53 protein-coding genes, 6 tRNA genes and 2 riboswitches (2 of these 61 running past the window's edge) are annotated in these 57671 nt (G+C 37.8%); of the genes, 33 read left to right on the top strand and 26 right to left on the bottom strand.

From position 1 onward, the window contains the following. From KQ486_RS01505 to guaA (KQ486_RS01495), 3 genes are all read left to right on the top strand, one after another. Positions 1–499, top strand: partial view of a Nif3-like dinuclear metal center hexameric protein gene (locus tag KQ486_RS01505; RefSeq protein WP_144160238.1) — the end only. It extends 611 nt beyond the left edge of the window; 499 of the gene's 1110 nt are visible here — the last part of the coding sequence; its start codon lies beyond the left edge, outside the window; the stop codon is at positions 497–499. A 102-nt stretch (positions 500–601) separates the two neighbouring features. Then, entirely contained in the window at positions 602–2065 is a 1464-nt protein-coding gene (gene guaB, locus KQ486_RS01500; protein WP_216686570.1) for an IMP dehydrogenase, read from the top strand. 26 nt (positions 2066–2091) lie between these two features. Further along, entirely contained in the window at positions 2092–3630 is a 1539-nt protein-coding gene (gene guaA, locus KQ486_RS01495; protein WP_216686569.1) for a glutamine-hydrolyzing GMP synthase, read from the top strand. 260 nt (positions 3631–3890) lie between these two features. Here guaA (KQ486_RS01495) and KQ486_RS01490 read toward each other — a convergent pair whose 3' ends face one another. After that, on the bottom strand, positions 3891–4874 hold the full coding sequence (locus KQ486_RS01490; RefSeq protein ID WP_216686568.1) for a toll/interleukin-1 receptor domain-containing protein: 984 nt from the start codon (positions 4872–4874) through the stop codon (positions 3891–3893). 372 nt (positions 4875–5246) lie between these two features. Continuing rightward, positions 5247–5939: an SDR family oxidoreductase gene (locus KQ486_RS01485; protein WP_216686567.1), complete on the bottom strand. Its 693-nt coding sequence runs from the start codon at positions 5937–5939 to the stop codon at positions 5247–5249. Between the two features lie 301 nt (positions 5940–6240). Here KQ486_RS01485 and guaA (KQ486_RS01480) point away from each other — a divergent pair, with 301 nt between their 5' ends. Next, positions 6241–7758, top strand: coding sequence for a glutamine-hydrolyzing GMP synthase (guaA, locus tag KQ486_RS01480; RefSeq protein WP_216686566.1), 1518 nt, complete (start codon positions 6241–6243; stop codon positions 7756–7758). Between the two features lie 173 nt (positions 7759–7931). On the opposite strand, the gene KQ486_RS01475 is transcribed toward guaA (KQ486_RS01480), so the two are convergent. From KQ486_RS01475 to KQ486_RS01455, 5 genes are all read right to left on the bottom strand, one after another. Then, positions 7932–8666 (bottom strand): ABC transporter permease, encoded by a 735-nt coding sequence (locus KQ486_RS01475; RefSeq protein ID WP_186278475.1) that lies wholly within the window; start codon positions 8664–8666, stop codon positions 7932–7934. Continuing rightward, complete coding sequence (locus tag KQ486_RS01470) at positions 8653–9582, bottom strand: ABC transporter ATP-binding protein (protein WP_144158344.1); 930 nt, start codon at positions 9580–9582, stop codon at positions 8653–8655. The genes KQ486_RS01475 and KQ486_RS01470 overlap by 14 nt, the downstream gene beginning before the upstream one ends. Beyond that, positions 9575–10726 carry an ABC transporter permease gene (locus KQ486_RS01465; RefSeq protein WP_144158348.1) on the bottom strand — a complete coding sequence of 384 codons (1152 nt, stop codon included), beginning with the start codon at positions 10724–10726 and terminating at the stop codon, positions 9575–9577. The genes KQ486_RS01470 and KQ486_RS01465 overlap by 8 nt, the downstream gene beginning before the upstream one ends. 24 nt (positions 10727–10750) lie before the next feature. Further along, entirely contained in the window at positions 10751–11704 is a 954-nt protein-coding gene (locus tag KQ486_RS01460; RefSeq protein ID WP_144158351.1) for a glycine betaine ABC transporter substrate-binding protein, read from the bottom strand. A gap of 612 nt (positions 11705–12316) precedes the next feature. Then, a complete protein-coding gene (locus KQ486_RS01455; RefSeq protein ID WP_144158354.1) occupies positions 12317–13306 on the bottom strand; it encodes a 4-hydroxy-3-methylbut-2-enyl diphosphate reductase in 990 nt (329 codons plus the stop codon). A 147-nt stretch (positions 13307–13453) separates the two neighbouring features. Here KQ486_RS01455 and KQ486_RS01450 point away from each other — a divergent pair, with 147 nt between their 5' ends. Then, complete coding sequence (locus KQ486_RS01450) at positions 13454–14773, top strand: DEAD/DEAH box helicase (RefSeq protein WP_144158357.1); 1320 nt, start codon at positions 13454–13456, stop codon at positions 14771–14773. Between the two features lie 17 nt (positions 14774–14790). Further along, the gene (locus KQ486_RS01445; protein ID WP_216686565.1) at positions 14791–15681 is read left to right on the top strand and encodes a deoxyribonuclease IV; all 891 of its coding nucleotides are present in this window, start codon (positions 14791–14793) and stop codon (positions 15679–15681) included. 7 nt (positions 15682–15688) lie between these two features. On the opposite strand, the gene KQ486_RS01440 is transcribed toward KQ486_RS01445, so the two are convergent. Next, positions 15689–15961 (bottom strand): DUF2624 family protein, encoded by a 273-nt coding sequence (locus KQ486_RS01440; protein ID WP_216686564.1) that lies wholly within the window; start codon positions 15959–15961, stop codon positions 15689–15691. A 168-nt stretch (positions 15962–16129) separates the two neighbouring features. Between KQ486_RS01440 and KQ486_RS01435 the strand changes: the two genes are divergently transcribed. Further along, positions 16130–16552 carry a DUF2306 domain-containing protein gene (locus tag KQ486_RS01435; RefSeq protein ID WP_216686563.1) on the top strand — a complete coding sequence of 141 codons (423 nt, stop codon included), beginning with the start codon at positions 16130–16132 and terminating at the stop codon, positions 16550–16552. A gap of 64 nt (positions 16553–16616) precedes the next feature. On the opposite strand, the gene ispG is transcribed toward KQ486_RS01435, so the two are convergent. Then, positions 16617–17729 (bottom strand): flavodoxin-dependent (E)-4-hydroxy-3-methylbut-2-enyl-diphosphate synthase, encoded by a 1113-nt coding sequence (gene ispG, locus KQ486_RS01430; RefSeq protein ID WP_144087470.1) that lies wholly within the window; start codon positions 17727–17729, stop codon positions 16617–16619. A gap of 192 nt (positions 17730–17921) precedes the next feature. On the opposite strand from ispG, the gene KQ486_RS01425 reads away from it, so the two are divergent. From KQ486_RS01425 to cydS, 11 genes are all read left to right on the top strand, one after another. Then, entirely contained in the window at positions 17922–18560 is a 639-nt protein-coding gene (locus KQ486_RS01425; RefSeq protein ID WP_144158369.1) for an NfeD family protein, read from the top strand. Positions 18561–18676: 116 nt separating this feature from the next. Continuing rightward, a complete protein-coding gene (locus KQ486_RS01420) occupies positions 18677–20308 on the top strand; it encodes a Na/Pi cotransporter family protein (RefSeq protein ID WP_144158372.1) in 1632 nt (543 codons plus the stop codon). Between the two features lie 416 nt (positions 20309–20724). Continuing rightward, positions 20725–20799 (top strand) — tRNA-Asn (locus tag KQ486_RS01415). 3 nt (positions 20800–20802) lie between these two features. Further along, positions 20803–20876: transfer RNA gene (locus KQ486_RS01410), tRNA-Met, on the top strand. A 29-nt stretch (positions 20877–20905) separates the two neighbouring features. Next, positions 20906–20981: transfer RNA gene (locus KQ486_RS01405), tRNA-His, on the top strand. An 11-nt stretch (positions 20982–20992) separates the two neighbouring features. Beyond that, positions 20993–21069, top strand: a tRNA-Ile gene (locus KQ486_RS01400). A 10-nt stretch (positions 21070–21079) separates the two neighbouring features. Next, positions 21080–21172: transfer RNA gene (locus tag KQ486_RS01395), tRNA-Ser, on the top strand. 178 nt (positions 21173–21350) lie between these two features. Next, positions 21351–22745, top strand: a complete 1395-nt coding sequence (locus KQ486_RS01390) for a DHA2 family efflux MFS transporter permease subunit (RefSeq protein WP_144158374.1) — start codon at positions 21351–21353, stop codon at positions 22743–22745. A 298-nt stretch (positions 22746–23043) separates the two neighbouring features. After that, the gene (locus KQ486_RS01385) at positions 23044–24384 is read left to right on the top strand and encodes a cytochrome ubiquinol oxidase subunit I (protein ID WP_144158396.1); all 1341 of its coding nucleotides are present in this window, start codon (positions 23044–23046) and stop codon (positions 24382–24384) included. Then, a complete protein-coding gene (locus tag KQ486_RS01380; RefSeq protein WP_216686562.1) occupies positions 24381–25394 on the top strand; it encodes a cytochrome d ubiquinol oxidase subunit II in 1014 nt (337 codons plus the stop codon). Before KQ486_RS01385 ends, KQ486_RS01380 begins: the two co-directional genes overlap by 4 nt. A 14-nt stretch (positions 25395–25408) precedes the next feature. Continuing rightward, positions 25409–25519, top strand: coding sequence for a cytochrome bd oxidase small subunit CydS family protein (gene cydS / locus KQ486_RS14690; RefSeq protein WP_375713309.1), 111 nt, complete (start codon positions 25409–25411; stop codon positions 25517–25519). A gap of 394 nt (positions 25520–25913) precedes the next feature. On the opposite strand, the gene cydC is transcribed toward cydS, so the two are convergent. Beyond that, positions 25914–27614, bottom strand: coding sequence for a thiol reductant ABC exporter subunit CydC (gene cydC, locus KQ486_RS01375; RefSeq protein ID WP_216686561.1), 1701 nt, complete (start codon positions 27612–27614; stop codon positions 25914–25916). Then, positions 27611–29338: a thiol reductant ABC exporter subunit CydD gene (gene cydD, locus KQ486_RS01370; RefSeq protein WP_216686560.1), complete on the bottom strand. Its 1728-nt coding sequence runs from the start codon at positions 29336–29338 to the stop codon at positions 27611–27613. Before cydD ends, cydC begins: the two co-directional genes overlap by 4 nt. Before the next feature lie 204 nt (positions 29339–29542). Here cydD and KQ486_RS01365 point away from each other — a divergent pair, with 204 nt between their 5' ends. The 3 genes from KQ486_RS01365 (at position 29543) to KQ486_RS01355 (ending at position 33762) form a co-directional block, all read left to right on the top strand. After that, on the top strand, positions 29543–30151 hold the full coding sequence (locus KQ486_RS01365; protein ID WP_144158411.1) for a superoxide dismutase: 609 nt from the start codon (positions 29543–29545) through the stop codon (positions 30149–30151). A 203-nt stretch (positions 30152–30354) separates the two neighbouring features. Beyond that, positions 30355–31560 carry an MFS transporter gene (locus KQ486_RS01360; protein WP_216686559.1) on the top strand — a complete coding sequence of 402 codons (1206 nt, stop codon included), beginning with the start codon at positions 30355–30357 and terminating at the stop codon, positions 31558–31560. A gap of 87 nt (positions 31561–31647) precedes the next feature. Then, positions 31648–33762, top strand: a complete 2115-nt coding sequence (locus KQ486_RS01355; RefSeq protein ID WP_216686558.1) for a peptidoglycan D,D-transpeptidase FtsI family protein — start codon at positions 31648–31650, stop codon at positions 33760–33762. A 171-nt stretch (positions 33763–33933) separates the two neighbouring features. Here the strand turns inward: KQ486_RS01355 and KQ486_RS01350 are convergent, their stop codons facing one another. Together KQ486_RS01350 and rpmG are read right to left on the bottom strand one after the other, a co-directional pair. Further along, entirely contained in the window at positions 33934–34521 is a 588-nt protein-coding gene (locus KQ486_RS01350) for a 5-formyltetrahydrofolate cyclo-ligase (RefSeq protein ID WP_144158420.1), read from the bottom strand. 926 nt (positions 34522–35447) lie between these two features. After that, a complete protein-coding gene (gene rpmG / locus KQ486_RS01345) occupies positions 35448–35597 on the bottom strand; it encodes a 50S ribosomal protein L33 (protein ID WP_144087458.1) in 150 nt (49 codons plus the stop codon). Between the two features lie 162 nt (positions 35598–35759). Here rpmG and KQ486_RS01340 point away from each other — a divergent pair, with 162 nt between their 5' ends. The 5 genes from KQ486_RS01340 (at position 35760) to KQ486_RS01320 (ending at position 40305) form a co-directional block, all read left to right on the top strand. Continuing rightward, the gene (locus KQ486_RS01340) at positions 35760–35999 is read left to right on the top strand and encodes a hypothetical protein (protein ID WP_216686557.1); all 240 of its coding nucleotides are present in this window, start codon (positions 35760–35762) and stop codon (positions 35997–35999) included. 14 nt (positions 36000–36013) lie between these two features. Further along, positions 36014–36502: a hypothetical protein gene (locus KQ486_RS14290; RefSeq protein ID WP_246569045.1), complete on the top strand. Its 489-nt coding sequence runs from the start codon at positions 36014–36016 to the stop codon at positions 36500–36502. A gap of 22 nt (positions 36503–36524) precedes the next feature. Beyond that, the gene (locus tag KQ486_RS01330; RefSeq protein ID WP_216686556.1) at positions 36525–38066 is read left to right on the top strand and encodes a rhomboid family protein; all 1542 of its coding nucleotides are present in this window, start codon (positions 36525–36527) and stop codon (positions 38064–38066) included. A 35-nt stretch (positions 38067–38101) separates the two neighbouring features. Then, positions 38102–38293 (top strand): YqgQ family protein, encoded by a 192-nt coding sequence (locus tag KQ486_RS01325; protein WP_216686555.1) that lies wholly within the window; start codon positions 38102–38104, stop codon positions 38291–38293. Between the two features lie 125 nt (positions 38294–38418). Then, entirely contained in the window at positions 38419–40305 is a 1887-nt protein-coding gene (locus KQ486_RS01320; RefSeq protein WP_216686554.1) for an LTA synthase family protein, read from the top strand. Between the two features lie 306 nt (positions 40306–40611). Here the strand turns inward: KQ486_RS01320 and KQ486_RS01315 are convergent, their stop codons facing one another. After that, entirely contained in the window at positions 40612–40785 is a 174-nt protein-coding gene (locus KQ486_RS01315) for a DUF2759 domain-containing protein (RefSeq protein ID WP_144158435.1), read from the bottom strand. A gap of 159 nt (positions 40786–40944) precedes the next feature. Here KQ486_RS01315 and KQ486_RS01310 point away from each other — a divergent pair, with 159 nt between their 5' ends. Next, positions 40945–41568, top strand: a complete 624-nt coding sequence (locus KQ486_RS01310; protein ID WP_144158438.1) for an MBL fold metallo-hydrolase — start codon at positions 40945–40947, stop codon at positions 41566–41568. Positions 41569–41679: 111 nt separating this feature from the next. Here KQ486_RS01310 and KQ486_RS01305 read toward each other — a convergent pair whose 3' ends face one another. The 9 genes from KQ486_RS01305 to comGA all read right to left on the bottom strand — a co-directional run bounded on the left by KQ486_RS01305 (position 41680) and on the right by comGA (position 46046). Beyond that, positions 41680–41922, bottom strand: a complete 243-nt coding sequence (locus KQ486_RS01305) for a DUF2626 domain-containing protein (protein WP_144158441.1) — start codon at positions 41920–41922, stop codon at positions 41680–41682. Between the two features lie 91 nt (positions 41923–42013). Beyond that, positions 42014–42085 (bottom strand) — tRNA-Gln (locus KQ486_RS01300). A 12-nt stretch (positions 42086–42097) separates the two neighbouring features. Next, positions 42098–42505 (bottom strand): hypothetical protein, encoded by a 408-nt coding sequence (locus KQ486_RS01295; protein ID WP_144158444.1) that lies wholly within the window; start codon positions 42503–42505, stop codon positions 42098–42100. Continuing rightward, positions 42453–42902, bottom strand: coding sequence for a competence type IV pilus minor pilin ComGF (comGF, locus tag KQ486_RS01290; RefSeq protein ID WP_216686553.1), 450 nt, complete (start codon positions 42900–42902; stop codon positions 42453–42455). Before comGF ends, KQ486_RS01295 begins: the two co-directional genes overlap by 53 nt. Beyond that, positions 42880–43152, bottom strand: a complete 273-nt coding sequence (locus tag KQ486_RS01285; RefSeq protein WP_144158449.1) for a hypothetical protein — start codon at positions 43150–43152, stop codon at positions 42880–42882. Before KQ486_RS01285 ends, comGF begins: the two co-directional genes overlap by 23 nt. Before the next feature lie 46 nt (positions 43153–43198). Next, entirely contained in the window at positions 43199–43690 is a 492-nt protein-coding gene (gene comGD, locus KQ486_RS01280) for a competence type IV pilus minor pilin ComGD (RefSeq protein WP_216686552.1), read from the bottom strand. After that, complete coding sequence (comGC, locus tag KQ486_RS01275) at positions 43680–44006, bottom strand: competence type IV pilus major pilin ComGC (protein ID WP_144158455.1); 327 nt, start codon at positions 44004–44006, stop codon at positions 43680–43682. Before comGC ends, comGD begins: the two co-directional genes overlap by 11 nt. Positions 44007–44026: 20 nt before the next feature. Further along, positions 44027–45070, bottom strand: coding sequence for a type II secretion system F family protein (locus KQ486_RS01270; protein WP_144158458.1), 1044 nt, complete (start codon positions 45068–45070; stop codon positions 44027–44029). Next, a complete protein-coding gene (gene comGA / locus KQ486_RS01265; protein ID WP_144158461.1) occupies positions 44988–46046 on the bottom strand; it encodes a competence type IV pilus ATPase ComGA in 1059 nt (352 codons plus the stop codon). Before comGA ends, KQ486_RS01270 begins: the two co-directional genes overlap by 83 nt. Positions 46047–46079: 33 nt before the next feature. Here comGA and KQ486_RS01260 point away from each other — a divergent pair, with 33 nt between their 5' ends. Then, on the top strand, positions 46080–46574 hold the full coding sequence (locus KQ486_RS01260) for a shikimate kinase (RefSeq protein ID WP_186278477.1): 495 nt from the start codon (positions 46080–46082) through the stop codon (positions 46572–46574). Between the two features lie 124 nt (positions 46575–46698). Here the strand turns inward: KQ486_RS01260 and KQ486_RS01255 are convergent, their stop codons facing one another. Continuing rightward, positions 46699–47505: a YqhG family protein gene (locus KQ486_RS01255; RefSeq protein ID WP_144158467.1), complete on the bottom strand. Its 807-nt coding sequence runs from the start codon at positions 47503–47505 to the stop codon at positions 46699–46701. Continuing rightward, positions 47492–49096, bottom strand: a complete 1605-nt coding sequence (locus KQ486_RS01250) for a DEAD/DEAH box helicase (protein WP_216686551.1) — start codon at positions 49094–49096, stop codon at positions 47492–47494. Before KQ486_RS01250 ends, KQ486_RS01255 begins: the two co-directional genes overlap by 14 nt. A gap of 125 nt (positions 49097–49221) precedes the next feature. After that, positions 49222–49309: riboswitch (glycine riboswitch) on the top strand. 3 nt (positions 49310–49312) lie between these two features. After that, positions 49313–49396: riboswitch (glycine riboswitch) on the top strand. Between the two features lie 61 nt (positions 49397–49457). Here KQ486_RS01250 and gcvT point away from each other — a divergent pair. The 4 genes from gcvT to KQ486_RS01230 all read left to right on the top strand — a co-directional run bounded on the left by gcvT (position 49458) and on the right by KQ486_RS01230 (position 54328). Then, positions 49458–50561 carry a glycine cleavage system aminomethyltransferase GcvT gene (gene gcvT / locus KQ486_RS01245; protein WP_216686550.1) on the top strand — a complete coding sequence of 368 codons (1104 nt, stop codon included), beginning with the start codon at positions 49458–49460 and terminating at the stop codon, positions 50559–50561. A 14-nt stretch (positions 50562–50575) separates the two neighbouring features. Next, positions 50576–51925, top strand: coding sequence for an aminomethyl-transferring glycine dehydrogenase subunit GcvPA (gene gcvPA, locus KQ486_RS01240; RefSeq protein ID WP_144158476.1), 1350 nt, complete (start codon positions 50576–50578; stop codon positions 51923–51925). Then, positions 51918–53381 carry an aminomethyl-transferring glycine dehydrogenase subunit GcvPB gene (gene gcvPB, locus KQ486_RS01235; protein ID WP_216686549.1) on the top strand — a complete coding sequence of 488 codons (1464 nt, stop codon included), beginning with the start codon at positions 51918–51920 and terminating at the stop codon, positions 53379–53381. Before gcvPA ends, gcvPB begins: the two co-directional genes overlap by 8 nt. Before the next feature lie 161 nt (positions 53382–53542). Continuing rightward, a complete protein-coding gene (locus KQ486_RS01230) occupies positions 53543–54328 on the top strand; it encodes an SDR family oxidoreductase (protein ID WP_216686548.1) in 786 nt (261 codons plus the stop codon). A 48-nt stretch (positions 54329–54376) separates the two neighbouring features. On the opposite strand, the gene KQ486_RS01225 is transcribed toward KQ486_RS01230, so the two are convergent. Next, a complete protein-coding gene (locus tag KQ486_RS01225; protein ID WP_216686547.1) occupies positions 54377–54769 on the bottom strand; it encodes a rhodanese-like domain-containing protein in 393 nt (130 codons plus the stop codon). 292 nt (positions 54770–55061) lie between these two features. Here KQ486_RS01225 and KQ486_RS01220 point away from each other — a divergent pair, with 292 nt between their 5' ends. Further along, positions 55062–57671: the 5' portion of a vitamin B12-dependent ribonucleotide reductase gene (locus KQ486_RS01220; RefSeq protein ID WP_216686546.1), read on the top strand. Its footprint extends 1077 nt past the window's final position; the window shows 2610 of its 3687 coding nt (coding positions 1–2610); its start codon is at positions 55062–55064; the stop codon falls past the right edge of the window.

Genomic DNA, 57671 nt, shown 5'->3' with positions numbered 1-57671 from the left:
TGTTCCGGAAGGGATTTTGAATCAAACCATTGAGTTAGCGAAAAAAGCTCATCCTTATGAAGAGATGGCTTATGATGTTTATCCATTGAAAGTTGAAGGCGAATCTTATGGGTTAGGTCGAATTGCGAAGTTAGCAGAACCGATGAAACTTCGAGAACTAGCACAACTCGTAAAAAAAGCATATGATGTTCCGAACTTGCGCTTTGTCGGTAAAGAAGATAAAAACATTCGCACCATTGCGGTTATTGGTGGCGATGGAAATAAGTATATCTCTCAAGCGAAGCGAATGGGAGCGGATGTGCTAATTACAGGAGATGTTTATTTTCACACTGCTCATGATGCTTTAGGTATGGGACTTGCCATGATCGACCCTGGACATCATATCGAACAAGTGATGAAAGAAGGTTTGCAACAGCAATTGAAAGAAAAAATGCCATCTCTACAAGTTCATATTTCAAATCAGAAAACAGAGCCATTCACATTTTTAACAACTGATTAATGTCAGTATTTTGTGACTAGTTGAACATTTATTTGGTGTGTTGACAATGCAAATTTTGATTGATAGTCTTTTAATAATATTTTCGTAAAGGGGGCGACACATATGTGGGAAAACAAGTTCAATAAAGAAGGCTTAACATTTGATGATGTACTGTTACTGCCACAAGAATCTACCGTTTTACCGAGTGATGTTAAAGTAGAGGTGTCTTTAACGGATACGTTGAATTTGAAGATACCTATTATGAGTGCAGGAATGGATACAGTTACTGAATCAGGCATGGCAATCGCTATGGCTAGACAAGGCGGGCTTGGTGTTATCCATAAAAATATGTCGATTGAAGAACAGGCAGAACAAGTGGACAAAGTGAAACGTTCAGAAAGAGGCGTGATCACAAATCCATTTTTTCTTCTTCCTGAAAACCAAGTTTATGATGCTGAGCATTTGATGGGTAAATACCGGATTTCAGGTGTACCAATCGTCAACAATGAATCAGAACAAAAATTAATCGGAATCATCACTAATCGTGATCTTCGTTTTATTGAAGATTATTCATTGTCAATCGATGATGTTATGACAAAAGAACAGCTTATTACCGCACCTGTTGATACGACATTGGAGCAAGCAGAAAAAGTTCTCCAAAAATATAAGGTGGAGAAACTTCCTTTAGTTGATGAAAACGGCGTGTTAAAAGGTCTTATAACGATTAAAGATATCGAAAAGGTGATTGAATATCCAAACTCTGCAGTTGATCGTCAAGGTAGATTATTGGTAGCTGCAGCCATTGGTGTGACAGGTGATGTCCTTGTTCGTTCACAGAAACTCGTTGAGGCTGGTGTTGATGCGTTAGTCATTGATACAGCCCATGGTCATTCACAAGGTGTATTGGATGCAATCAAAAAATTGAGAGAAACCTATCCACAGGTGAATTTAATTGCAGGTAATGTTGCGACAAAAGAAGGTACAAAAGCATTAATCGATGCTGGTGTCGATGTCGTGAAAGTTGGAATTGGCCCAGGTTCCATTTGCACAACCCGTGTAGTTGCCGGTGTAGGTGTTCCACAGGTTACCGCTATTTATGATTGTGCAACCGAAGCTAGAAAACATGGAGTCAGCATTATTGCAGATGGAGGAATCAAGTACTCCGGAGAAGTCGTGAAAGCAATCGCTGCAGGCGGTCACGCTGTGATGCTTGGCAGTATGTTTGCTGGTACGAAGGAAAGCCCTGGTGATATAGAAGTTTTTCAAGGTCGACAGTATAAAGTTTATCGTGGAATGGGCTCTGTAACTTCTATGGAAAAAGGAAGTAAGGACCGCTATTTCCAAGGTGAATCGAAGAAATTTGTCCCTGAAGGAATCGAAGGACGTGTCCCTTATAAAGGCTCAATTGCAGATACACTCTATCAATTGGTTGGTGGATTGCGTTCAGGAATGGGATATTGCGGCACAAAAGATTTAGAAGCACTTCGTGAAGATTCCCAGTTCGTTCGAATCACGAATGCTGGCTTAAGAGAAAGCCACCCACATGATGTACAAATCACAAAAGAAGCACCGAATTACTCAATGTAACGAATCAAATTAGCTGAGGTGTATTTATGAAGCAAGAAGAGAAAATCATTGTACTCGATTATGGCAGTCAATACAATCAACTTATCACACGTCGGATTAGAGAATTAGGCGTTTATAGTGAACTCCATCCGAATGACCTTTCCGCAAAAGAACTAAAAGATCTGAAGCCAACAGGAATTATTTTGTCCGGTGGCCCAAATAGTGTGTTTGAGAATGATGCATTTTCTATTGACGAAGAGATCTTCCAATTAGACATACCTGTTTTAGGGATTTGTTATGGCATGCAATTAATGGCCTACAAACTTGGCGGACGTGTTGAACCCGCTGCACAGCGCGAGTACGGCAAAGCAAAAATAACATTAACAGGAAACCAGTCGGCGACATTTCATACATTGCCGGAAGAGCAAATTGTCTGGATGAGTCATGGTGACCATGTTGTGGAAATGCCTGAAGGTTTCCAAGTCGATGCCAAAAATCCTTCCTGTCCAATTGCTGCGATCAGTAATGAGGAGAAAAAGTTTTACGGCGTTCAATTTCACCCAGAGGTAGGTCACTCGGTTTATGGCAATGACCTTTTGAAAAACTTTGTGTATGAAATTTGTGGATGCAGCGGCGAATGGACGATGAAGAATTTCATTGAAACAGAAATTGAAAAAATTCGAGAATCCGTGAAAGACCGAAAAGTCATCTGTGCATTAAGTGGAGGTGTCGATTCCTCTGTCGTTGCTGTATTGTTACACCAAGCAATTGGAGATCAATTAACATGTATTTTTGTTGATCATGGCTTACTACGTAAAAATGAAGCTGAAGATGTCATGAAGATGTTCAAGGAAGGTTTCCATATGAATGTCATTCAAGTTGATGCGAAAGATCGGTTCTTAGCCAAACTTGAAGGTGTCAGTGATCCAGAGAAAAAACGGAAAATAATTGGTAATGAGTTTATTTATATTTTTGATGAAGAGTCTTCGAAAATTGAAGACGTTGACTTTTTAGCACAAGGAACCCTTTACACGGATATCATTGAAAGTGGTACGAAAACTGCGCAAACAATTAAAAGCCATCACAATGTTGGTGGACTACCGGAAAAAATGAAATTGAATTTAATTGAACCGTTAAATACTTTGTTCAAAGATGAAGTCCGAAAACTAGGTGAAGAATTAGGAATTCCAGAACATATCGTTTGGCGTCAACCGTTTCCTGGACCAGGTTTAGGCATTCGCGTCCTTGGAGAAGTGACAGAAGAAAAATTAGAAATTGTTCGTGAATCAGACGCTATTTTGCGAGAAGAATTTATGTTAGCAGGATTAGATAAAACAGTATGGCAGTATTTCACTGTTTTACCTGGTATACAAAGTGTTGGCGTTATGGGTGATCAACGGACATACGATCACACAGTAGGCATCCGCGCAGTCAATTCAATTGATGGTATGACGTCCGATTGGGCAAGAATCCCATATGATATTTTAGAAAAAGTATCGAATCGAATTGTAAATGAAGTGCCACATGTGAATCGTATTGTGTATGACATTACGAGTAAACCACCGGCAACGATTGAGTGGGAATAGGGGAGTAAGAAATCAAAGGCAACTTGCCTTGATTTAGATGGATTTAAAGGGAAGTTATTTGTTTAGAGCAATATTTAAGCAAATAGTTCCCAGCTATTTATCCTTCACAGGTGAGTTTTTGACCCCAAATATAGAGAAGTAAATAGGATACGAAAAGGAGCTAAATCTTGAGGGATTTAGCTCCTTTTCTCTAACAATAAGTGTTTAAAAATTACATTATACTATGATTAAGTTCTTTAAAAAAATGGTTATTGTTTAAGTTAAAAAGGTAAGTCCATAGTGTTTATACTTCCTTCGTGATACTTTTCTTTTGTTTTAGTTAATACTTGTTGTATGTTGCTAGGGAGGTCTAATAAGTGATTTGAAATCGACTCAATTAAAACAAACTCTCTGGGATTTCCATGAGATGTTTTACTATATACATCTAAAAAATTTCGTAATTTTAATTTATTCAAAGCCGTGTTGTATTTACTTGATAAGTAATTATTTAATTCATTTATCTCTTCCCAGTTTCGAATATTTTGTACTTCACCTTTAGCCATCCACCTATCTCCTAAGGTTGTTTTGCCGATATCAACCATATAATTTATTAACAATAACTCTTCATCACTTAATTTTTTCTCTTTTATGCTATCACTGAACTTTATATATAGAGATTTACTATTTTCATCTACTTCGACAGGAGTATGTAATTTGGATTCTTCTTTTGTTTCATTAATTCCTCTATTTATTGAATTGTGATTGTTTACACTGTTTCCGTTATGAAGATAATTTTCAATTGAGTTAAAAAAAGAAGTGATTGCCTGATCTATAATTACTGGCTTTATGAATCTGTTTTCATTTTTTGAAATTAATGTTACAAACTCTAACATATCATACTTATTATCAATAAAAACACCCATTTTTCTTGGGTCTATTGCACCTTCATTATATTTTGAATTGTTAAGATTAAATCCAGGTGTGAATAGTGCTATATGTTCATTTTCTACAATCCAGGCAGCACCCATTTCATTTAAGCAAGCTACACTTGAGTAGTAATCATCAGATAACAAATATATGACAAATGGCTTATCTTCAATTTGGCTTTTTAACCATTCGAATATATTTTCACCTTTTGGAATTCCGAATCCACTTTTACTCGTGAATATAATATCATCGTGTGGTACTCCAATATCGATCAATAACTGAACAATTGATTCACCGTAATGCAAGTTTTTCGACGAGTGACTAATAAAATATTTCATAAATATCTCTCCTAAACATTACTAGTTCAACTTTAATATGTTAATTGATTCTAGTATATCATATAAACGCGAAATTCCTTGATAGGTAAAAACGAAATTGGCAAATCCAAGACCCATCTCTTATACCCCTAATTGTCACTTTTTTAAATTACTTCTCTTAACTCATTCAGCTTAGTTATTCTTGTATATAATTCATTTACTTCATTGAGAGAGATAGGATATATGTAAATGAAATGTCATATTTAATCCTAAAGCAAAAACTGTCTGTCAATTACAGCTGCCGAGTTGGGTTTTTGACTAAATATAGAAAAGTAAAGAGGGTAGAAAAAAGAGCTAAATCTTGAGGGATTTAGCTCTTTTTACCAATACCATTTAATGATTCTTTATAACAACTTGCTCTACATTCAAATTTTTTCTGAGAGCAGCGTTATGGTAGATGATGTCTGCGATATCTTCAGGGTCCATAAGACCTGCAGTACTTGACTCATCTAAGATACCGTCCCAGAATTCTGTAGCCATGCCGCCCATATAAGCGCCGAATACGTGAATGTCTGTATCTTTTAGTTCAACGAGTAGACTTTCATGAAATCCGCGCATACCAAATTTACTTGCACAGTAAACTGCCTCGGTCTCTTTTCCTTCTAATCCAGCTGTAGATACGATATTTAAAATACTGCCGTTATTATTTTCTTTCATGTCAGCGAGTATTTCTTGTGTACAGAAAATCGTCCCTTTTAAGTTGGTGTCGATCATTTGGTGGATAGCATCTTCAGTTATATTTTCAGCTAAATCAAAAACACCAACGCCCGCATTATTAACAAGAACATTTACGGAACCAAGGTTCTCTTTTATATTAGCGAAGACATTCGCTACCTCTTGTTTAGACGAAACATCTACAGAGAAAATTGAATAACTTTCATTCGGTAATGTCTTCGCAGTATTTTCCAACTTATCTTCAGTTCTTCCTAGTAAACAAACATGAAATCCATCGTTCGAATATTTTCTTGCTAAAGATGCGCCTAAGCCGCTTCCAGCACCTGTAATTACAGCAACTTTATTAACCAAGACTTAATCAATCCTTTCTAACCTGTAAATGATAGTTAATTCATTCTATCATAGGCGATTGGTTTATTGAAAATGAAACATTTATGAAGAGAACTTATCTGAATAACTTTGAAATACTTCTTCATAAGTATTGTGTTTTGAGTAATTGGCTATTGGTAAACCAAATTACCGGTAACCGTGAAAGGAACTATGATGAAAACCATTCATAGGACTAATCTGATCAATCCTAAATCCGTTTAGTTAATTTGATGTGCAGAACGGGTACCTCTATCTATATGTACGTAGAGATGAGGTGTATGGAATGAGAGCGAGTAACGAAAAAATTATTATTATTGATTTTGGAAGTCCATTGAACAAAGTAATGACAAGGAAAATCAGAGAGTTAAATGTTTATTCTGAACTCGTTTCGCCGACAATCACTGCAGAAGAAGTAAAAAGCATGAGACCAAATGGTATTATTTTTGGTGCAAGCCCTGAGAGTGTTTACACGAACCGTTCACCAAAACCGGATCCGAAAATATTTGATCTGAATGTACCTATGTTGGGAGTATGTTATGGCCTGCAGGTAATCACACAGTTTTACGGTGGAATGGTTGATGATACAAAACAAAATGAGTTTGGTATTGTCGAAATCGAGGTAGATTCCCGAAGCAAATTATTTAATGGCTTACCTGCCTATAACACGGTTCATATGAGTCATGGCGATCGCGTGAAAAAAGCACCAGCAGGTTTTTCGGTTCTTGCCCATTCGCCAGGTTGTCCAATCGCTGCAATTAGCTCGGAGAAAGAGCATATTTATGGAATTCAATTCCACCCCGAAATGGAAGCGACTAAAAATGGCGATGATCTTTTACGAAATTTTTTATATGATATATGTCAATGCACCGGTCAATGGACGATGAAAAATTATATGGATGAAAGTGTAGCTGAAATTCTAGAAACGATAAGAAAAGAAGAGGTCATCCTTCCCGTCAACGGAGACGTCAAATCAATCGTTTTAGCCGCACTTCTTCATAAAGCCATTGCAGACCAATTGGTTGTTCTATTCATTGATAATGGATTGTTGCGAAAGAATGAACCTGAAGAAACAACTAATGTATTAGCAGAAAGATTTGATATGAATATTATTACGTTAGATGAAAAGGATTCTTTCTTTGAAAATTTAAAAGAAGTTGAGATAAACGAGGAAAAAGAACTCGCCGTTCAAAATCAGTTGATTAACATCGTTCAACGAGAGGTTAGTCAGATGAAGACGATCAAGTGGTATGCTTCGAGCATACTATATAGTGATAAAGATGAAAAAAACAATCCATTCCATCAATCAAGTATGCTAGGGTTAAGCATGCTTAAGCCACTCCAATCGTTACACAGACAAGAAGTTGAAGAGCTCGGGAGAATCCTTAGGGTTCCAGATAATATTCTGGACAAGCAGTCGCTTTCATTCACTGGATTGGCAGGTAAAATAAAAGGTAAGGTTAATGAAGAACGCATCCAAGTTTTACGTGAAAGTGAAGCCATTTTAAAGTTTGAAGTTTTCCAAGCAGGTTTAGAAAACCAATTGGAACAGTTTTATACAGTTTTGTTACACCCTGAGTGGGATTTTAAGGGCGAAAAATGGTCATACCCTATATTGGTTAAAATGATCGAAAAAATAAATTCAACAAGAATGATGCGAGCGAAAATACCTGATGGTGTTTTAGATCGAATAGCTCGACGAATAAGTAATGAAGTTCCAAAAGTGTCAAATGTATATTATGACATAACGGTTGATCCAGCAATTGACACACAAAAAGCCGTTTCTGAAAGCCCGAACTTATAAAAGTCATCATATGTTGTTGGAATGCCTATAAGTGAAGATACCAATCCAAATTATAAAAGACGTGGAGGCGATCTTAGTCGATGAGCTCCACGTCATTTTGAAATTATATGAACTTGTAAAGTCTTTGACTGAGAGATTTTTTAATTCCTCTTTTTCCACCAATCTAATAGTACTTATGCATTCCAAATTAGCCTTTGTTGCAGCGTTTTTAATAACAGTTCTACAATAATTGCAAGTAACGTTACTGGAATAACTCCTTCCAAAATTAAGACCATATCGAAAGTTTTTACTCCGTTCACGACTAATACACCTAGACCACCAGCCCCAACAGTAGCTGCTAACGTTGTCGCGCTAATGTTTATTACAAGAGCTGTACGGATTCCACCTAAAATGACATTTAGAGCTAATGGAATCTTTACTTTTCTATAGACTTCTACCTCAGACATCCCCATACCTTTTGCGGCATCCACGATATCTTTCGGTACTTCTTCAATCCCAATGACAACGTTGTACACAATCGGCATTAATATATAAATGACAAGTGCGATAAGTGCACCTTTAATTCCATAGCCTAAAATAGGAACTGCAAGAGCGAGTAGAGCAGGGGATGGAAAGGCCTGACCTAAGTTGACTGTTTTTAATAAGAGTTCCTTAAATTCACGGCCGTAACTAGTCGTAATAAAAATACCGATCGACGTTCCAAGTACAATTGCAATCAAGCTTGATAATAAAACCATCCACAGATGTTCAAAAAAATAAACAGCTAGTAGTGTTCGGGATCCTTCTTCGTTTTTCGAGCTGAAAAATCTGTAGAGAACCTGTTCAAATCCCTTCGAGTAAATCACTATAACGGCTAAGACTATCGTGAGAAACGCTGCAACAATAAGGCCTTTTTTATTCACTTTCATGAACATCACTTCCAGCGATTTGTAATAAAGCATCCCAAGAAATACTGCCGTTACTAAGAGATACACGATCTTGTCCAGTCGTTAACATTTTTAATAGTACATCTCTCATCGTCGCATCTTTATGTAGTGGATTTTCATCTACCTCGATCGGTTCTGCATAATCCACTGCAGGTTTTCGTGACAAAATGGTCAAAATGCCTTCTTCTTTAAAGAAGTCTTTTACGAAATCATTTTTAGGGTGAAGAACGATGTTTTCTGGTGAATCAACTTGAACAATTTCTCCTTTATTCATGATACAAATACGGTCTGCAAGAAGCAGTGCCTCATCTGTATCATGAGTAACAAAGACAACGGTTTTTTTAAGTTTTCGTTGAATCTTTCTAAATTCTTTTTGTAATCTTAACCGATTGATCGGATCTACCGCTCCAAATGGTTCGTCCATTAGAAGAATAGCAGGGTCTGATGCCATCGCTCGTGCAACTCCAATACGTTGGGCCTCTCCGCCTGATAATTGTGCAGGCTTTTTATCTTTATAAGTCGAAGGCTCCAAGCCGACTAAAGTAAGCATGTCAGCGACTCGTTGGTCAATTGTATCTTCTTTCCACTTCAACAAACGGGGCACTGTTGCAATGTTTTTATGGACGTTCATATGCGGAAACAATCCAATATTTTGAATAACGTATCCAATCGTTTTTCTTAATTCCACACCTTTTAAGTCATCGATATTTTCACCATTGATCATGACAACTCCATCATTTCTTTCGATCATTTTATTGATCAGCCTTAATAGAGTTGATTTTCCGCAACCGGACGGTCCGAGTATGACTAAGAATTCAGAGGATTCGACGGTTAGTGAGAGGTCATTCACGGCAATAAAATCACCATATTTTTTTGTTACATGTTCGATGTTAATCATAGATCATACCCCCGATTATCTTTTCGATGGTTCGTAAAATATAGTCCAGCAGGATGGTGAAAAATACGATTGGAAGCACTCCTAACAAAATCAAGTCAGGTGAAGCTTCACCAAGACCGAGAAATACAAATGTTCCCAATCCACCGCCGCCGACTAGTCCAGCGAGCACAGCTCCTCCAATTGTTTGTATAAAAGCTATGCGTATACCTGTGAAAATGACCGGAAACGCTAATGGGAGCTCAATCTTTTGTAAAATTTGTCTGTTGCTCATTCCCATACCCGCTGCGGCTTCAATAACGTTTCGATCAACAGAATGAAAGCCGGTTAACGTATTTCTACCAATAGGAAGCAAAGTGTATAGTGTTAGAGCAACATAAGCAGGGGCCCATCCTATGCCACTTACTCCTATTTGTTCAAAAAAAGGCAGATTTCCTAACCCTGCGAGTGGAACTAGCAACACACCGAAAAGAGCAAACGTTGGAATCGTCTCGATAATACTCAATGGAACCATAATTTTATCTTCTAATTTTTTTCTAGAATACGCTAAAATTCCTAGAGGAATCGCAATAATTGCACCAGTAATGACCGAAGCAAATGTAAGAAGTGCATGAATTCTTAGGTGATCATAAAATTGCTCTTTTTTAATTGCATATTCTTTTACTAATGAAAGGTGTGAGAATGCATCCGTATTCGTAAAGTAATAGAAAACACCCACAATACTCAATAATCCAATCCATTTAATATATGTATGATCTTTAATCCGTTCCGTATAAGTTGAATAAAGCATATAGATACAAAATATTTGCACATAAAAACCTGCCGAGAAACTTATACGCGCGGAAGATTCCCCATCAATCAACGCTTCAACATTGGAAAGTAATAACCAAAATAAAGAGATCAATAAACCTGTTGTTAATATAAAGATGATTTGGTTTTTATGCTTTAGTTCAACAAAAGAGATAACTATGAATACACCCCATACAAGAAAGAGTGTTATACCTATATTTCCGAAAATATCGAAGCTTGAATACGGTTCTCCAGGTAAAATTCGATTTGGTTTATGTTTTATGAGATTCAAAAAAACAAATGCTGCTGCTCCTATAGAGGATAGCAGCAGCAATGTTTTATCTTTAACTGTAATCATTCATCCAACACCTTTTGACTGTATTTAGTCTAAAAATCCTTCTTCTGTTAAGTAGTCTCTAGCGACATCTTTTGGTGATAGTCCGTCTACGATAACGTCTTTATTCATATGTTGTAAGTTCTCTAAATTAATTGTCGCAAATACATCTTCAACGATTTTTTGAATGTCAGGATATTTTTCTAATACTTCTGCTCTGACAACGACAGACGGTTCAAATACAGGCGGAATAGAAAGTGGGTCTTCTAAAACAACTAAGTTTAAGTCAGGGAGCGATCCATCTGTACCATATACAAGTGATACATTCACATCATCTGTTCCTTGAACAAGTGCACTGATCATCTCAGCTGTGTTCCCGTGTGGAAGCATGATGATTTGATCTGAATCTAAGTTGAAACCGTATTCTTCTTCCATACCGAGCAATCCGAGTTCTTTCTCAGCGAAAAGCTGACTCGTAATTAAAGTCACTTCGCCGCCATCATTGACATAGTCTGCAAAATCATCCAAAGTTTCTAAGCCATTTTTTTCTGCAAACTCTTTTTTCACGGCTAACATTTCTGTGTTATTCGCATCAGCAGGAGCCAACCATATTAATTCATTGTTTTCTTCGTCATATTTCTTTATGGTCTCATAGCCTTCTGATGCGTCTCTCCATACTTCTTCATCGACATTTTCAGCATAATATTGTCCGTTTCCTGTATAGTCGATTCCGATATCTAATTCATCCTGTAAAAGTGCGTTCCTATGCACATCAGGAGTTCCAAACTGCACCTTATCTGTTATGTTGTAACCATTTTCTTCAAGGATTAAAAGAACCATATTGCCTAAGATTCCACCTTCTGTATCAACAAATGAACCTAACACAATTGGATCGTCAGGATTAACTGTTTCTTCGCTCGTTTCATCTTTAGAAGAGTTGCAAGCAGTTAACAGTATAAAAATAAGACTTGTTGCAATGAATAATAACGTATTTTTCTTCATACAAACCTCCGATGTGTAATTTTTTGATAAGTCATTTATAAATATTAACTGATTCAAACAAAAACTTTATAGGTTGATAATACAGGACTGAGTCAAAAATTTCTAGACAAACAAGTACTCAGTCATTTCATACTGAAATAACTTACTTCTTAAGATAATTTAGTAGACTAGTAGAGAATCCGCATGGAGTAATACTCAGATAAACATGCTTCCATTGTGGTTCTTGTGCAGCATATCAAGTTTACTTTTCCCTATTATTTGAAAAAGTAGATGAAGTGATTCAATCTCATACTTGTTTGATTGATAAAAGCTCATCATATACCGCCTGTGTATTTTATACTACACTATTTGAATTCATATCGCATTCATCCCTGTTTAGTACATTCTATATATTGGTAAACAAATTTGAGGAAAAAGCACAAGGTGAGTGATCGTAATTGATCTGGTTGTTTATTTGATTGAAGAGTGGGGGAGAGATATCTTAAGGTGAGACAAGCTATTGAATGATGGAGACTTTTTCACGAATGAAAGTAAAAAACTGTTTCTATAAGCCTAGCTGAGAGGCTTATAGAAACAGCTTTAAATTAATTAAAGTCGTTCACGTGAGGAACTTTATTTTTTGATTGTTGCACGATTCTTTTTGGCTGGCTTTTTATTAGGCTTCACTTTTGGAAGAATCTTTGTGCTCGTTACAAGGCTTTCTCTTGACCAAGTCGATTCATCGTTTTCATCATAATTCTCGATGAATTTGATGACCTCTTTGGCAATCGGAGTAGGTGTTGAAGCACCAGCTGTAACGGCAACTTTTTCGCAGCCTTCAAGCCATTCTAATTTGATTTCTGAAACATCAGCAATTCGATATGCTTCTGTATTGGCAAGTTCTTTTGATACTTGTGCCAACCGATTGGAGTTGTTACTCATTGGGTCGCCAACGACTAGTGTTAAGTCGGCATCTTTTGCTTGTTCAGCAACTGCCTCTTGACGAACTTGCGTAGCCATACAAATTTCTTGAACCAATTCTGTTTGTGGATATTTTTCTTGTACGAGAAGCATAATGTCATGTACATCCCACTGACTCATTGTCGTTTGGTTGGTGACGACAATTTTCGAACTAGGATCGATGGTTAGGTTATCGACATCATCTTCCGTTTGAATTAAATGAACATGATCTGGTGCGACGCCAACAGCACCTTCAGGCTCTGGGTGACCTTTTTTACCTATATATACAATTTCATATCCTTCAGCTACTTTGTCACGAATTAAATCATGGGTTCGAGTTACATCTGGACACGTTGCATCAAGAACAGTCAAACCTTTATCTTCAGCGACTTTCTTCACTTCTGGTGATACACCGTGAGCAGTGAAAACAACTGTTCCTTCATTGATGTCTTTTAATAATTCTAAACGTGACTTTCCACGTTGATCTAACGTAATAATTCCTTCATCCTTGAAAGCGTTAGTGACGTGGCTGTTATGAACAATCATCCCAAGAATGTAAATTGGCCGAGGTAGGTTTGGATCCTTTGCGGCATTACTTGCGATGACCATTGCGTCAACCACACCATAACAATAACCTCTAGGGGCTATTTTGATGACTTCCATTGATTGGTTCCTCCTCAAATCGCAATAATATCTCTCTAAACCTATTATAAGGCCTATGAGTAACTTTTACAAAGTGTTAAGTCGTTGGCAATTCATTCTATTGTGATTTATAATAAAAGATGGCAGTTTTAAAGGAGAATTCGTCTTATGACTAAAATGTTTAATGATTATGCACTAAGCGAGAATATGCTTCAAATTATTCACCAATTAGGCTTTAAAAAGCCAACTGAGATCCAACATGAGGTGATCCCTCAGTCGTTCAGTAAACGGAGTATTATTGGACAATCTCAGACAGGTTCTGGGAAAACACATGCTTATTTAATCCCGTTATTCGAACAAATCGACACAACAGATTCATCTGTACAAAAAATTGTAATCGCACCGACACGTGAGTTGGCGATTCAGATTTTTGATGAAGTCAAAAAAATAATTCATCTCGCAGATGATCAGGTTGAATGGAATGCTCGGTTGGTCATTGGTGGCACAGATAAAAGCCGCGAATTACAAAAAATGAAAAACCAGCCACATTTAATTGTTGGTACGCCTGGAAGAATCCTTGATTTTATGAAGGAACAGGCAATTAAAACCGCGTCTGTGAATACAGTCGTTCTAGATGAAGCTGATTTGACGATTGATTTAGGTTTAATCAATGAAGTAGACCAAATTTTGTATCGACTAAAAGAAGATATTCAGACTATGATTTTTTCAGCAACCATTCCAAAAGGTTTGCAGCCATTATTAAAACGTTATTTAAATCATCCACTTCATATTGAAGTAGACCACGGTTCGTTTGGTCCAGAGAAACTGGAGCACCGTTTGGTTCCGTTGCGGCACCGGAATCGTGCAGACTTATTAATCAAGGCTTCAGAGTTGATTAATCCATATATCGCATTAGTATTCGTCAATAAGAAAGAAGATGCGGATGAGTTGGCGAATGAATTGATATCGAAAGGCTTTGAAGTTGGTTTAATACACGGTGGGCTAAAGCCGCGAGAGCGTAAACGTATGCTTCAAGAGTTGAAGTCGTTACGTTTTCAATATATTGTGGCGACTGACTTGGCTGCAAGAGGGATCGATATTCCTGGAATTAGTCATGTCTTTAACGCTCAGTTACCGCAAGAAATGGATTCGTATATTCACCGAGTAGGCCGTACGGCAAGAGCAGGTCTTGAAGGAACAGCAGTCAGCTTTTATGAAGAAAAAGATTTAGCCTTAATTGGAAAATTGGAAGAACGCGGCCTTTCATTTACAAATATGGATATTAAACAAGGTGAATGGGTTGAAGTCAAAGAGTGGAATGAACGGAAAAAGCGTGAGAGAAAAGAATCTGAACTAGATGCTCAAGCGTGGCAGCAAGTCAGAAGAAAGAAAAAAGTGAAACCTGGCTATAAAAAGAAAATGAAATCTGAACAAGAACGGATTAAAAAACAAATGAAAAGAGACCAATTTCGGAAAAAGAGAAAATAGAGGAAGGGGAGACGGGAATGATTTTAGGTTCTCACGTTTCAATGAGCGGAAAGAAAATGTTATTGGCATCTAGTGAAGAAGCAGTTTCTTATGGATCCAACACATTTATGATTTATACAGGAGCTCCACAAAACACAAGAAGAAAAGCAATTGAGGAATTAAATATTGAGCAAGGTAAAGCTCATATGAAAGAGCATGGAATCAATGAAATCATTGTCCATGCCCCTTACATTATAAACATTGCAAACACAACAAAACCTGAAACCTTTGAATTAGGCGTCAATTTTTTACGTAGTGAAATTGAACGGACAGAGGCGCTTGGTGCTAAACAAATTGTCTTACACCCAGGAGCTCATGTGGGAGCTGGAGTTGATGTTGGTATCAAGCGAATCATCGAAGGATTGAACGAGGTACTTGAAAAAGATCAATCCGTTCAAATCGCATTGGAAACAATGGCTGGAAAAGGTTCAGAGTGTGGTCGTAGCTTTGAAGAACTCGCCAACATCATTGATGGCGTCACACATAATGATCGTTTGTCTATTTGCTTTGATACTTGTCACGTCCATGATGCCGGTTATGATATTGTGAATGACTTAGACGGCGTGTTAAAAGAATTTGATGACATTATTGGATTAGACCGTTTAAAGGTACTTCATATTAACGACAGTAAGAATGAAAGAGGTGCAAGAAAAGACCGACATGAAAATATAGGATTCGGTTACATTGGGTTTGAGGCATTGCACCGTGTCATTCATCTCCCTGAATTTAATGAAGTACCTAAAATATTGGAAACACCGTATGTCGGTGAAGATAAAAAGAACCGAAAGCCACCTTACAAATTTGAAATTGACATGTTGAAAAACGGCGCTTTCGATGAAGATTTAAAAGATAAAATTGTTAATCAATAAGGGTAAACTATAACAAGTGGTCTAAGTTATACTCTTTAGCTAAGTTTTCCAATAATTTCTTCGCATTATTGGCTTCTCGACGACCTATATTTTGTTCAATATAAGAAAATGTTTTCAATCGATCCTTTTCCGAAAAAGGGTCGATTTTTTTTGTGTGGATGAAATCGAGTAATTCTTCAGATTGCCTCATAGTAAGCGGGATATTATACCGTTGACTATATTGAACGATTTCCTTAGGTGATGTTTGTGCTAACTTCATCCGAACGAGTTGCTTAATCATGGGATCAACCTTTCTGTAGTCATTTCATTTATATATATATATATGTATGAACAACGAAGATGTCTCATGCGAACCAACCCAATTGTGACGAAAATAATAATTTTCATTCATAAAATAACCACTTATACACAGACTAGAGATACGAAAATAAAGTGGAGGCATGCAATCATGAAAGATGATCAATATAATAATGATTCAGAATACACTTCTAACCAGGATGATTTCACATCAACCAGTCATGTCAATGAACAAAACACAGACTCGAAACAAGAAGTAGAGTCAATAGATCATTATGATACGGAATTTACTGCGGATGCACCAGCAATCAATCCTCACGAATCAAGCCGTTCAGAAGTAAGGAAATATGATAAACGAACGAATATGAAAGTACGTGCACAGCACGGATGGGGATGGTTAGCACTTAGCGTAGCGGTGATTTCGTTCTTTATATGGACGATATTTTTCGCTATAATTGGAGGAGTTTTGGGCGTATATGCAATACGGAAAAACAGCTTAATATTGGGAAATGCCGCCATTATATTATCGATGTTTGCAGTCATTTTCCGACTGATGGTAAACCCAATTATTTAGAATTGAATAAACAAAAAGCCGGTAACGAGCGTATATTCTCATCACCGGCTTTGTCTTAGTAAAATTACGTGTTTAGTTTTTGTTTTTCTTCTTCTTGTTTTCGATAATGCTCTTCAGCAAGAATATCGATTTCTTTTTTCAATTCTTCAACCATTGTTTCTTCAGGAACTTTACGGACGGTTTTTCCGTGACGGAATAGTAAACCTTCGCCGCGTGCTCCTGCAATACCTATATCTGCTTCTTTCGCTTCACCTGGTCCGTTTACGGCACAACCAAGTACAGAAACTTTAATAGGTGCGTGGATTTTTTGAATATATTCTTCGACTTCATTCGCAATGGAAATTAAATCGATCTCGATTCTTCCACAAGTAGGGCATGAAACTAATGTTGCAGCGTTAGCAGCTAAGCCGAATGATTTCAACAATTCTTTTGCTACCTTCACTTCCTGTACAGGATCAGCACTTAGAGAAATTCGAAGCGTACTTCCAATCCCTTTGTTTAAAATAACTCCTAGACCTGCTGCACTTTTTACAGAACCAGCAAAAAATGTACCTGATTCAGTGATACCAAGGTGAAGCGGGTACTGAATTTGTTTAGCGGCTTCTTCATATGCTTCAATCGCTAAGTTAACATCAGATGCTTTCAATGAAACCACAATGTCGTAGAAGTCTAGATCTTCGAGTATTTTAATATGCTCAAGCGCACTTTCAACCATTGCTTCTGCTGTAGGGTATCCATATTTCTCTAGCAAGTGTCTTTCTAATGATCCCGCGTTGACTCCAATTCGAATTGGAATACCTTTTTCTTTTGCTGCGTTTACAACAGCTTCAACACGTTCTCTTTTACCGATATTACCAGGGTTAATCCGGATTTTGTCCGCGCCGCCTTCAATCGCTTTCAATGCGAGACGGTAATCAAAGTGTATATCAACGACAAGCGGTATATTAATTTGTTTCTTTATCTCTGGAAGTGCATTTGCTGCACGTTCATCCGGACATGCTACACGAACGATTTGACAGCCGGCGTCTTCTAACCGGTGAATTTCTGCAACAGTAGCTTCAACATCGTGTGTTTTTGTTGTCGTCATCGATTGAATAATAACTTCGTCTGTTCCACCAATGACAACATCTCCTACACGTACAGGTCTCGTATCCTTACGGTGTGTAATTGCAGGCATGCTACAACTCTCCTTTAATCTTTAGAAAAATAAATATCCAATATAGATAATAACACAAAACCGATTCAATTTACCATATTAACACTTGATAAAACGTATTGGTTTCAATATTAGTTTATTTCTACAATATTATTATATAAAATAAAGAGAAGAATAAAAATATTTAGTCATGTAGAAATGCGGGGGAGAGAAATGCTTTTAGATCATAATTTTTTCGTGTTTTTAATTCCTTTTTTAGGGTTGTTTTTCTTGTTTGGTGAGCTTTTTGTAAAAATTAAAGGTGTAGGAGCAATTTTAGGACTTGGATTTATAGCCTATTACTTTTCTTTTTATCTGGATTCTTTACAATTACTGACCATTACGGCCTTTTTCTTATTAGGGCTTGGGTTAGTGGTTCTAGACGGAAAGTTAATCAATGATGGTACATTGGGTGTTATTGGTTTATTGTTAATGATTTTTATCATCGGGTTCACTGCACCAGGTTGGGTAGCATCTTTTTATAGTTCTGCGGGTGTTTTGTTAGGTAGTTTGAGTAGCTTGTTTTTATTAAAAATATTTCCGAAAAGGAATATGTGGTCAAAAATAGCTTTGAATGATCAGCTGACGAGTGAAGCGGGGTACAATTCATTAAATGACGAATATAAAAGCTTGCTCGGAGAAAGAGGCATTACAAAAACGGTTTTGCGACCGACGGGAACGATTGTAGTAAATGAAGAAAAATACAGTGCAGTTTCTGAAGGAAAGTGGATTGAAATGGATAAAAAGGTTGAGATTGTGCAAATTGAGGGAACAAGGATTGTAGTTAAAGAGGTCGACCGATCTACAGAATAATTTACCATTATTCTCGATTGTAAAGATTGTGTAAATTTTTCACCTTAACCGTTTACAATAAACGACTTTGTTCTACATAATGTGAAAGGGTTAATAATTAAACAGAGGTGAAATCAATGGGAGATGTATCTGTTCAAGAAATGATATTCCCATTCATTGGTGGATTAGGAATTTTTCTATTCGGAATTAAATATATGGGGGATGGCCTCCAAAAGTCAGCCGGCGATAAACTAAGAGAAATTTTAGATCGTTTTACAACGAACCCATTTATGGGAGTTCTCGCTGGTATAGTCGTTACCGTATTAATACAAACGAGTACAGGAACAACTGTGTTAACGATTGGTTTGGTAAACGCAGGCTTCATGACACTGAGACAGGCAATTGGAGTCATCATGGGAGCGAATATCGGTACAACGGTTACAGCGTTCATTATCGGTATCGATATCTCTGCGTATGCACTTCCGATTATTGCAGTAGGTACATTATTACTATTCTTCTTTAAAAACAATCGAATCAATTATTTGGGACAAGTTTTCTTTGGTTTCGGTGCATTGTTTTATGGTCTCGAACTAATGGGTGAAGGTATGAAACCGCTTCGAACATTAGATACATTTCAAGAATTAACCGTATCGATGAGTGAAATTCCATTATTAGGAGTACTAGTCGGAACAATCTTTACGGTCATCGTTCAAAGTTCTTCTGCAACGATCGGGATTTTACAATCGTTACATGCAGAAGGCGCGATTGAGTTAGCAGCTGCATTACCTGTATTGTTTGGTGACAACATCGGTACTACCATTACAGCAGTTATTGCAGCAATTGGTGCCAGTGTAGCAGCTAAACGAGCGGCCGCAACGCATGTTATTTTTAACCTAGTCGGGGCAACCCTCTTTTTAATACTTTTGCCTCCATTTACAAGCTTAATCTCTTGGATGCAAGAAGTGCTGGCATTGGAACCGAAAATGACCATCGCATTTGCTCATGGTACGTTCAATATTACGAATACGATTATTCAGTTTCCGTTCATCGCTTTATTAGCTGTACTTGTAACGAAAATTGTTCCTGGTGAGGATCAAGTCATTGATTATAAACCAAAACACTTGGATCCGATATTTATTGCGCAATCACCTTCTGTAGCGATTAACCAAGCGAAACAAGAGACGTTGCGTATGGGCGAATTAGCTGTACAAGGATTGCAAGAGACAAGAGACTACGTGAATACAAACAGCGGAAAACACTCAGAGATGGCTTATCAATTCGAACATGCGATTAATGACTTGGATAAGAAGATTACGAACTATCTTGTACAAATTTCAAGTACATCGATTACTGAAGCGGATAGTACGTTACACTCAAGTATCGTGAATATTGTCCGTGATATCGAACGGATAGGGGACCACTTTGAAAACGTCCTTGAGCTAAATGAGTATAAACTGACAAATAAAGTGATTATTACTGAAGATGCGATGCAAGACTTAAATGAAATGCTTGATCTGACTATCTCGACAGTTTCACAGGCTTTGGAAGCATTCGAAAAAATGGACGACGAACTGGCCGATGCCGTAATGGCAAAAGAAAACGAAATTGACAATATGGAAAAAGTTTATCGGAAAAACCACATTTTACGTCTAAATAAAGGCATATGTAATGGAACAGCAGGGATTGTGTTCGTCGATATGATCAGTAACTTAGAGCGAATTGGAGATCATGCATCAAACGTAGCACAAGAAGTTAAAAACAATCACTAATGAAATGTTTGTGAATAACCGCTTTCTATAATAGGGAGCGGTTATAATTTTTATAAAGGTAGCTAAGCTATTGATGAAGATGCAAGGCTTTAAATGATTGATTTGGTAGGTTATATTCTTATTTTGACCAACCTATATCATCCGCTAAAATTTTAATCGAAAACTTTGGCAAGATAGGATTGACAATCATGAAGGAACATGATAAATTATATTTCGTCGTCGAAAATTGCGAAATGAATTTTCCGCGATAGACGAGTGTGCGTTTTCAACACAAAATTATTTAACTTAAATTTTAGCGTAGCGAACCGTAAACATCATGAAAGATCTTCTGAGTAGGTTTGACGAGGAGTGGACACACGACGAGCACTGAGCATATTAAGCAAAGCGTGTTTCACTTAATATTTACTATATTATATTCCAGCGTAGCTCAGTGGTAGAGCAGTTGGCTGTTAACCAATTGGTCGCAGGTTCGAATCCTGCCGCTGGAGCCATATGGCGGCGTAGCTCAGCTGGCGAGAGCGTACGGTTCATACCCGTGAGGTCGTGGGTTCGACTCCCTCCGCCGCTATTTTTTATGAATTAAACATTTTACATATGGCGGTCGTGGCGAAGTGGTTAACGCACCGGATTGTGGCTCCGGCATTCGTGGGTTCGATTCCCACCGGTCGCCCCATTAAATACTTAGGACCCTTAGCTCAGCTGGTTAGAGCTATCGGCTCATAACCGATCGGTCGCAGGTTCGAGTCCTGCAGGGTCCACCATTTACTCTTTGGAGGAGTACCCAAGTTCGGCTGAAGGGAGCGGTCTTGAAAACCGCCAGGGGCTTTGCGGCCCGCGGGGGTTCGAATCCCTCCTCCTCCGCCATACATAAAACAAAAACTCTAAAAGTCAGATGACTTTTAGAGTTTTTGTTTTTTAACATGAATATGAGCTATTATGCGAGGAAATTTTATAAATAATATTATTAATCATATCTATTTATTTCGGGTTACTAAGTTGTTATACTAATATTTAATTTGTGAAGATAGAAGGAAGGTCCACCATGACAGATGAAGAAAGAAGTAAAATAAAAAAAGTTCCTTTGATGATCGCATTATTATCTGGAGCTTTTGTAGCAATTTTAAATCAAACGTTACTAGGTACGGCGTTACCCTATATAATGAGGGACTTAGAGATTGAAGCGGATTTAGGTCAATGGCTTCAATCCATTTTCATGCTCGTTAATGGGATTATGATTCCTGTTACTGCTTTTTTGATTGAACGATTTACAACACGCGGACTCTTTTTGTCGGCAATGGGTCTTTTTGCGTTTGGGTCCTTATTATGTGCAATTGCACCGAGTTTTGAAATTCTCCTTGTCGGCCGAGTATTTCAGGCTTCGGGCGCTGGAATTATCATGCCGTTGATGCAAACCATACTCTTTTTAATTTTCCCGATTGATAAACGAGGAAAAGCGATGGGGTATTTTGGTCTAATCATTGCTTTTGCACCAGCAATTGGACCGACATTATCCGGTTACCTTGTTGAAAATCATCATTGGAGTATTTTGTTTTATATTGTCTTACCAATCGCGATCTTCGATATGATTGTTGCTTACTTTATTTTAAAAAACATAACAAAACAAACATACCCATCCGTTCATATACCATCAATTATTTTGTCTACACTTGGATTCGGCGGATTACTTTATGGCTTCAGTGTAGCAGGAGATGCTGGTTGGTTAGCGACAGAAACCATTATTTCAATAGTAGTGGGTTCAATCACTTTATTCTTTTTCATTCGTTTACAATTACGAATGGAAACGCCAATTTTACAGTTTCGAATTTTTAAATTTAAAACCTTTACGATTGCGACAGCGATTGGTATGGTTTCGTTTATGTCAATGATAGGCGGAGCGATCATACTACCAATCTTTATGCAAGATATGCTAGGCTTCTCACCGTTGGAATCAGGCCTCATGTTGATGCCTGGAGCAATTTTAATGGGACTCATGAATCCTGTGACAGGAACGTTATTCGACAAGTTTGGGCCGCGTTGGTTGTTAATCATTGGTTCGCTAGGCCTCTTTCTCACAACGTTGTTGTTTACAAATCTAGATGAGTCCACGTCGTTTTTATATTTAACTGTATCTAACACATTGCGGATGCTTTCCATCGCGATGATTATGATGCCTTCAACAACAGCTGGGCTGAATGTTTTACCTGAAAAATACTTGCCACATGGTACGGCAATGAATAATACGTTCCGCCAAATATCAGGCGCGGTTGGAACAGCTTTGCTCGTTTCTGTCATGACACACCAGATTACACCGAATGCTGGAGTCGCCGGTGAAATTAATGGTGTAGTTGTATCCTTCTACGTAGCAGCCATAATCTCTCTCATTGGTTTTGTTTTGTCGCTATTTATCAATAATCGTCCTGATCATGCAACATTGTAGATATCTAACAGGCCTCTATGAGTATTTCACTCTTAAGAGGTCTGTTTTTGTTTTGTTCATTCAACAAAGGTTTGTTTTAATGTTATTGAGGAAATGTCAAGAATATCAAGACAGTTTCCATCATTTTAATAGATTCAAAATACATAAAATGTAATTATTATTTGTTTCAGCAAAATGAGATTCATTCACAAATAGTACATAATAAAGCCATATAACCTTCATAGATATAAGCTTTAGTCAAGAACAGATAGGGTATAATAGTAATTGATACATGATATTACTTCATGGGGGGAGAAACATGTTATTTGATGATCCGGTATTTGGAAGTCGAATGCTTACCATGTTGACGCTAAGCTTTCATATTATCTTTGCGACGATTGGTGTTGGCGTACCTTTAATGATTATGATTGCACAGTGGATCGGCATAAAACGAAATGACCCTCATTATCTATTAATGGCAAGAAGATGGGCCAAAGGATTTGTTGTAACTGTAGCTGTAGGTGTAGTTACAGGAACGGCGATTGGCTTGCAATTAAGTCTTCTTTGGCCAAGGTTCATGGAATTAGCCGGGCATGTGATTGCCTTACCTTTATTCATGGAAGTATTCGCTTTTTTCTTCGAAGCAATATTCTTAGGTATATATCTATATACTTGGGATCGCTTTGAAAATCCTAAAAAACATTTATTATTACTCGTTCCAGTTGCTATAGGAGCTGCAATGTCGGCATTCTTTATAACAACGGTCAATGCGTTTATGAACATGCCAGAAGGGTTTGAAATTGTTAATGGACAGTTAACAAGCGTGAATCCATTGATGGCAATGTTCAACCTTGCAACTTGGACAAAAGTGACGCACGTTGTCGCTACGGCGTTCATGACTTCAGCATTTATTTTGGCTTCAATCGCTGCCTTTCACTTATTGCGTGGTTCGAAACAAACATATCATAAAAAAGGCTTGCACTTGACGATGAAAGTTGGTTTAGTATTTGCAATTGCATCAGCATTACTCGGAGACTTTTCTGGTAAGTACTTGGCAGAGCACCAACCAGAAAAGTTAGCTGCAGCAGAATGGCACTTTGAAACAGAAACAGAAGCACCACTCATATATATGGGCATATTGGATGACGATCAAAACGTCCGCTATGCGCTTGAAATACCATATGCGCTAAGTATTTTAGCGTTTAATAATCCATCTGCTGAAGTGATAGGGTTAAATGAATTCCCGGAAGAAGAGCAACCACCTTTGTTCATTCACTATTTCTTCGACATTATGATTACGATTGGCTCATTGATGATTTTCTTAGGGTTGATTTATGTAATAGGAACACGTTACAACTGGAATTGGATCCGACAAAAATGGTTTCGATTTTGTATTTTGCTAGGTGGCCCTTTATCTATGATAGCGATCGAATCAGGATGGTGGCTAGCTGAATTTGGAAGACAGCCATGGATCTTAAGAGGTTTTATGACGGTAGACCAAGCGGCAACACAAAGTGATCATGTCGGATTGATGTTCGTATTGTTTGCGATTCTGTACCTAGTACTAGGTATCGGTGTCGTCGTTGTGCTCACGCGTATGTTTAAACAAAACCCAGTAGAAAAAGATCTAGCATCATTACAAGGTGGTGAGGGTCGATGAGCTATGAGATTTTAGGAATGGCTGTTTTATGGACATTTTTATTTGGATATGTGATGATCGCCTCCATAGATTTCGGTGCAGGGTTCTTCAATGCTTATAGTAAATTAACTGGCAAGGAACATATTTTGACGAAGGTCATCCAACGTTATCTTTCGCCAGTATGGGAAATCACGAATGTTTTCCTAGTATTTTTCTTCGTAGGAATCGTCGGGTTTTTTCCATCAACAGCTTACTATTATGGGAGTGTACTACTAGTTCCTGTCAGCATCGCTTTGATCTTACTAGCGATACGCGGTTCTTACTATGCTTTCGAAACCTATGGACCAACAGGCCATAACGGATATGCGTTTATGTACGGGGCGTCAGGTTTAGTATTTCCTGCATCACTTTCTGTCGTTTTCGCGATTTCAGAAGGGGGATTCATTGAAATTACTGAGTCTGGACCTGTTTTGGACTATTGGACACTATTTACGAGTCCATTGACATGGAGTATCGTGATTTTAGCCGTAGTAGCTGTATTGTATATATCAGCCGTTTTTCTGACGTGGTATGCAGATAAGGCTGGAGATATTGAAGCAACCAATTTAATGCGAAAATACGCTTTAATTTGGGCTGTGCCATTGATTATAACCGCGGGTGGAATCATATACGAATTACGTTGGCATAATCCAGATCATTTAGAATTGATCTTTGATTTATGGTGGATGTTTGCTATTTCTTTTGTACTCTTTATTGGTTCTGTATATTTTCTTATCAAAAAGAAAAATTATGGCTGGTCAGTAACTTTGTTATTCGGGCAGTTCGCATTTGCTTTTTACGCTTACGGTATTTCAAAGTATCCTTATTTACTCTATCCTCACTTAACCGTACATGATGGATTTACAAATGAAACAATGGCAATATCATTGATCGTCGTATTCATTTTAGGCTTTGTCATGCTTGTTCCATCATTGTATTTAGTATTCAAGTTATTTCTATTCGATAAGAGATATATCCAAGGCGATAAATAGTTGAGGTGATTCATATGGAAGAATTACTAATTATATATGCACCACCGGTTGTGTTGATCGGATCGATTATCTTAGCTTTTTGGGTCGTATTAAGAGAGAGCCCTTCTTTATATGAGGATGAATAATGATCATATATAACAGATGAATAAGATAAAGGAAAATGCAAACACCCCAGTCAGGTTGGCAGCGCGACAATCCTAACTGGGGTGTTTGTCTATTCGGGGGTAGCGCACTTTTTTTTATGCCCTACCCCTGATTTGAGTTCGTCTATCCGGGGGTAGCGCACTTTTTTTATGTTCTACCCCTGATTTGAGCGCGTCTATCCGGGGGTAGCGCACTTTTTTTATGCTCTATCCCTGATTTGAGCGCGTCTATCCGGGGGTAGCGCACTTTTTTTATGCTCTACCCCCGATTTGAGTGCGTCTATTCGGGGGTAGCGCACTTTTTTTATGTTCTACCCCTGATTTGAGTGTGTCTATTCGGGGGTAGCGCACCAAACCGTTTGGCTACCGATTGTACTTATAGTAAGACAGAGTCTTCAATCTGTTTCATTTGGAAAAATTCACCTTGACGCTTCATGAGCTCTTCATAGGTTCCTGATTCAACGATTTTACCCTCTTGTAAAACGATGATTTGGTCCATGTCTTCTAAGTGAGTTAATTCATGTGTAATCAATAGCATGGTTTTATCTTCTGTTTCATTCCAAAGTTGTCGGTAGATATTATCTTTATTTTTCGTATCTAAACTTGAAGTCGGTTCATCTAGCAACCAAAGCTCAGCCTCTGGCTTCAATAGTGTTCTAGCAACTGCTAGTCGTTGTTTTTCCCCACCGGATAAATTACTGCCCTTTTCCAATACAAGCGAATCGAGATCCAAATAAGATAGGTTCACCCGTTCGAGGACCTTGAGCATATCGGCATCTGTGTGAGTTGAATCAGCAAATAGATTATCACGAACAGTCCCGTAAAAGAAATGACTTTCTTGTAATACTACATTTGAATGCTTCCATAATGAGCTAGGTTCAAGCTTTTCAACCAGTTCGTTATTCCATAGTATGCGTCCGTCTTGTGTAGATTCGATACCGAGAACTAAGTCAATAATCGTTGATTTACCTGAACCACTAGGCCCAACAATAGCTGTTTTACTGCCTCTATTTAAAATAAAACTTACATCAAGTAGAGCAGGTGATAGGGCATTGGGATAACTGAAAGTCAGCTGTTCCATTTGTAATGAACCAAGAGAGGACACTGTTGTTTTCATATCTTCATGACCTGTTGGTTCCACTTCACTTAAACGTTCACTAACTTCCTGACTGTTTGCTAGATGAATCGGCAAGGCACTTAACACTTCACTGTTTTCAAACAGTGTGATCGATAGCAATAAAAATACAGCTAAATAAATCCCGTTCAAGTCACCATCTGATACAAAATAGGCACCTGCTGCCAACACAAGCCAAATGATAAAATAGCCGACCCATGTGTAAATGGTTTGATGAAGCCTTTCTTTCCTTTTTTGATTGAAAGATGATCGTTCATATTGATCGCTCGCTTTGATCAATGCGTTTTTCTGTGTTTTTTCGTGTTGAAAAATTTTCAACTCTTTGTATCCGAAAAAGTATTCGCCTGCATCGTTAGACAATGTAGTTCTATCCATACGCACCGTTGACTTGGTTTTCATCAGCCACCAATAAAAGAGGGTGGGCAAGACTAGAATTTGTAGTATAAACCCAATAAACAAAATTGCAGCAACCCAAAATGAAAAAAAGGATGCAAAGAAAATCGTCGTCAAGAAAATAAAAAAGAGCAACATCGGTGGATATAATACCCGTAAGAAATAGGTTTGTAACGATTCAATATCACCCACCATACGCGAGAGCAAGTCACCGGATTGATATTTTTGCATGAGGGTTGAGAATGACTGGTCCAGTCTTCGATAAAATGTTTTGCGGATATGACCGAGAACAGTAAAACTTGCACGGTGTGAATAATAACGTTCGCCATAGCGACTAAACGCTCTTGTCACTCCGAGCAATTTGACGATTGCAATTACTACAGTTAATGCTGTAAGCGGTACGCCAATTGCGGCTTTGGATAGTAAATAACCACTCGCTGAAAATAAACCAATCGCTGCCATACCAGCAATGAATCCAAACAATACAGAAAGAAGAACATCTTTTTTTTCTTTCAAAATTTCGTTAATTACAACACGTAAATTTGTCATTCCATGTTCTCCTTTCTTATTGGTGTAATTAAGCTCTGATAGAACTCATTGGAATGTTCCAACTCTTTATGTGTACCATCTGCTACAATTTTTCCTTCTTCCATAATCCAAATGCGGTCGCTGGATTGGATTGTTTTTATTCGATGTGCGATTGTAATGACTGTCATTTTTTCAGTTAACTGCTCCAAGCTATTTTGGATGACTTTTTCCGTTTTCAGATCAAGTCCAGTTGTTGGTTCATCGAATAATAAAATCGAAGGTTGTTTAATTAAAATTCGTGCAAGTGCTAACCGTTGTTTTTCACCGCCCGATAGACCTCGTCCACCTTCACCGATCGTTGTATGGATGCCGTGTTCTAATGTAGATACGAGGGTATCGAGTTTCACTTGATTTAATACGCGCCATATTTCCTGATCACTGACGAACTTGTCTGTTCCGAGAGAGATATTTTCTGCAATCGTTCCGGCAAATATATAAGGGTCCTGCGATAGATATCCCAGTTGACGAAACCAAGAAGATGAATCGACATCAGCCTTTGAATAGCCATCCAAATAGATCGTCCCTGACTGTGGTTCCATCAAACCAGCCAACAGATGGAATAAGGTCGTTTTTCCCGATCCACTTTCACCGATCAAAGCTATTTTTTCATACGGATCAATATGAAGATTGATTGGGCCAAGCATGAAACCGTCATTTGGATATTGCATGTCAACATTATTTAATTGGATGGAGGATGGAGAGCCTGTCTGCAACTTTTGGGTTCCCCAGCTGACATCATTTGCATCCGTGGAAATCTCTTCATTTATTTTTTTAATAGCAGTCAAACTTTCCCGACCGGAATGGAAAGCACTGCTTAACTCCTTCAAAAGTACATAAAATTCTGGAGCCAACAAAAGAACGAAAAAGGCTGTATGGAATGTAATGGAATCGAATACAATCATACGGAAAGATACTTCCAAAGCAATAAGTCCCATGCTTAACATGGATATTAACTCCATCATAAACGCTGAGGCGAATGCGACTTTTAAAACATCCATCGTGGCATCGCGAAATCCCAACGTGCTCGTTTCGATCTTTGATTCGGATTGTTTAGCCTTACCGAATAACTTTAATGTTTTCAATCCTTGGAGAGTATCGAGAAATTGCGCTGAAAATGCATTCATTTGTTCAATTTGCTCTTCTGATTTATCCCTTGTTTTCATACCAATGATCGCCATAAATAAAGGAATAAAAGGCGCGGTAAATAAAATGATTAATCCAGATGGATAGTTAAAATAGAAAATGACCCCAAGGAGGATGATGGGAATGGTCGATGCTTGAATGACTTTAGGCAAGTATTCACTAAAATAAGGATCGATCTCATCCACTGTATCCAGCATCAGGCCAATTTTTTTGCCAGATTGGTCTTCGTTAGTTGGTGTTAGAGATTTGGTTGAAAAATGGTCCAATAATCGGTTCCTGATTTTTTTCTTAGCCTGAAATCCGAGCTTCAGACTGACTGAACCAATGAAATGAATAAAAAGTGCGCGACCAAGCAGGAGGATGAATAGGAGTGAAAGTAATGTCACGACAGATTCGAATGGTTGGTTTTCCAGAAAAATTGTATGAATGATTTCAACGATTAAATAAGCTTGGAAGACAATGATCGCACCTAGCAGAATACTGAATAATAAAATCCACATCAGTTTATTTTTTTGTTCGCGGATGATTTGTTTTACATTCATTACGGATCGAATCTCCCTAAACGTTTGTTTAATTCTATTTTATCATGAGATAAAGGCTGAATCGCTAATAAAGAATGACAAGGATTTAACATTTTAGGCAATGCATAAAACTTGCAGGAAGCTCTAAGCCTTGATACCCTTAATGGTGGAGGGAAATTCATTGTGATTTCCATGGATTAAATTATTTGAAGGAGGAATTTCATCATGGCTTTTGAATTACCAGAATTACCATACGCATATGATGCACTAGAGCCACACATCGACAAAGAAACAATGAACATTCACCACACGAAGCACCATAACACCTATGTGACGAAATTAAATGCTGCCTTAGAGGGGCATTCTGACCTTCAAGACAAATCATTGGATGAGTTATTAAAAGATCTTAACTCTCTACCAAGTGATATTCAAACAGCAGTAAGAAACAATGGTGGTGGACATGCGAACCACTCACTATTCTGGACAGTTCTATCCCCAAATGGTGGAGGAGAACCAAGTGGCGAATTAGCTGATAAGATCAACGAAAAATTCGGTAGCTTTTCAGCATTCCAAGATGAATTCGCAAATGCTGCAGCAGGTCGTTTCGGTTCTGGCTGGGCATGGTTAATTGTAAATAATGGAGAATTAGAAATTACTTCTACACCAAACCAAGATACACCAGTAATGGAAGGTAAAACACCGATCCTTGGCTTGGATGTTTGGGAGCATGCTTACTACTTGAACTATCAAAACCGTCGTCCAGATTACATTAAAGCATTCTGGAACGTTGTGAACTGGGATGAAGTAAGCAAGCGTTATGAAGACGCTAAATAAAATGAAAAAATGACCATGTTTTATAAGCTCTCTTCAAAGCACTTTGCTGCTTTGGTGAGAGCTTTTTTGATGATGGAGTAAATATGGTTATACTATATAATTGTTAGCTCGATGTACCGAATTTTATACAGTTGTAGAACAATATTGAACGTGCATAACTGGTTTCCTCTTGTTTAGACTAATGACTGAAAAGAGGGAGCTAAATGAAACTTCGCCATCGAGATGACGTAACTGAATACGAACGAAAGAATTTATTTTATCTGCTGACAATCTCTGCGTTATATACACTCGGTTTAAGCATGTCCAATATCTTCGTCAATATCTTTCTGTGGAGACAATCTCATGATATTGAACTGCTTGCAGTGTACAATATTTGCATTTACTTAACGCAGCTATTTATTTTTATCATTGCTGGCAAATGGGTAAAACGTTTCGATCGGGTCATTATTCTACGTGTCGGAATAATACTTATCTCACTGTTTTTCATCGGTCTCTTATCCTTAGGAAGTCATGCTTTATCCGTCTATATGCTTCTGGGTGCCGTACTCGGGGCAGGCTATGGTTTTTATTTGTTGGCATTTAGTGTGTTGACATTTGAAGTAACCGAACCACATACACGCGATTACTTTAATAGCACCATGGGGACACTGCAATCAATCGCCTGGATGATTGGACCCTTATTTGCAGGCTATTTAATTACCGTATTGTCAGGGTACAAAGGCTATATAACGATATTCTTCCTATCATTTGTGCTGTTCATCTTGGCTGTAATTACTAGTATATTCCTTGAGCGTAGGCGAACGAGTGGGCAATATATTATCAGAAGAGCCTTACAAGAGCGGAAAGAAAACCCGAATTGGTATCGATTGGTGAATGCACACTTTCTACAAGGTATGCGAGACGGTGTGTTTTTGTTTGCAGTCGGTCTATGGGTATTCATGATCACCGACCGAGAATTGACAATTGGGATCTATAATTTCATCTACGCAGGTGGATCGCTTTTGGTATATCAGTTATTGAATCGCTGGTTGAAGCCATCTAAACGAAAAACATTCATTCTAATTGGTTCTGTAGCGTTATACGGTGCTGTTGTTTGGATTATTTATGCAAATACAGCGATAGATCTTTATTTATACGGATTGATTATTGGATTATCGTTTCCGTTATTTTTCGCTCCGTTTATGTCCATTTCTTATGATGTAATTGGTAAGGCAAGGAACGCAAGAGATTACCGGGTTGAATATGTAGTTTTTAAAGAAATTGTTTTAAATTTTGGCAGGGTCATCTCTCTTGTTCTGTTTTGGATCGGCCTACAATTTTTCCCCGAGACTCAATGGCTGCGTTATTCGTTGTTAATTTTTGGTTTGGGCTATCTATTTGCTATGCTTCAAATTCGAAAAATCGACTAAGTGTCAGAACTTCTTCATGAAAATGAGCAAATTTGATGATATAATGAAGCATGTCAAATTACTTCGTTTTAAGGGAGAGCTCAAACGATGGGGAAGAATAAGAAGCAAAAATCACATTTGCCTCTTCGATTAAATATATTGTTTTTTATCATTTTTCTATTGTTTTCCGGTTTGATTTTACAACTCGGGGTCGTACAAATCTTATTTGGCATGGATGCACAAGAAGAACTCGACCGAACAGAGCGAGTAACTTCTGCTACCCCAGTGCCTAGAGGGAAGATGTATGATCGTAACGGTGAACTCGTCGTTGACAACAAGGCGGAGTTCGCTATTACATACACTCCAAAAAAGCATGTTCAACCGGAAGACAATGTAGAAATTGCTGAAAAATTAACAGAATATATTCAAATGGATACGGATTCAGTAACCAAGCGAAACAAGCAAGATTACTGGATCATCAAAAATAAACAAGAGGCCTATGAACGATTAACAGATGAAGAAAAAGAACTAAGTGATCAAGATCAATATTATGTGATGCTAGAAAATATCACGGATGATGAATTAGAAAGTTTTACTGAAAAAGAACTGGAAGTAATGGCCATTAAGCGTGAATTGGACAAAGCTTATGAGCTGACACCACATATTATTCAATACGATGACATTACCGTCGAAGAGTATATGGTGATTGGCGAAAACTTGCATAATTTACCAGGAATCAATGTCACCACGGATTGGGAACGTGATTATTTATTTGAAGGTACTTTTGCGAATTATCTGGGAAGAATTACGAGTCAACAACAAGGGATTCCGCAAACTGACGAACAATACTTCCTTGCAAGAAACTATAGTCGGAATGACCGTGTAGGCAGAAGTGGAATTGAAAAAGAGTATGAGCTTTATTTAAATGGTAATAAAGAAATCAAAGAACATATTACGGACTCAAGTGGTACTGTGATTGATTCAAATATAATTCGTGAAGGACAAAGAGGAAAAGACCTGATCCTTTCGGTTGATATGGAACTCCAACAGCGATTGGATAAAATTGTACAAGAAGAAGTCAAGACAGCCGTTCAGAAACATCCAGGAAAAAACAGATGGTTTAGACATGCTGTCGCTGTTTTGATGAATCCAAAAACGGGGGAAGTTTTGGCTACATCAGGACAACAATATAATCCTTCTGAAAAAGGAGAAGATGAGTTTACGGATGTATCTCATAAAGTTCTTTATGACACGTATTTACCTGGTTCCACGGTAAAGGGTGCTACAGTGTTGGCAGGTCTTGATTCAGGAGAGATCCGTCCGGGAGAAGTTATTGTTGACCGTCCGCTTGAGATAAAAGGTTCTGATAAGAAAAGTTCTTGGACAAGATTAGGACCTGTAAATGATATCGATGCGATCAAGCGTTCATCCAACGTCTATATGTTCTTCATAGCAATGCAAATGGGTGGGGAAAATAATTACCAACCAGGGAAAGCCATTAACTATAACTCGAAAGCTTATACGGAAATGAGAAATTATTTTCAGCAATTCGGCTTAGGTGCCAAAACAGGAATTGATTTTCCTTATGAAGAAAATATGGAAGCCTCCCCTCCAACCGGTTACGGTAGAGCTGCTCAATTTCTAGATATGGCAATAGGTCAGTATGAGAACTATACAGCTATACAGTTGGCGCAATATATTTCAACCATTGCGAACGACGGCTATCGGATGAAGCCATATCTCGTCAAACAGATTCATAATTCATCAAAAGGGGATCAACTCGGCCCACTTTATAAAGTTAACGAACCGACGATTCTGAATAAGATAGAAATGAAAGACACCTACTTAAACAGAGTCCAAGAAGGGATGCGACAAGCCTTTCAAGAAAGTGGAGGGACAGGGTACAGGTATTTCGCTGATGCTGAGTATAACCCAGCCGGTAAGACGGGAACTGCAGAAGCTTTTTACTGGGACAATGAAACCAAAACCTTGCATACGGATGTCAACAATTACAATCTTGTTGGTTATGCGCCTTTTGATGAACCAGAAGTAGCGTTTGCCGTCATGGCACCTTATTTAGGGACGGGTGATTATCCGGTTCATCATAGAATTGGAAGAAGAGCGTTAGACACTTATTTCGAGTTAAAAGAAGAACGTCTAAAAGGTTCAAGTGAAGACGAATCAGGAGAAGAGTCAGAAGAAGATCAATCTGAAGATGAGTAATAAAATATGTTTCTATGAATATCATCATCATTTAAAAAATCTAAAACGTTAAAAATACGTGCTACCTCTGTTGAACGTTTCAATCAACAGGTAGCACGTTTTTTAAATACGATCTCTCGGTTGTGTTCTTTCATTAAGCGATGATGACTTTTTCTAATGGCATATTCGAGTTTAAGAGCCTTTTTTACGTTCGATTTCGCAGTGAATCATCCGATCTTCAGTGATAATGAAATCAACCGGGATATCATATTCATCAAATGGAACGTACTGGACGAGTTGCTCTTCCATTGCTAAAGAAACAGTTATATTCGGATAATCAACTAAATAACGGTCGTAGTAACCGCCACCGTACCCGACACGATAGCCCTTTGGGTCAAATAGTAAACCAGGAACGATGATGAGATCAATAAAGTCTTTATCAATTAATTTTTCCCGATGATCTTTTGGCTCATATAAGTCCAGATATACATTTTCTAATTCATTTTTATTGGTGTATAAATAAAAATCCATGTGGTTTCCTTGTTTTGGAAAGCATTTTGGAATGGCCACTTGTTTTCCTGATTTCCAAGCTGCTTTAATGATTTCTTCGACATTCAGTTCGATATTTCGAGGTATGGTTAATGCGACTGTATCAGCTTCTTGCCACCAATTCGTTTCCAACAAATGTACCATCATGCTATTGAGACAATCGTCTTTATCTTGGCGAGGAATGTGGTGAAGCAATCGCTTACTGAGTGTACGATAGACATGTTTTGACATCTAGCACCGATCCTTTACTTTATTGTAGAATGTTTATGTTTAGCATATCACGGATAACGGTTGTTACGAATTTATTTTAAGTGTTCCTATAAAGAAAGGATTAAATACTCACAGCAATTTATTTTATATTCATGAATTGAGTGAGTCTATTCGGGGATAGCACACTTTTTTTATGCACTACCCCTGATTTGAGTGCGTCTATTAGGGGATAGCACACTTTTTTTCAGCTCTACCTCCGATTTGATTGCGTCTATTAGGGGATAGCACACTTTTTTTATGCACTACCCCTGATTTGAGTGCGTCTATTCGGGGGTAGCGCACTTTTTTTCAGCTCTACCCCTGATTTGAGCGCGTCTATTCAGGGGGAGCATGCTTTTTTTCAGCTCTACCCCCGATTTGAGCGTGTCTATTAGGGGATAGCACACTTTTTTTCAGCTCTACCCCCGATTTGAGCGCGTCTATTCAGGGATGGCGTACTTTTTTCATGCACTACCCCTGATTTGAGCGCGTCTATTCGGGGGTAGCACACTTTTTTTCAGCTCTACCCCCGATTTGAGCGTGTCTATTCGGGGGTAGAGCGCTTTTTTTCAGCTCTATCGCCAATTTGAGCTCACATCATCGTAAGGGTGTTGCTTGTTTCTTACCGTATCTTATCTTTTGGTATAAAAAATTAGTCTATTGTTGTTCTTTTTATTAAAGATTTTATAATGAATGCTTTCTACAGTTCCTACAGGGAATTATTCAGGGGCTTGGTAATTCTGACCGATTTCAACGTTCGCGAAATCAATGTATTTCTTTTTTGGCATAATTAATCGCTTCAATAGGAAGTAGACAGAGGAGCCGATTATACATCAAGTATTGACGGGTTGATGAGATTTATTCAAGTAATAAAATATAAAAAAAACAGCAGGCAGGAACCTACTGTTTTACTTCGTTTCACGATGTAGCGTATGTTTTTTCAAACGCGGGCTATATTTTTTCAATTCAAGGCGCTCAGGGTTCGTACGCTTATTTTTTGTCGTAATATAGTTACGATCACCTGTTTCTGTGCACGCTAGTGTAATTTGTTCACGCATCATGATTCCTCCATTCTGCACTTATCATTTTGACTTCATTATCATACCAAAGAACAATTCGAGTTTCAAGCATTGAAATAGAACTGTTACAATTTTAGTGCCTCGTTAAATGAATTTATGATAAACTAGAGTTTAGGATTTTTTACAAATGGGGTGTATGTATTGATCATCGCATTAATCAGTGTGAGTACTGTAGGAATCGTGTTATTTATCTTATCTTTTTTCATGACCGATCAACTTAAAGAAATAGAATACCAAGTCGAACAAATACGAATTTCCTCTTTACAAGATCGTTATTTAATCAATAATAAAATGAAGGTTCTAGAAGAAGAGTTATTGTCAGAGCCGCTTGATGTACGTGATTATCAAAAAGATTCTAACACTAGTCATTGGAAAAGCTAAAGGGTGAAAGCAAATTGAAACGAATCGTAATGGCCTATTCTGTTGGTCTGTTGACTGCAACCTTCATCTTTGCAATTGTTTATTGGTTTCAAGAAGATTCAAGCCAGGCAACAGAGTCTTCGAATGTTCCGGAAGAAGCGATACAAACATATATTGAGGAGCAAGAACTCAAGTTAGTTCCTCAGGTTGAATATACTGAATTGGTGAATCAAAATCAGAAATTAACGGATCGACTGAATGAGTTACAAAAAGAGGATAGCCTAACAGATGAGTCGGCATCTTCAAATGATCAAGGTACTGTTGATTATATTTTGGAAATTGAACAAGGGATGAATTCATCTGACATTGCTGAACTTTTGGAAAAAAATGAAGTGATTGTTGGCACAGAGCCATTGATTGATTATTTGGCTGAGCACGATTTAAGTCAAACGATTCAATTAGGTTCTTATGAAGTTGATTCAACAATGAGCATTGAGGAAATTGCGCATTTAATCACACGTTGATGCCTCTTGAGGAGCTGTTAAATTGTATATAACTGAACGATATACACTTTTAAGAACAGTTGAATATTTAGTAAACCAGGAACAGTTCAATCTAATTCAGATCATGCCAAATCAAAAGGAATATTTGCTGGAAAAGACTGAAAAGGGTTCGACGCATATCGTCACTATAAGTCACCAGACATTTGATTGGGCAAAGCAACTTGAGCGGGATATCCAAGGAAAGACAGAATCATTTTTCAGGCAAAATCCACCACGTGGCCGAAACAAATACTATCTTCATTTCGTTTATATTAGCGACCTTTTACCTGTTGATCATTGGGAACATCTATTGGAAGATCGGCAGTTGAAAAAGAATAAACGATTTTCTTCATCTGTTTATTTATTTAGTGAGGAGTACAAACAACAGGAATTCAACCGATTATTAAGCCGGATGGGAAGAGATCCATCAAACTTGTTTGATAAGCTCCCGACAATCGAGGAACAAGAATCATACACGCAATATATCGAACAACAGCTCTATTCGACCTATAAGCAACAGCAGCGTGAAATTAAAGAAACATTCCACTATGGGAAGCCGAAATGGATATTTATACTAATTGCGCTTAATTTATTTATATTTATGTATATGGAATCCGTTGGAAGCTCCACCAATACAAAAGACCTAATTGACTTTGGAGCGAAATACAACCCCGCAATCGTTGAGGGAGAATGGTGGCGCATATTCACATCCATGTTCCTTCATATAGGTGCAATGCATCTGTTCATGAACATGATGGCTTTATATTTTTTGGGGGAAGCGGTTGAACGTATATTTGGAAGTAAACGATTTTTGTTTATTTATCTCTTTGCAGGACTATTTGGCGGAGTTGCAAGTTTCGCAACGAATGATGCAATAGCGGCAGGTGCCTCTGGTGCAATCTTTGGGTTGTTTGGTGCGTTATTATTTTTTGGTGTACATTATAAACGTTTATTCTTTCAGACGATGGGCTCCAGTTTGTTTATCGTGATCGGCATCAACTTAGTTTTTGGATTTACGATTCCCCAAATTGATAATGGCGCACATTTGGGCGGTTTAATTGGTGGCTTCATTGCCTCACAAATTGTTCATTTACCGTACAAAAAAGCAATCGTAAAGCAATTCGCTGCAACTTTAATATATGTAGTAATTATTGCTGGTTTGGTTGTATACGGAGTAAACCGAGCAGATAGTCTTGACAATCCACATACATTTTCTGCAACCGCTCAAGAACTAATTTCTGAAGGTTCATATGATGAAACTATAGAGTTAGTGAATGATGAATTAGATCGAGGAAGTGAAGAGGCGTATCTATACTTTTACCGAGGTATCGCTTATTTCGAAAAAAGTGAAATAGATTTAGCAGAAGATGATTTTCATACGGCTGTTGAAATCGATCGAGATTTTGCAGAGGCTTTTTTTAATTTAGCGGTTGTTCACTCACGATTGATGGAGGCAGAGGAAGCGCTGAAATACGCTGAGAAGGCCATTGAATTACAACCAGATAACGAAGAATTTGAAAAATTTTATCAAAAATTAAAACAATAATATAATGTTAAGTTGAAAAAATTGTAGGTGGAATTATGGAGACATTTTTTGATGTACTTCAATTACTAAAAAAGTATGGAATTTTTATTTACATTGGTGATCGGTTAGCTGAATTTAATTTAATGGAGCAAGAAATCAATGAATTGTATCAAAATAAACTGATCACCAATGAGGAATATATGCGTGCACTTTTGATTATCAAAAAGGAACGTAGGAAATATAGTTGAAAAGCCCCGTTTGTCTAATTCAAATAACGGGAATAATAAATACGATATGATTTGAAACTTTTAGTCTAATAACTCGTCTTATTTATATAGGGAGTTATATCGAGATAAAAGTAAGGAGACTTCACATGAGTAAAATAAAACATATACCATTATTTATAATCGCAGCTGTACTCCTCGGAGTAAAAACATATATCGTCTACCGCTTTTATTTTAATCTTTCAATTGAATCCATTTTTCAAGAAACCATTCTGATCATTAATGCATTGGCAATCAGTGCATTCATTTTGTTTCTTGCTGTATGGATGAAACCTAAGAGCCAAAAGCGATACATTAAATATACTGTACTGATCATGAGTTTAATTGTTTTTGCAAATTTGCTGTATTACCGAAATTTCACTGATTTCGTAACGATTCCAACTTTGTTCCAAGTTAACAACGCGGGAGACTTGGGATCAAGTGTATTTTCTTTGTTTCATTTAACGGACATATTATTATTTCTAGATGTATTTCTCATTTTCTATTTTGCCAAACGGGACACCTTTCCTGTTAAGGAATATTCAGGTCTGTTCAAAAGAAAGTTAATTGTCGTCTCATTGGCGGCGTTAGCACTTAATTTGACACTCGCAGAAATTGAAAGACCAATGTTGTTCAAACGTGGCTTTGACCGAGAATATTTAGTGAAAAACGTAGGGGTCTTTGCTTTTCACGCGTATGATATGGTTCTAACGGCATCAACCCAATCAAAACGATTATTCGCTGATGGATCAGAAATGAACGACATTGAAGAATATGTCGACCAAGAAATCCGTTCGACAAACCAAGTAACCTCAACGGACATGAAAGGGATTGCTGAAGACAAAAATATTATCTACATTGCTGCAGAATCATTACAGTCTTTCGTGATTAATAAGGAATTGAACGGAGAGGAAATCACTCCATTCCTGAACGACTTAGTCGAAGACAGCTATTATTTTGATAACTTTTATCATCAAACATTATTAGGAAAGACATCTGATCATGAATTCATTTTAGATAACAGCTTATATCCTTTGCCAAACAGTGCTGTATATTTTACGCATGCACAAAACGAATTTCATTCCTTACCTAAAATAATCAAAGAAAAAGGATACTCATCTTACTCGATGCATGCGAATAACGGAAGCTTTTGGAATCGTAACACCATGTATGAAACAATGGGTTATGATAAATTTTTCGACCAAGAATCGTATGAAGTTAGAGATGAACATTCCTTCGGATGGGGATTGGAAGATAAAGAGTTCTTCAGACAGTCAGTTGATCTAATGAAAGATTTAGAAGAACCTTATTATTTGAAAATGATCTCATTAACAAATCATTTCCCGTTTGATCTACCTGAAGAAAAAGCGAGCATTGACAAATTTGATTCTAATTCAACGACACTAAACCAGTATTTTCAAACCGTTCGTTATTTCGATGAGTCTTTGGAAGTATTATTCAATGAGCTTAAGGACGCCGGCATGTATGAAGATTCAATCATCGTTATTATGGGGGATCACTATGGAATTAGTTCATACCATAATAAAGCGATGGCTCAGTTTCTCGGAAAAGAAGAAATTACACCATATGACGAGGTTCAATTAGAGAGAGTACCTTTATTCATTCATATTCCCGGAAATAAAGATAATCAAGTCATTTCAAAAGTTACCGGGCAAATCGACTTTAAACCGACTATTTTAAATATGTTGGACATCGAAAATCAAAATGACATTGTTTTTGGTAATGATATATTTTCTGATGAACGAAAGGGCTTCATTGCTATGCGAGATGGTACAGTGGTCGGTGAAGAGTATATTTATACAAGTGATACATGTTATGAACGTTCTAGCGGTGATATAGCAGACGAAAGCGCATGTACAGATATACAAGAACAAGCCATGCAAGAATTAACGTATTCTGATGAGATTATTTATGGCGATTTATTCCGATTCTACAACTTTGATAAAGGTGAAATTATCGAAGAAGAAGAGGATTAGGTATAAAAGACACTGCAATTTATCGCAGATGTCACCTTATGCCCTGCAGGTTGCAAGCTGAAGTGTATCGTGAAGTACCATTGAAGCAGAAACCCGAGCGATTTATGAACAATTAAATCGCTCGGGTTTTTATTTCTTCTGTAAAACCTTTAATCTGTCTCCTTATGTTAATAATCTTGTTTTAACGCCATTGAATCTCAATCCATATAAAAAGGGACAAATCATTACGATTTGTCCCTTTTGACTTAGATATAAGTACTTGTTTGTCTCTTTAAGTAAAGAGTACCATAATCAACTGAAAATTGATTAGGACACTTTGGATGAGATCTCAGAAATGAGTGTCATAATTGAGAACCAACCAAATAAAAGAGTAGTTGCACCTGCAAAAAATACAGCTAAGAAATTGCGGTTTTTAATTGAGCGTAACGTACCAAAAATACATACAATTGCAACGAGTAGAAATATAATTGCCAATACCATTTTATAGTCCTCCTTGAATGCCATAGTTCCTATTGTTATGATAACATAGTCCATTAAGATAAAAATATACGTATTCACAAGCTAAAACCTATTTTATAAGAAAAAGACTATCCTGTCGAGTATTTTCACCAAAAATACATATATCAAGGAGGAGAAAATATGAATATCCATTTATTTCAACTGGGTTTATTGGGAACCAATTGTTATTTGTTACAAAAAGATGGTGAAGCATTAGTCATCGATCCGGGTGGGGATCCTCAAACAGTCCTACAGAAGATGCAGGAGAACAACTTAAAATTACAAGCCATTCTTTTGACTCATGCCCACTTTGACCATATTGGTGGGGTTGAAACATTACGCGAAAAAACAGAAGCTCCTGTGTACTTACACGAAAAGGAATCTTCATGGTTAACGGATCCCTCTTTGAATGGTTCTGAGTTTTTTCAAGTCGGTACAATTTCCACTTCGCAATCAGCTGACTATTCAATTAAACCAGGGCACCACAAAATTGGAAGCTTTACATTCGAGGTGTTTCATACACCAGGTCATTCACCTGGGAGTGTGTCTTTTTGGTTTGAAGAAAAGGATGTTTTATTTGCCGGAGATACGTTATTCCGACAAGGGATCGGGAGAACAGATTTGCCATTCGGTGATCATGAAACATTAATTCAATCAATCCAAGAACATATACTTTCACTACCGGAAGAAACAACTGTTTATCCGGGTCATGGACCTGCTACACAAGTAGGAGAGGAAAAAAGAACCAATTCATTTTTAATTTAAAGTTTAGTTGGACAAAAAAAGATGGCAAGCAATAAATTATTGCTTGCCATCTTTTTTCATTTAGCAGATTTAATCTGCTTTCGTCCAAGTTAGTCTCTGTTTTCTTTTGATTTAAGAAGCAAATCCAGGTTCTAAAAGGAAGGTTACATAGTATGTGAAACCTATCATAAAGACTGTTAAGTAAGCACCAAAGATATACATATAAAGACGCTCAGATAGGTTTAAGTAACCAATTCCCAAGAAGAAGACCGTTTGTGCTAAGAATAATAGAGACATGTTGATCATGTCACCAACATAGAACATGACGGCGAATATACCCGTCCAAAATGCTATTCCGCGAAAAACGCGATCCATGTCTATTCCTCCTTCTCATAGGAACTCGTCAGACATATTATATACGAAGCAATGTTTATTGTAAATGAATAAATTATGACGGAAAAACAAACTGGGCTGCCAGGATTCGAACCTGGGCGTGACGAGACCAAAACCCGTTGCCTTACCGCTTGGCTACAGCCCAATTGATACAACACTATTGTGATCGGATTCCGTCACTTTTATTCATCAACGTCGTATGTTTATATGTCGTTCCTCGTGATGTTTCTACAATCAATTGTACTTGATAAGTGGATGAAGATTCAAGTGTATAATGAGTGGTAACATGACCATCGTGATACTGAAAATATAAAGTTCCTTCGGATTCTGAAGTAAGATCAAGAATTTCTTGGAGATCATGTTGAGCTATTTGCATGAACTGTTGAATTTTGTGCTGTTCTTGAATCAGTAGTAAATTTTCTGTTTGTATATGCTGTAGACTAAGATGGTGTAAAAGAATGGTAGTAACGATTAACAGGATAGTTAATAAGTATACAAAAACAAATCCTTGTTCATTCTTGCTTAATGGTTTTAATAGGAAATGAATAATATTTCGTATACGCATGGCCACGATCCCTTTCACCTGTCAGTGAGAATAAGTGACTACCTACTCTTTTAGTCGAAAAATCCTTTACATCTTGTAGAATAACTTCATGCCCACTATTGTTCACTCTGCGACGAATGGTATTAAAATATAATTCGTAACGATTTACTGTATCGTCGGCTAAATGAAATTGTATAGCTTGGTCTTCAAGGGAAACGAACTGTGCCTGGCTGAATTCGTTCATCAAATAAAAATGGAATTGTCGCCATTCGTAATCCGTCTTATAAGACGGACTCTCGATCTGTTGCACGGCGATCAATAACGGAAGAATAAGAGATGTGATCAGCATAAGGATCGTCAAAGCAATTAAGGTGGACAGTAATGTGAAACCTTGATTATTCTTTATATATTGGCACATATAGACACATACTTTCTTCGTTGTTCTGTTGGTTCAACCATGTGAAGCATCCGAATTGTTTATTCTCAAGATGTTCCGTGCTCCAATTGAATTCGTACCCTTCGATTGTCACTATTTCGCCTGCGACTTCGCTACCGATTGATTGAGTAACGTACCTTGATAAATGCTCTTCAGCGACCATGGCTTGTTGTAACGATTGATTATGATTCATCGCATGGTATATAACTGGCAATAAAAAAATAATAAACATGACAAGACATCCAAAAGCTAACAAAAAGTCAATTAGAAGAAATCCTTTAGATGATTGAGTTAATTCGTTGCATGCTTGTTTTATTTTTCTCAATTTTAAACTGTCCTTTTCCAAAGCTGAATGTTATTTTGAATCTATAATCCTTAAAAATAATTTGAAAACTCCCGGGATTTGATAAGTTTCCTCGTGAAGTAAACGTAAGAGGATTTTTAAAGTTATTGAGCTTGACTTGAATGTCTTCTCGATATTTTCTCTCAATCAATGGTTGGGCAAAGGAAGCATGACGGATGGAATACATATGATTGGAAGGGTCGAAATACAATTGGGGCATAATTTGTTTGGTCATTGTATATTGTTGTAAATAAAAAAGGTCATTTTCAAATGTTTCCAGAAATTGATCCACTGTGTCTTCAGAAGGTTGTCGATTTTGAACCGAAAGATAGAAATGAGAGAGGATCAAAACAATCGATAATACAACCAGTATTTCAATAAGTGTGAAGCCCTCTTGGTTGGATGGTCGATTGGCTTTAATTTCCACTTGAAGGCTCACTTACTTCTGTTACTTCTCCCGTCGTTTTGTTGATGGATAATGGAGAACCATTCGGACAAGAAGATTGTTCAATGTAAGCACTGTCGACAAGTTGGTCAATCGTCGGAAATTCTTGATTTTCCAGTTTATATAATTGGACTTGTGAAGAAACAATTTTTTTATATGCTTCACACCCTTTCTCATCCACGGTATCATTATGTTTTGTTAAATTGGGTACCGTAATTAAAATCAAAACAGATATAATCAATAATACAATAAGCATTTCGATTAGCGTGAAACCTTTTTGGTTCATTATATTTTTCATCATCAAGCTCCTTATCCTCGTTATAGTTGGTTAATCATTTGAAACATGGGAAACAAAGTGAATGAATAAATCAGTACAATCATCAATCCTAAAACAATGTAGATTGCAGGCTGTATAACCATCATGGCGTTTTTTAATTTTTCTTCCATTGAGTCGATCGCAAGGTTTGTATAGTTTTGAAGGTCTTTTGCTAATGTACCTTGTTCAGTGGAACGTTTGATCATTAACTTAAACTCCGATTCCAGGATGGGGAGGTCTTTAAAAGCGTTATATAGAGACATGCCTGTTTTCAAATTGTCTGCAAGTAATGAAGCGAAGTATTGGATGGAGGGCATATAGTCTTGCTCTTGAATGATCAGGATAGCTTCTTTAATAGTTTTTCCGCTTTGTAACAGTGAGGCTAATTGATAGGAAAGTTGTGCGGTTACGAGCATTTTGAAAATACCATGAAAAAGGGGCGTTTTTTCATATAATGCAATCTTTTTTTCAACATTAGATTGACGATGGAACTTATAAAGCAGCAGAGAAGCAATGATGCCACCAATTAAAAGGCTCAAGAATAGCGTTTGAGTTATTTGCAGAATTAGCTGGTATGTCGGTAATGAACCAACTGCCCCCATGCTCCGAAATGACCTTTCAAACATGGGGAGTAAAAACATATTCAGTGCGAATAACAAAATAATACAAACAGTCAACAAAAAAAGAGGATATCTAAGTAATTTTTTGAGTTTTGTTTGAAATTCTAATCTCATGGTCAGCAATCGATTCAAGTGGATGAGATGCTCACTTAAATTTCCAGATTCATTGGAGAAAAATAAAAAAGATACAACGATTGGCTGGAAGTCATGTTGTTTGAAACAATCTTTTAATGATGTTCCTTTTTCTAATGAACGAACAAACTGTTTTGCTAGGTGGCCGAGTTGGGGATCATAGGTCAAAAATTCCAGCGCTTGCTTCATGGAGTGATCTCGTTCTAGTAATTTAGCCATCCGATTTAAAAATGTCACTTGTGTGCTGAGATTTAGCTTTTTTGTTTGAACTGTATTGAACAATCCCTTCCGCATGAGCTCTCCTCCTTATTCGATCGAGGGAAAGGAAATCTTCATGGTTGATAGGAGAAATTCCTTCGATTGCCCGCTCTAAGGCTTGGCCCGAAAGCAATTCGGCAATCGCTGACCTTGAAGTAAGACCGTTCCCTTTATGTGTTGGTGATAGCTCAACAAGCTGCTGTGCAACAATGCCAATAATTGATTCACGTAAATCACTTGGAGGAATGCCCATCTGTTTTAATCTTGATAATGTGCCAAACGTGTCTCTTGCATGTAATGTAGATAAAACAAGATGACCAGTAAGAGCTGCTCTTATCGCAAATTTCGCTGTTTTTTCATCACGGATCTCACCGACCATAATAATGTCTGGGTCATGACGCAAGGCTGCTTTTAGTCCTACATCGTAATCAAATCCGGACTTTTCATTCACTTGAACTTGTAAAATTTTATCAACGGATTGTTCGATTGGATCTTCTAACGTGATCGATTGAAAGCCATATTCCTTTGTAGCTTGTTTTAGGAGTGCATACATTGTTGAGGATTTACCGCTTCCTGTAGGGCCTGTAAATAAAATGATTCCAGAAGAGACTTTCAACCATTTCATTAGTTGTTTAGCCTGTGATGGAAAAACGAACAACTCTTCAATATTCGGTTCGTATTGCTCCGGCAAAACACGAATTGCAAGGCTTTCTGTATCCTTTAAAGGAAGGGTGGATAATCGCAAAAAGTAAGTGTTCTCTTCTACCTGTAAAGAAAGGGTTCCATCTTGAGGTAAGCGATTTTCAGCAATGTCCATACCTGAACGAAACTTATAGTAACTTAATAATGATTGATATTGATTTCGAGGGATTTTTTTATAGAACCAGCGATAGCCATTGATTCTAAAATAGATATGACATTCATTTGAACCTGGGGAGAAGTGAATGTCCGTTGCTAAATAAATAGTAGCGTCCGTTAATAAAGCATTCGATATTACTTCTGGTTGCTTCACTAATGATAACCTCCTTATGAAAGGATGATAAACATGAAGCCGATCGCACTCATTGGTTTTATGGGATCGGGTAAGACATCAATCGGTCAGCTTCTTGGAAAGAAATTAGCGTACCCGGTGATTGACTTAGATGAACAGATTGAGAAAAACACAAATATGACGATTGGAGCCATATTTGACACAAAAGGAGAAGAATGGTTTCGAAATAAAGAGGAAGAAGAGTTAAATAAATGGACTGGGAAGAATGTGATTGTTAGCACGGGAGGCGGAATTATAAGTAGAAAACAAAGCCGAATTCGATTAAAGCAACACTTCCATACATTTTGGTTACATGCAAGTTTTGAAGAAATCATGAAGCGGTTAGTTGAGGAAGATGGAACGAGACCACTTTGGCAAAAGTCTAAAGAAGAAAGAAAAGAGCTATATTTAAAACGAGAGAGCATGTACAAACAAGCTGCACATTATATGATTTCTACGGACGGACGCAAAAAACATGAAATTGCTGAAGAAATTATCCACCTAATGTAGTTATACGTAACCGGTCTTTAAAAGTCAAAAGGAGATAATTTATTTATCTCCTTTAGAACTTTTTATTATTAAGCTTACCAAAAAGTATTTCAACAACAAATTGAAAATAATGTCATATTCCCTATTAAGAAATTAATTCTTTCGACATTTGCTCGGATACATAAAAGCAACCTAAATTGATCCATTCCAAGTCTACTTGTGGATATAAACGCTCAAATATTTGGTCCTTTGCTCGTTGGTGATCTGCATCGTCTTTGTCATCATCGATAATCAACTTATTCAACATATTCATTTCACGCTCATAAAGTTTGTGAGATTTATTGACAAAGTCCGATGATTTTTGTTTAATTCGTTGTTTGAGCTCTTCGGTTACTCGCTCAACAGCTCGTTCGTCAGAAATGATTTTCGGCAAGGTGAAACAAAAATTCGGCACAGCTGAAACAAAGTTTTTGTGTTCCATTTCATCCATCATCTGAAAGCGCATTGTTCCATCAATTAAGCGAATGCCAACACTTACAAGCTCATCTTTTGACTGGTATCCACGATACTTCACACGTATATTGCACACTAACCAAGGGTGTAGGGCTGTTTTCATTGTTTCGTTAGACTGGCAATCCTCGTAAAGGACGGTATACGCACCCTCTTGTTGGATGATTTTGAAGATCTGATCCAGTCGAGGAGAACCGAAGTGAATCCACTCTCCTTTAACCTGTTCTCTTTTTTCTTCTGCTGTAATGAAAGTTACGCTCATCGTTTCGCCGACCTTACCTAGCTTCTTCACATACTGCCAATAAAAAGGCCTATTCATCAACTGTTCATCCAGTTGTTCAGTTAACTTAATCGTTAAAATACCATCGGATTTTTCCACGATGGATGCTTGTCTCGATTCAAAGAAGTCGATTAAGAATGGTTGTATTTCAACTTGTTTCATTAAAAGCCTTCCTTTCTGATTGGTGCGATTTAGCCACTTCTATTAAATTATCCAATTTGATGGATGCTTCCTTGTCACTAGCGGATTCAGAGAGTATTTCTTTCATTTCATCTTCGAATTTTCCGACACCGATATCACTTAGAATTTGATCGAGCTCGCCGACGACACCTTCGAATAGATCGAGCTTTTCATATAGGAGATGAAGTATTTTCTCATCAACGGTATTTTTAAGGATCATATAAAAAATTCGAACATTGCGCGTTTGACCATATCGATGAATTCTACCGATTCGTTGTTCCAACTTCATCGGATTCCAAGGTAAGTCATAGTGAATCATGTTTCTACAATGCTGTAAGTTAAGGCCTTCTGCACCTGCGTCCGTTGTAATTAACACGTCTGCTTTGGTCTCAAATAAGTGAAGCATCCATTGTTTTTTGCTTTTTCGAAAATCTCCGTTATAAGTTACAGCCAGCAATCCATGTTGATGAAGTAACCACTGTAAATAAATTTGAGTCGCTTTATATTCGGTGAAAATAATGCATTTCTCACCAAGCTCTTTAATAAAATTCATTGTTTGTATCGCTTTGGCATGGTGAGGAAGCTCTTTTAATTCATTGATTCGATCAATGGCGTGCTCGGTTTGATTTTTTGCTAACATTTGAAAACAAGCTTCTCTACTTGAACAGATTCCTCGTTTAAAGGTCAATTGTGTCAATGGATGGTTGTGCTGTTCGTCATGGATTGAATCGTAGAATGCTTGTTCTTCCTCGGAAAACTCTGCATAGATTGTTTCAATGTTTCGTTCAGTCCACTGACTTTGTGTTTCTTTACGCAAGTTTCTCACCATTGATGTTTGAATCAATTGTTTCATCGCTTCTTGAGTTTCTGGATTTTTTTTCAATTGTTGTTTAAAAGCTTTTTTCTCACCTAAAAGGCCAGGTCTTACAATCTGAACTAAATTATAGATTTCATCCAGCTTATTTTGAATCGGTGTAGCTGTAAGCAACAAACAATAGGTTGCTTTGATTTTTTTAATGAATTGGTAATTTTTCGTTTGACTATTTTTTAATCGATGTGCTTCATCAACAATTAGCATGTCGTACTTTTGTTGAAGAATCTCTTCTTGATGGGGTGACTTTTTCGCCAAATCAATAGAAGTCACCACAACTTCATATAACGTCCAATCATAGGAACGGTGCTTGGCTCTGGCAGGAATGAAAAATTTTTGGTTCAATTCTTGTTCCCATTGACGAATTAATGAGGAGGGAGTTAAGATCAATACTTTTTTGACAAGCCCTTTTATCATTAATTCTTTCAAGACCAACCCTGCTTCAATTGTTTTGCCAAGGCCGACTTCATCAGCTAAGATTGCACGTCCATGCATTTCGTGAAGCACTTTTTCAGCTGCTTCTTTTTGATGCGGCATCGGTTCTAGTTCAGGTAAAAAAGACAGACATGCGAGTCGTTCACCCTGGGTGCTTTTCATTTTTGTAATATCATAGGCTTGCTTGAATGTTCGCCAATCACAATTTGTTTGTTTCTGTAGTTCTTGACACTCTGATACTAATTGTTGATTGATTTGAACGTTCATACCAGACAATTCCTCCTTTTCTGACGAGTTGTTAAAACCGCTTACAGTCGACTGATACTTATGGTATAATATAAATAAAGATTCATTAGAGTAGTATGTGCAAAAAATAGAATATCAACACGCGAATGATTACAAGGGGAGAGACTGGGGAACCAGCGCCGACGGAGCAAGTAGGAATACGAATCTCTCAGGCAAAAGAACCCTTGTAGGACGCACCTCTGGAGAGAGTCTAAATTTATAGACCACCAAAGATGTAAGCAGTGATTGATTTCTGTGAAACTTTCAGGTGACAGGACAGAGAGAATTCCGAATGTTTTTATTTGGTATTCTCTTTTTTTATGTTCAATGGAGGAGGGGACTTATGAGTGAGTTAAAGCAAACACCTCTATATCCGGTTTATAAGGAATATGGAGGGAAAACAATTGATTTTGGCGGTTGGGCATTACCCGTTCAATTCGCTGGAATTAAAGAAGAACATCACACAACTCGAGAGAAGGCAGGATTATTTGATGTTTCACACATGGGGGAGATCGCTGTAAAGGGAGAAAACAGCGAAGACTTCTTACAAAAGATGGTCACCAATAATGTGTCTAAGATCAAAAATGGTCAAGCACAATATACATTCATGTGCAATGAACAAGGTGGCGTCATTGATGACTTTCTCATTTATAAACTCGATGAGAATGATTACTTACTTGTAGTGAATGCTGCCAATACCGAAAAAGATTTTAATTGGTTAAAGCAGCACCAAATAAACGGAGTTGAAGTGGATAACGTCTCTCACGAATATGCACAGCTTGCACTCCAAGGACCAAAGGCTGAACAAATTTTACAAAAACTCACCGAAACAAATCTGAAAGAAATTAAATTTTTCCGGTTTGATGATTCCGTTGAATTCCACGGAATTGATGGCAAGACAATCGTTTCTAGAACCGGATATACCGGCGAAGATGGCTTTGAGATTTACTTGCCAACGACTTCTGTCATCGATCTTTGGAAAGCGATTCTCGAAGCTGGTCAGGAAGAAGGGATCCAACCTGTTGGATTGGGAGCTCGTGATACACTTCGTTTTGAAGCGGGGCTTGCGCTTTATGGACAGGATCTCTCAGAAGAAATTTCACCTATTGAAGCAGGTTTAGGCTTTGCTGTAAAGACAGACAAAGAGACCGATTTTATCGGGAAAGAAGCATTAACCGAACAAAAGAATAAAGGTGCTTCTCGAAAACTAGTCGGATTTGAAATGCTTGATAAAGGAATCCCTAGACACGGTTATGATGTTTTGAAAAACGAAGAAACCATCGGCCATGTGACATCGGGTACCCAGTCACCGACACTTGGTAAAAATTTAGGTACAGCACTCATTCCGAGCGAATTTGCGCACGAAGGTGAAGAGATTGACATTCAAGTCCGGAAAAAGACATTGAAGGCAAAAATTATCCCGACACCATTTTATAAACGAAAGTAAGAGGTGATTGTTCTATGCAACATCGATATATTCCGATGACAGAAACAGATAAAAAAGAAATGTTAGATACAATCGGTATTTCATCTACCGATGATTTATTCGCTGATATTCCTGAAAAGGTTCGATTTCAAGGGGAGCTGGATGTAAAACCAGCCAAAGATGAACATGAATTAACTAAGGAATTGACGCAGCTTGCGGCTAAAAACGTTCATACAAAATCCCATGTCTCGTTCTTGGGCGCAGGTGTATACGATCATTACATGCCGTCTGTTGTTGACCATATGATCTCTCGTTCTGAGTTTTATACAGCTTATACACCTTATCAGCCGGAAATTTCACAAGGTGAACTTCAGGCTATCTTTGAATTTCAGACGATGATCTGTGAATTGACTGGTATGGACGTAGCCAACTCATCCATGTATGACGGAGGAACAGCACTTGCTGAAGCGGTAAATTTGAGTGCGGCTCAAACAAAAAAGAGTAAAGTATTGGTCTCTAAAGCCATACATCCGGAATCCATGGACGTCATTAAAACCTATACAGCAGGCCCGAACGTTGAAGTTGTCGAAATTGACATCAAAGATGGATTGACCGATTTGGACCATTTGAAAGCTGAATTGGATGAAAATACGGCGAGTGTTGTCGTTCAATATCCAAACTTTTACGGTCAAATGGAGCCGTTAAAAGACGTACAAGAAATAGTAGGACAACAAAAAAAGACGATGTCCATTGTATCAAGTAATCCACTAGCGTTAGGTTACTTAACGCCACCTGGTGAATTTGGGGTTGACATTGTCGTTGGCGATACGCAGGTCTTTGGAATTCCAGCACAGTTTGGTGGACCACATTGTGGATATTTTGCAACGAACAAAAAGTTAATGCGAAAAGTACCTGGTCGCCTAGTCGGTCAAACCGTTGATGAAGAGGGACGTCGTGGCTTTGTTTTGACATTACAAGCGCGAGAGCAACATATTCGCCGTGATAAAGCCACATCGAATATTTGCTCGAACCAGGCATTAAATGCACTGGCGACATCTGTCTTTCTCAGTGTGATCGGTAAACGTGGAATTAAAGAAATGGCGACAAAAAATATGAAAAAAGCACGTTATGCTAAAAAAGCATTGGAAAATGCAGGATTTGAAGTGTTATACAGTAATCGTTTCTTCAACGAATTTGTTGTGAAACTAGACCAAGACATAAAAAATGTGAACAATCAATTGAACGACAGAGGATTTATCGGAGGCTTTGATTTAGGAAAAGTAGATGAATCTTTTAAGAATCACATGTTGGTTGCTGTCACAGAGATTCGATCCAAAGAAGAGATTGATCAATTTGTTAAAGAATTGGGTGATATCCATGGCTAAAGAAAAAGACTTTCCATTGATTTTCGAAATGAGCAAAGAAGGAAGAAAAGGATATCAGTTACCTGAATTAGATGTTCCTGACGTAGACTTAGATGCGGACTTTGAAGAAGATTACATCCGAAAAGAAGCACCAGAATTACCTGAAGTCAGTGAACTTCAAATCGTGCGACACTATACAGCATTATCTAACCGAAACCACGGAATTGATTCAGGTTTTTATCCACTGGGTTCGTGTACGATGAAATACAATCCAAAGATCAATGAAGAAATTGTTCGCTTGCCTGGTTTCAGTTTTGTACATCCTTATCAAGATGAGGAAACAGTGCAAGGAGCAATGGAATTGATGTACGACTTGCAAACTTCCTTGGAAAATATTACAGGCATGCACAAATTCACACTCCAATCAGCAGCAGGTGCTCAAGGTGAATGGGCTGGGTTGATGATGATCCGTGCTTATCATGAGGCCAATGGGGACACAGAACGCACCGAAGTCATCGTACCCGACTCCGCTCATGGTACAAATCCAGCATCTGCAGCGGTAGCGGGATTTAAAGCGGTCACTGTAAAAACAAATGATCGCGGCCTAGTTGATTTAGATGATTTAAAACGTGTGGTCAGTGAAAAAACAGCTGCATTGATGCTAACGAATCCAAATACACTTGGCCTTTTTGAAGAAGAAATCCTTGAAATGGCTGAAGTTGTTCATGGAGCTGGCGGACGTTTATACTATGACGGAGCGAACTTGAATGCCATTATGGGGTATGCAAGACCTGGTGACATGGGCTTTGATGTTGTTCATTTAAACTTGCACAAAACATTTACTGGTCCTCACGGCGGTGGTGGTCCTGGTTCAGGTCCTGTCGGTGTTAGCGAAGAAATGGCGAAATTTTTACCGAAACCTGTACTGACGAAAGAGGACGATCAATTTACGTTTGACTACGATCGACCAGACTCAATCGGTCGGATTAAGCCGTACTACGGAAACTTCGGCATTAACGTGCGTGCCTATACGTATATCCGTTCAATGGGACCAGACGGATTGAAGCAGGTCAGCGAAAATGCGGTCTTGAATGCGAATTATATGATGCGTCGTTTACAAGGAGAGTTTGAATTACCATTCGATCAACATTGTAAGCACGAATTCGTTATATCTGGAAAAAAACAAAAAAAGCTTGGTGTACGTACATTAGATATGGCGAAACGCCTGCTTGATTTCGGATTCCATCCACCAACCATCTACTTCCCGCTTAATGTGGAAGAAGCTATGATGGCCGAACCGACGGAAACGGAATCAAAAGAAACGTTGGATGAGTTCATCGATGCATTAATTTCGATTTCTAATGAAGCAAAAGAAGATCCTGAAATCGTCCAAGAAGCACCACATACGACGGTAGTTAGCCGAATGGATGAGACATTGGCAGCTAGAAAACCTGTTTTAAGATATGAAAAAGAATAACTATTTCTTGATAACCCGAACGAAGCAATTTTATTGCACGTTCGGGTTTTTTCTTGTCGATCATAGGCAGGTAATCCGGCTAGTGTCGTTCCACCATTCGTTTATGACCATGTGAAAAGGGAAGAAAGTTATAGAAGAAACGTAAAAAAGGAGGCTTTGCTATGAGCAAAACGATATTCATTACAGGTGCAGGAAGCGGACTAGGTAGAGGCACCGCAATTGGTTTAGCAAAAAAAGGCCACCATGTGATTGCAACGACAGAAACGACTTCACAAAAAACGGACCTCATGCGTGAAGCCAATGATAAAGAATTATCAATGGAAGTTTTCAAATTGGATATTACAAATGAAATTGATTTAGCTCAGATAAATCGATATGATTTTGATGTTTTTCTTGCGAATGCAGCCATCAATGAACGCGGTCCGTTGGCTGAAATACCCATGGAGCGATTTCGTCAGATTTTTGAAATTAACGTCTTTGCAACATTAAAATCAGTTCAACACGCAGCAAAACAATTTGCTGAGAAAAAAAGAGGTAAAATCTTATTTATGAGTTCGATTGCCGGAATTCTCGGAGCTCCATATGGCGGTCCATATGCTGCGACAAAGCATGCGATTGAAGCAATGGCATCTAGCTTGGCAAAGGAGTTAAAGCCTTTTAACGTACAAGTAGGCACGATTAACCCAGGCCCATTCAACACAGGGTTTAATGATCGAGCGGCAGAGGAACAGTGGAAATGGTTTGACCCAGATACCAATTTCAGTGATGCAGAGGATATGAAGGAAAAAGAAAAAGGTTTAAACAATCAATATGATCCTAAAGAAATGATTGATAAGATGATTGATGTTATCCCTCAGGATCATCATAACTACCGTACAGCTTTTCCACAGGAAACAGAAGACAAAATGAAAGAGATGCAACAAGAGAGATGGGAAGCGGAACTTTAATTAAAAAGATGTCAGCCAGGAAATAAATCCTGGCTGACATCTTTTTATCTAATATCCTTTTTTCTTTGCTTTTACCTTACCTGTCCACTTACTGAATCCACCTTTTAGCTGATTCAAATCTTCATATCCTCGTTTATGCAGTAAGCTTGCTGCACGATTTGAACGTGAACTTCTTTGACAATATAAATAGACAGGCTTATCTTTACGAATTTCATTTAACCGTTGTTTCATCTGTGTCATCGGAATATTACGAGCTCCGAGAATGTGTCCTCTTTCAAATTCTTGTGGCTCACGGACATCAATCAATTGTGCTTTACGATAACCCTCGATAAATTGCTCTTCCGTTAACGTTTTCAAGTAACGTTGACGCCGTATATTTTGAATGACAACGAATACAATCAATATCGCTGCGATGACTAAAATTGTAAATAAAATATCCAATTGAATTCCCCTCTTTTCTTTTCTCTACTGTATATTATAAATAGATTTTATATAAGATTCAAAGGTATATCATGAATTTTTTAAATTGCTTTAAAAGCGATGGACAGCCAATTTTTGAATATAACTTGATAAAATGTTTCGGACACCATATATAGTGGTAATATTGATAACAAAGAACTATATGTGGAGAATTCTGTTGCTTTTTTGATGCTGATTTGGTATGGTGAAAACAATGTTATAATACCAGAAATCGATGAGCTTTGTCGAATTCTTGGGTGAAGGAGTGTAACGGATGCAAAGTTTGAAAGAAAAAACCAGTACATTGGATATTGAACAACTGAATGATGATATTAAACAGTTTACACAGGTACATCCAATTACATCAGATATGAAAACGACACATAAAGGTGTATCTCGCCTAGTTATGTTAGATCGGTATGCCTTTAAAGACACAGAGAAAAAAACATTAAAGGCTGGAGATTTTGTCGTCTTAACGATTAAAGAAGATCCGAAATTCCCTGCACGAGGAACCGGCTTCATTACTGAAATCAATAAAGCTAACAACCAGGCTACCGTACAGGTTGAGAGTGAATTTTTACATGTGCTTGAAAAAGAAGAGGAGCGAGAAAGTGGTAAAATTGTTCGCCCATTAAGTACGATTGATAAGCCGCTTGAAGTTTATTATGAACAAATTGCATTACGAAACGCAACGGGACTTTCTGAGGTAGAAACCGATCCTGAAAAAAGACAAGTTTGGTTTGAAAAATTCTATCATGAACTTTCAAATTTGAATTTTATACCTGCAGGCCGTGTTTTGTATGGAGCGGGTTCGAATACAGATGTAACTTACTTTAATTGTTACGTAATGCCATTTGTAAAAGACTCACGCGAAGGAATTAGCGACCACCGTAAACAAGTGATGGAGATTATGTCACGTGGTGGTGGTGTCGGAACAAATGGTTCTACACTCCGACCACGTAACGCACTAGCAAGAGGTGTTAATGGGAAATCTTCAGGTTCTGTTTCTTGGCTGGATGATATCGCCAAACTAACACATTTGGTTGAGCAAGGCGGTTCAAGACGCGGTGCACAAATGATTATGTTAAATGATTGGCATCCAGACATTATTGAATTCATCATCTCTAAAATGCAAAACCCGAGAATTCTAAGATATCTGATTGAAAATATTGAAGATGAGACAATTCAGCAAATGGCCAAAGACAAGCTCAAATTCACACCGCTGAATGAAACAGAAGCACAAATGTATCAAGGTGTAGTAAATTATAAGCATATTCCCGGCCAAGGAGGATTTTCAGACCAGAACATAAGAGATGCTGAAGAAAAGCTCCGTGATGGTGGAACATATAGTGTACATCACCCGGAATTCTTGACCGGAGCCAATATTTCAGTTTGTATAACAGATGAATTTATGGAAGCCGTCGAACAGGATGAAACTTATGAATTAAGGTTCCCGGATGTTGAAAATTATACAAACGAAGAAATGGACTATTACAATGCCAATTGGCATGAGGTTGGGGATGTTCGCGAATGGGAAAAAGAAGGTTTCGGAATTCGCACGTATAAAACCATTAAAGCAAAAGATTTATGGAATTTAATTAATATTTGTGCGACTTACTCAGCCGAGCCAGGGATCTTTTTCATCGATAATGCGAACAAAGAAACAAACGCTACTGCTTATGGTCAAAAAGTGGTCGCGACGAATCCGTGTTTCCATCCATCTACAAGAATATCAACAGAGTTTGGATTAATGACGATCGAAGAATTATACAAAAAAGTCGGCAACAAATCCTTCTTAACGGCAACTGATAACCGTTTGATAGAACAAGCGAAGGTGGTCAACGGTAGAGATCAAGAAGTGCCAGGCATTACACACCGTGAAGCGATTGTATTTCCAACAGGAGAAAAACAAACATTGGATATACAATTGAAGAACGGTATGAAGCTAAATGTTACGCCAGATCACCGCGTTTACACGGATAAAGGTTGGAAAGAAGCACAAGAATTGACGAAGGAAGACCTAGTTTATATTCAATCCGGTGAAGGACAATTTGCGGAACACGACGGGATCGGAGAGAGAGCTGGATTGTTCCTAGGTTGGTTAACAGGCGATGGCTGGCTTTCAAAAGATCGCCGTGTTGGACTTGTGTTTGGTAAAGATGACCAAGAAATCATCCCTGAAATTCTCGAAATTGGCCATGAATTAAGTGGTTTCACACCAAAAGTCATGGAAAGAGAAAATGGTACGTTCCAAGCAAGCTATAACCGGAAAGCATTTACGGATCAAATGAATGCGTGGGGCGTTAAATCGTGTCGTGCGCACGAAAAGAGAGTTCCTGAATCCATTTTCACAGCTAAGAAGTCAACGGTAACCAATTTCTTGCGTGGCCTCTTCTGTGCTGATGGAACGGTATATACGAAAGATAAGAATCATCGTACAGTTCGTTTAACATCTACATCTAAAGAGTTATTGCAGGACACACAGCTACTCTTATTGAACTATGGCATTCACGGAAAAATCTATTCACGTGAAAAGCGCAATCAAATGAATTTCCGTTATGTAACAAAAGAGGGTGAAGAAAAGGTTTATGAAAGTAAACCATTCTATGAACTAGTCATTTCAGGAAATAACTTGTCATTGTTTAAAACAGAAATTGGATTCAAGCACATTCAACGAAAAGAAGATTTGTTAGCAGTCGTTCCTAAATCATCTCGCAAAAATGAAAAGTTCGTCACGAAAGTTGAGAGCATTGATGAGGGAGAGGTTGTAACTGTTTACGATATTACAGAGCCAGAAACGCACTCACTGATTGCTAATGGTGTCGTCGTTCATAACTGCGGCGAACAACCACTAGCACCGTATTCTGTCTGTAACTTAGCAGCA

The organism is Allobacillus halotolerans (assembly GCF_018967645.1).
Taxonomy (GTDB): domain Bacteria; phylum Bacillota; class Bacilli; order Bacillales; family Alkalibacillaceae; genus Allobacillus; species Allobacillus halotolerans.
The sequence above is the reverse complement of the archived record's forward strand: the minus strand, read 5'-3'. Positions and strand labels throughout refer to the sequence as shown.

Coding starts and splice junctions, on each gene's coding strand:
- KQ486_RS01385 (WP_144158396.1), top strand. CDS start 23,044: ATGTTATTTGATGATCCGGTATTTGGAAGTCGAATGCTTACCATGTTG.
- KQ486_RS01450 (WP_144158357.1), top strand. CDS start 13,454: ATGACTAAAATGTTTAATGATTATGCACTAAGCGAGAATATGCTTCAA.
- KQ486_RS01270 (WP_144158458.1), bottom strand. CDS start 45,070: ATGCGGAAGGGATTGTTCAATACAGTTCAAACAAAAAAGCTAAATCTC.
- KQ486_RS01465 (WP_144158348.1), bottom strand. CDS start 10,726: ATGATTACAGTTAAAGATAAAACATTGCTGCTGCTATCCTCTATAGGA.
- KQ486_RS01460 (WP_144158351.1), bottom strand. CDS start 11,704: ATGAAGAAAAATACGTTATTATTCATTGCAACAAGTCTTATTTTTATA.
- KQ486_RS01380 (WP_216686562.1), top strand. CDS start 24,381: ATGAGCTATGAGATTTTAGGAATGGCTGTTTTATGGACATTTTTATTT.
- KQ486_RS01490 (WP_216686568.1), bottom strand. CDS start 4,874: ATGAAATATTTTATTAGTCACTCGTCGAAAAACTTGCATTACGGTGAA.
- gcvPA (WP_144158476.1), top strand. CDS start 50,576: ATGCAACATCGATATATTCCGATGACAGAAACAGATAAAAAAGAAATG.
- KQ486_RS01250 (WP_216686551.1), bottom strand. CDS start 49,096: ATGAACGTTCAAATCAATCAACAATTAGTATCAGAGTGTCAAGAACTA.
- KQ486_RS01350 (WP_144158420.1), bottom strand. CDS start 34,521: ATGTCAAAACATGTCTATCGTACACTCAGTAAGCGATTGCTTCACCAC.
- KQ486_RS01435 (WP_216686563.1), top strand. CDS start 16,130: ATGAAAGATGATCAATATAATAATGATTCAGAATACACTTCTAACCAG.
- KQ486_RS01310 (WP_144158438.1), top strand. CDS start 40,945: ATGAATATCCATTTATTTCAACTGGGTTTATTGGGAACCAATTGTTAT.
- KQ486_RS01475 (WP_186278475.1), bottom strand. CDS start 8,666: ATGAAAGTGAATAAAAAAGGCCTTATTGTTGCAGCGTTTCTCACGATA.
- comGF (WP_216686553.1), bottom strand. CDS start 42,902: ATGTGCCAATATATAAAGAATAATCAAGGTTTCACATTACTGTCCACC.
- KQ486_RS01440 (WP_216686564.1), bottom strand. CDS start 15,961: ATGATTAAGCAACTCGTTCGGATGAAGTTAGCACAAACATCACCTAAG.
- KQ486_RS01420 (WP_144158372.1), top strand. CDS start 18,677: ATGGGAGATGTATCTGTTCAAGAAATGATATTCCCATTCATTGGTGGA.
- KQ486_RS01455 (WP_144158354.1), bottom strand. CDS start 13,306: ATGGAAGTCATCAAAATAGCCCCTAGAGGTTATTGTTATGGTGTGGTT.
- KQ486_RS01470 (WP_144158344.1), bottom strand. CDS start 9,582: ATGATTAACATCGAACATGTAACAAAAAAATATGGTGATTTTATTGCC.
- rpmG (WP_144087458.1), bottom strand. CDS start 35,597: ATGCGTGAACAAATTACACTAGCGTGCACAGAAACAGGTGATCGTAAC.
- gcvT (WP_216686550.1), top strand. CDS start 49,458: ATGAGTGAGTTAAAGCAAACACCTCTATATCCGGTTTATAAGGAATAT.
- cydS (WP_375713309.1), top strand. CDS start 25,409: ATGGAAGAATTACTAATTATATATGCACCACCGGTTGTGTTGATCGGA.
- KQ486_RS01325 (WP_216686555.1), top strand. CDS start 38,102: ATGGAGACATTTTTTGATGTACTTCAATTACTAAAAAAGTATGGAATT.
- guaB (WP_216686570.1), top strand. CDS start 602: ATGTGGGAAAACAAGTTCAATAAAGAAGGCTTAACATTTGATGATGTA.
- KQ486_RS01230 (WP_216686548.1), top strand. CDS start 53,543: ATGAGCAAAACGATATTCATTACAGGTGCAGGAAGCGGACTAGGTAGA.
- KQ486_RS01315 (WP_144158435.1), bottom strand. CDS start 40,785: ATGGTATTGGCAATTATATTTCTACTCGTTGCAATTGTATGTATTTTT.
- guaA (WP_216686569.1), top strand. CDS start 2,092: ATGAAGCAAGAAGAGAAAATCATTGTACTCGATTATGGCAGTCAATAC.
- KQ486_RS01365 (WP_144158411.1), top strand. CDS start 29,543: ATGGCTTTTGAATTACCAGAATTACCATACGCATATGATGCACTAGAG.
- comGC (WP_144158455.1), bottom strand. CDS start 44,006: ATGAAAAATATAATGAACCAAAAAGGTTTCACGCTAATCGAAATGCTT.
- KQ486_RS01255 (WP_144158467.1), bottom strand. CDS start 47,505: ATGAAACAAGTTGAAATACAACCATTCTTAATCGACTTCTTTGAATCG.
- ispG (WP_144087470.1), bottom strand. CDS start 17,729: ATGCCTGCAATTACACACCGTAAGGATACGAGACCTGTACGTGTAGGA.
- cydD (WP_216686560.1), bottom strand. CDS start 29,338: ATGAATGTAAAACAAATCATCCGCGAACAAAAAAATAAACTGATGTGG.
- KQ486_RS01360 (WP_216686559.1), top strand. CDS start 30,355: ATGAAACTTCGCCATCGAGATGACGTAACTGAATACGAACGAAAGAAT.
- KQ486_RS01445 (WP_216686565.1), top strand. CDS start 14,791: ATGATTTTAGGTTCTCACGTTTCAATGAGCGGAAAGAAAATGTTATTG.
- cydC (WP_216686561.1), bottom strand. CDS start 27,614: ATGACAAATTTACGTGTTGTAATTAACGAAATTTTGAAAGAAAAAAAA.
- KQ486_RS01260 (WP_186278477.1), top strand. CDS start 46,080: ATGAAGCCGATCGCACTCATTGGTTTTATGGGATCGGGTAAGACATCA.
- KQ486_RS01425 (WP_144158369.1), top strand. CDS start 17,922: ATGCTTTTAGATCATAATTTTTTCGTGTTTTTAATTCCTTTTTTAGGG.
- gcvPB (WP_216686549.1), top strand. CDS start 51,918: ATGGCTAAAGAAAAAGACTTTCCATTGATTTTCGAAATGAGCAAAGAA.
- guaA (WP_216686566.1), top strand. CDS start 6,241: ATGAGAGCGAGTAACGAAAAAATTATTATTATTGATTTTGGAAGTCCA.
- KQ486_RS01390 (WP_144158374.1), top strand. CDS start 21,351: ATGACAGATGAAGAAAGAAGTAAAATAAAAAAAGTTCCTTTGATGATC.
- KQ486_RS01295 (WP_144158444.1), bottom strand. CDS start 42,505: ATGCGTATACGAAATATTATTCATTTCCTATTAAAACCATTAAGCAAG.
- KQ486_RS01305 (WP_144158441.1), bottom strand. CDS start 41,922: ATGGATCGCGTTTTTCGCGGAATAGCATTTTGGACGGGTATATTCGCC.
- KQ486_RS01320 (WP_216686554.1), top strand. CDS start 38,419: ATGAGTAAAATAAAACATATACCATTATTTATAATCGCAGCTGTACTC.
- KQ486_RS01355 (WP_216686558.1), top strand. CDS start 31,648: ATGGGGAAGAATAAGAAGCAAAAATCACATTTGCCTCTTCGATTAAAT.
- KQ486_RS01285 (WP_144158449.1), bottom strand. CDS start 43,152: ATGTTTATTATTTTTTTATTGCCAGTTATATACCATGCGATGAATCAT.